Below are 55,588 nucleotides of genomic sequence, written 5' to 3'. Positions count from 1 at the left end.
GTAGCAAGTTTTTAACTTGCGACTCCGAAGCTTGCCATTTCAATGGCGAGTAGTTCACGTGACACTGTAGATATAGCAAAAAATAATAATGCAACAGTTATTTGTAATTTTGAAATTGGACAATATTTAACTGATAAAGGCTTATCTGTACATACTATGCATATAGGTGGTAGAACAAGTTTTGAGTTTGGAAAAGTTAAGATGACACCAGCATTACATGGCTCTGGTATAATTGAAGATAACCATTTAATTTGTGGAGGAAATCCATGTGGTTTTTTGATTGAGATAGATGGTAAGAAGGTTTATCATGCAGGTGATACAGGACTTACTATGGATATGAAGCTACTAGAAGATGAGAATATTGATGTAGCATTGATTCCAATAGGAGGAAATTATACTATGGATATTATAGATGCAGTAAAAGCTGTAGATTTTATTAAGCCTAAATTAGTAGTACCTATGCACTATAATACATTTCCAATAATAGAAGCAAATCCAGAAGAATTTAAAGAAAAGGTAAAGAACTCAGAAGTAAAAGTGATGTCAATAGGAGAGAGTATAGAAATATAGTATCAGTATATGATAAGGAGACGCATGACAAGAATATTTTGCTTATCATGCGTTTTATAATCCCTTTCCTGAGTCTGTAACTTCAATTAAATCTTTAGGAAAAGGCTCAAAAATTCTTTGTTTTGATAAATATTCATTTTTAAACCTTACAACCCAGGAGTTAATAATAGTTAATGGGACAGAGAAAGGAACTTTTTTATTAATATAGTCATCCAAAACTTCTAGAAAGTAATTTTTTTCATTTTTAGATATTTCTTTTTTAAAATATCCAAATAGATGTTCTAGCATATTTACATTACGATTTCTTTTAAGCTCCTTTGAAAGAGCTTTATTTAAGTAATAATGATATTTATTTAAAATTTCGTCTATACTTTTTCTTTCATGATTAGCTACAATCTTACCTAGTGTTTTCAAATCATAAGGGCTATAAGCCATTAGTAGATACTTATTTTCACTATGGAATTTAATTAAGGCTTCCATAGATCTTTCTTCTTTTATTTTTCTAAAATATGAATTAGTAAAGATTCTAGTAAGGAACTGTTCTCTTATATTGAAGTTTGTAAGTCGACCATCTGATTCTATAGTAGTGTCAGGATACTTTTCCATTATAGTTTTAGTAAAAAGTCCACTTGTCTTTTGTGGAATAATAGGAGCTTTTCCATGTGCTTTGTAGATTTTAGAGTCATTATAGCCACAGGTAGGAGAATGACTTTTTACAATAAATCCATCGATTTCTTCCTTAGATATATTATCTAAAAAAGAAATTGAAAAGGAAACCATTTTATCGGTAATATCTTCTCCAGTCTTTGAAAAAACAAGTCTTTCTTCATTTTGGTCGTTTCTTATTAGTCTTAAAGCTTGTCTTGGAGTTGGAAGACCGATTTCTATCTCTGGACATATAATAATAAAATTGACATGAAAGCTTAATTTTTTTATAAAATCATTATTTATCATTTTACCATCATATCTAGAATGCAGATGTTCTAAGCAACCGCTTAATACGATATTTGGTTTATAAAAATTTTTCATTTTGTCATCTCTCCAATTTAAATTGGATTTATTTTAAATTAAGAAAATCTTTAATTTTTAAAACAGCTTTTTCTTTCATTTTAGCTTCGACCATTAAGTCGAAATCAATATTTTCCATTAAGTCTAAAAGTGACATCATGTCTTCTTCTTTTATATAATCATGATGTCTTTTATCATATTTTCCTTCTTTACCGCTACTTATATGTAGCTTTGGAATAAGTTCTGTTTCCGTCCAGCTATCAACTACTTTATTTATTTCCTTTTTTATATCCATTTCTTTATTGTTGTTACATACATGATGATGAATATCTAATACAACTGGAACAGAGGTTTTGCTGTTTATATAAAGTACATCAGCTAGAGTATATGATTTATCGTCGTTCTCTAAGCGCAGGTATTTCTTGATATTATTATCTAGTGAATTATAAGTTTTTATAAATCTTTCCATGGCAGCAGATTTATTACCATAAACTCCACCAGTATGAATAATCATATCTGTTCCACCTAATCTACTTAGTACTTCGTAATGATATTGAAGATTAATTATACTATTTTCTACTACTTTTTCATTTAAGCTGTTTATAACGGTGAATTGGTCCGGATGCATAGATAAACGTATATTGTTTTTCTTTACTATATCTTTAACATCTTCCATAAGCTTAAGAATGTCCTCATCTTCAGTCCATCTCCATTTAAAGTCATTTAATAAATCAGGATGGGTAACTAAAGGTAGTAACTTGCTTGTAACTCTATACATAAATATTCCATTATTTATATTCCAATTTAATATTTCTTTTGTCAGCTTTAGATTGTTTATTATTTTGTCTCTTAAATAATTAATCCCGTATTTATAAACAGAATTTAGCCTACAGTCAGAGAATTTTTTTGGCTTTAAAGATGTGTTTATACATGCATAACCTATTCTTTTTAGCAAATGAAAACCTCCTCGTGTTTATTTGAGTTAATTATATTACAGACTGTGAATTAATGCAAATAAAATGCTACCGTCAAGATTACTAGAACACAAATTGAAATTCAAACCCAAACACCTACAAACGAAAATTCAAAAAATTCTAAAAAATAATGATTGTTTTTGAAGTTTTATAAAGTAATTTGATACTCTTCCTTAAAATTGAAATTGAAAGGGGGATTTTTTATGGATAATTTATTAGACCACTATGGGATTTGGTCATTAATACCACCTTTGGTAGCAATTATACTAGCTTTTAAAACTAAACAAGTACTGCCTTCCTTATTTGCTGCAATTTTAGTCGGAGCTACTATTATCTACAATGGAAACGTGTTCCTGGGTTTCTCAAAAACTATTGAAAGATATATAGCAGGTTCCATTGCTAGTGAATGGAATGCGGGAATCATAGTATTTGATATAGGACTAGGTGGTATGATTGGTATAGTTGCAAAATCAGGTGGTGCAAAGGCCATAGCCGAGTGGTTGGGGAGAAAAGCAAAATCTGCTAAAAGAGCAATGGTAGCAACTTGGGCTATGGGGCTTGCAATTTTCTTTGATGATTATTCTAATACTTTACTTGTTGGAACAACTATGAGGCCTTTGACAGATAAGCGTCGTATTTCTAGAGAAAAGCTTTCATTTTTAACTGATGCAACAGCTGCACCTGTTGCTAGTATGGCGTTGATATCTACGTGGATAGCTTATGAATTAGGGCTTTTAAAAGATGCTTTTGCATCTATTGGGCTTGAAGCTAATGCTTATTCAATGTTTATTAAATCAATACCTTTTAGATTTTATAGTTTAATTATGCTAGGGTTTGTTTTTATGATTGCAATCACAGGTAAAGATTATGGTCCAATGTTAAAGGCTGAAAGAAGAGCAAGGAAAACTGGCAAGTTAGTTGCTGATGGTTCGATGCCTTTAGCATCAAAAGAACTTACTGAAATGGAGATTAAAGAGGATATTCCATTAAGGGCTTACAATGCCATTATTCCAGTACTAACAGTTATAACTATGGTAATTATAGGGTTATATATAAATGGACGAAGTGCAGTATTAGCTGGGGATAACGTAGAACTTATAAAAGCTTTGAAAGAAAATCCATTTTCAATTGATGTGCTTCGCCAAGTTATTGGTAATGCTAATGCAGCTGTTGCAATGATGTGGCATCATTTTCTGGCTCAATAGTAGCTTTAGCTCTAGTATTAGGACAAAAAATATTGACATTCAAAGAAGCTATAGAAGCTTGGATTGATGGAGCTAAGTCGTTAGTAATTGCAATTATGGTATTAGTATTAGCGTGGGGTATAGGAAGCGTATGTAAAGACCTAGGTACTGCAAAATTTTTAGTCGGTGTATTAGACGGAAAGGTTCCAGCAGGAATTATACCTATAGCAGTATTTATCCTTGGATGTATTATAGCATTTTCAACAGGAACCTCATGGGGTACAACCGCAATATTAATGCCAATAGCAGTACCACTAGTATATCAGTTAAGCGGTGGAGATACTGGAAATATATTATTTGCAACAATAGGTGCGGTATTTACTGGTGCTGTATTTGGTGACCACTGTTCACCGATATCAGATACTACTATAATGAGTTCAATGGCATCTGCTTCAGACCATATAGACCATGTAAAAACACAGATACCTTACTCTGTAACATGTGCTATTATAGCTATAATGGTTGGATATATACCAGCGGCTATATTAGATATAAATCCCTTAATATCGATAATTATTGGATATATTCTAGCAGCCCTTGTAATAAAATTATATGGGAAAGAAGTAGAATCACCGGAATTTATGAAAGAAATACAAGAGAATATATAACATAAAAAAAGCTCTAGTGTATATTTTTGAAACACTAGAGTTTTTTATATGTACATTAAACACCTAAAACTAACCTTATTACCATATATATAATTGCAATTATAACTAAACCCATACAAATAATAGATATAATTTTATAATATTTTATGAACCCTTCACTCATTTCTGGCTCTTCATCAAACATCCATCGTCTTCCAAACATAAATGTATCAGTAGGATACATATAAACATATAAGAATACAAAGAAAACTGGAATTAAAATCAAGATAAAAAAGAAATACTGTAACGCTTTGCTAGAATTCACCCTAAATCCCCCTTGATATTTAAATATATTATATATTATTGTAAATTATGGTACAAGCTGAAAGTAAATATTAAAGTTGATAGTTATAAAATTTTTCAAATTTACCATATACCAAAATAAAACCATTTATGGTACAATACAACTAAAAGCATATACCAAAAACTAGAAAGAAGGGGTAGAATTGAAAAAAATAGTTATATTATTTTTGGCTTTTATGTTAGCTTTAAATATCACAGGTTGTTCTGAAAAAAATAATCAAATATCAATTGAGAGTTTTGAACCCAAATTACAGGATTTTTCAATGGTTGATTTATTGAAGAAGCCACTAATATACAGCTTACAGATATAGATTTAAAAATAGAAAAATTTAGAATGGGGATTACTAGTGATAAACAAATTAGACTTATGGTAATTGAATTAGTAGAAAATTCAGTCCTACAAAACAAGAGATATTCAATTTTTTACAATAAAGATAACGATTATTTAAAGGTAAAAGAAAAAAGAATAAGTAAAGAAGAAGCAGAAATTGATAATGTATTGGCTAAGGACTTTTTAACTACATTAGACAGCTTTAAGAATGAAATCAAATTTCCTGAAGGAGATTATAAATATTATAATATTAAATTATTATCCGCTGGCAATATTACAATGGATAACTCAGAAGATAATGAAATTTATGTAATTGATGATAATGGTGTTTATAAACTAAAAGACAAAGATGTACAAGGACTTTGTTTTTACGTATATGGCGAGCCTTTACAAAAAGGAGATAGACCAATATTTTATGTAATAAAGAACTGAAATGATATAATGTAAATAAAAAGGAATGGGAGAAGTGTTATGAACATAAGTGGGAATAACTTACTATTTGCTTTTGGTCTTACATTATTTGCAGGGTTATCCACGGGGATAGGTAGTGCATTAGCTTTTTATACAAAACAAACAAATAAGAAGTTTTTATCAGCAGCTTTGGGATTTTCTGCAGGGGTAATGCTTTACGTTTCTATGATTGAAATTTTCCCAAAGGCAAGAGAATCACTAGAAACAGTTTATGGAGCTACAAAAGGATATTGGATTACTACAATTGCGTTTTTTGCAGGAATAGCTCTAATTGCATTAATCGATAAATTTGTACCAAGCGGTGAAAATCCCCATGAACTGCGTGATGTAAATGATATAACAGAGAAGGAAGTAAATGAAAATGATTTATTAAGAATGGGATTATTTTCTGCTTTAGCCATAGCTATTCATAATTTTCCTGAAGGATTAGCGACCTTTGCAAGTGCTTTAGAAGACCCAACTTTAGGAATAAATATAGCCGTAGCTATTGCAATACATAATATACCTGAAGGAATTGCAGTATCAGTTCCAATTTATTATGCGACAGGAGATAAAAACAAAGCATTTAAATATTCTTTTCTTTCAGGTCTTTCTGAGCCTTTAGGTGCGTTATTAGGATATTTAATTTTAATGAGATTTTTTAATGATGCTATGTTTGGTTTAATATTTGCAGCTGTTGCAGGGATTATGGTGTACATTTCTTTAGATGAATTATTGCCAACAGCTGAAAAATATGGAGAACATCATATTGCTATCTATGGACTTATTTCTGGTATGGTTATAATGGTACTCAGTTTACTTTTGTTTGCGTAAATTTGTTATAGCTTATAATAAAAAATGTTTTACAATAGTAGAAAATTGGAATATAATATGGATAGAATTATATTTTATTATACATTTTAGTTCTATATATGTTAAATACATTATATTAGCACTAAATGTAAAAAATAAATATAATATCTAAATATAAAACTTTTTTAGGAGGAGAACTAAAATGTATAAAGACAAAACTATAGTATGTAAAGACTGCGGTAATGAATTTATTTTTACAGCAGGCGAACAGGAGTTTTACGCTCAAAAAGGATTTGATAATGAACCACTAAGATGTAAAGAATGCAGAGATAAGAGAAAGGCAAATAGAAGAAGAAATAATAACTCAAGAAATAATCGTTCAAGAAATTTTAATAGATAGTAAATATAAAAAGGCAGCTTAGTCTGCCCTTTTAATATTTTTTGAAGCTTTAAATGATACACTTTAAGTAATGTAAATTAATCTATAATGACAAACATTAACACCAAAAACTGACAAAATATGATACAATATAAATAAAATTAAGAAAATTCGAAAAACAAAGGGGGAAAGCTGTATGAAAAAAGCTCAATCGTTAAAAGGCATAAAGAATAAAGGCAAAAAAATAAGAAATAAGATAGTATTAATTTTAATGATAGCTGTAATCATACCTCTTATATTATTAGGTATTTTTTCATATCAAAAATCATTGACAATAATAAAAAGGAATTTATCTACTACAACTTCACAGGCATTAGAAAAAATAAATGAATCAATTACTTTGTTTTTAAAAGGGATTGAGCATCAAGTAATTACAATGGCAAGTAATTCAAGTTTTGCACAAATAGATGAAAAAACAATGGTTGTTAAAGAAGAAAAAACGATATTTAGGGAACACCCAAAAAAACAAGTTGCTTTAGAACTATTGAAAAATACCCATTCTAGTAATCCAAATCTGCTGTGGACATATTTTGGGAGTTCAAATGGTAATATGTATATTTATCCTAAAGATGAACTTCCAGATGATTACGACCCTAGAGATAGACCTTGGTATAAAAAAGCAGTAGAAAATGAAGATAAAGTAGTTTGGACAGAACCATATGCAGATGCAAGTACAGGTGAAATGGTGATTACAGCTGCCAAAGCAGTAGTTGAATATGGCAAAGTTGTTGGAGTTGTAGGTATTGATATAAGTCTTAAGGATTTAGCCGATAGTTTGTCCAATACGAAAGTAGGTAAAAGTGGATACATATTTGCTACTGATAAAAATGGAACAATGATTTTTCATCCTAATAAAGAATTAGTAGGAACTGATGCAGCATTAAAGCAAGAATTTTGGGAATATGCAAAATCTAATAAAGAAGGTTTTTCTGAATATACTTATGAAAATGAAAAGAATTTTTTAAGTTTCAATACTAATGAAGTAACTGAATGGAAATTGTTTTCTATTTTACAATATAGTGAACTTACAGAAGATACAAATGTTATAGCTTTTTTTACATTAATCATTGGTTTAATAGGAATTATTATAGCTATAATTATAGCGTTTATATTTGCTTCAAATGTTTCTAAGCCTATAAACTTATTAAAACAATCTTTTGCTAAAGCTTCTAATGGTGATTTAACTAAAACAGTTAATGTTAAATCAAAGGATGAAATAGGGCAAATAGGAGAAAGATTTAATGTAATGTTGGACAAATTTAGTATTTTAATAAAAGCTATAAAAAAATCATCTAATGTAGTCTTAAGAACGTCAGAATCTCTTAGAGATATTACAGAACAAACAGCTACAGCAGCTGATGAAGTAGCAAATACTATTGAAGAAATAGCAAAGAGTACTGAAGAACAAGCGAGGGATACAGAAAAAGGAGCAGTAGAAGTTAATACATTAGCAAAGAAAATAGAGCTTGTATCATCATCAGCTGATAGTATGAGTAAAATATCTAATAATGCAAATCAGTTGACGGATAAAGGACTACAGATTGTAAAAATATTAATAGAAAAAAATGAAGATAATAGGAGATCATCAGAGGAAGTAAATGAATTAGTATTAAGAGTAGATAAAAGTACAGAGGAAATAGGAGTTATTACAGATACAATTTCTGAGATAGCAGAACAAACTAATCTTCTTGCCTTAAATGCAGCAATAGAAGCTGCTAGAGCAGGAGAATATGGAGAAGGTTTTGCAGTTGTAGCTGAAGAAGTCAGAAAATTAGCTGAACAAGCTTCTAATGCAACAAATGAAATCAAAGAACTTATATCAGGAATACAAGCTCAATCATCAAATGCTGTGAAGTCTATGGAAAAAGCTAAAATAGTGGTTCAAGACCAAGACAAAGCAGTAAATGAAACAAAGGATATATTTACTCAAATATCCGATTCTGTAAAGATTCTTATAGAGAAAATGATAGAAGTAAAGAATTATAGCGATGATATGACAGAAAAGAAAAATGAAATAGTAGGAATAATCGAGAATCTTTCTGCTGCATCTGAACAGACTTCAGCAGCAACTCAACAAGTATCAGCATCAACTGAGGAACAACTGGCTACTATGGAAGAAGCAAAATCTTATTCAGAAGAACTTAATACACTAGCCAAAGAACTTGAAGATGCTATTAATAAGTTTAAAATTGAAGATGATAAAAAAGAATAATAGGACAGGTTCTCTGTCCTATTATTCTTTTTTAGTTATCCCAATCAATTGATGTAGCAACTTCTTCAAATTTGCTCATTGCTTCTTCTAGTTGCTTATAAATTTCTATAGCTTTATCTAGCTCATTATTTTTTCCCATTACTTCTAGCTGATAAGCCAACTGATAAGGTATACCACTGGTGAAGTTACTTAAAGTCCCCTTTAAACCGTGTGCATTTCTATGTAATTGTTTCGAATTATTAGTATTTATAGATTCCTTTATAGAGGTTAATTGATTCGGATAGTTTTTCAGAATTATTTTTAATAATCTTTGAAGAAGTTCTTTATTATTATCTGTATTGTATAGGGCTTCTTCTAGCTTAAATATATATTCTTTCGACTTATTGACTACTTCTTTTTTAGTAATATCAATATCTTGATTTACGAACACATTTTTAAATATTTTTCTATATAGCTCTTCAGCATTTATTGGCTTTGATATATAATCGTCCATACCATTTTTTAAACACATTTCCTTATCTTCCTTCATTGCATATGCAGTCATCGCAATTATAGGGATGTGTTCATTAACATCTTTCTCTAATCCTCTAATTATTTTAGTCGCTTCAAACCCATCAACTTTAGGCATTTGTATATCCATTAAAATCAAATCATAGTCATGATTTTTATATTTTTCAATGGCTTTTTCACCATCAATGGCAGTATCAACATACCATCCCTTCCTTTCAAGTAGAACTAAGTCAAGTTCCCTATTAACCTCATTGTCTTCTACTAGAAGGATATCGAGCTTTTTACTAGTTAATTTATTGCTTTCTATAGTATTAATATTGTCTTTTATAGTTTCCTCGGAAAAATGACTGTCTTGATTCTGCTCTGAAATCTGCAGAGGAATACTAAAATAGAATGTACTTCCTATACCAGGAGTACTGTCTACTCCAATTTCACCACCCATTAACTCAATCATCTTTTTAGAAATAGCAAGACCCAAACCTGTTCCCTTTTGGTTGTACCCATTATTAGTTATACGACTAAAGCTTTTAAAAAGCTTACTTTGTTTCTCCTTAGGGATACCGATTCCTGTATCAATAACTTCAAATTTAATAGTTGCTCTTTTAGGACTTGAAGAAATTTCAGAGATTTTAAGGGTAACAGAGCCTTTTTCAGTAAATTTAATTGCGTTTCCGATTAAGTTAATTAGTACTTGCTGTATACGCCCAATATCTCCTTTGAAATCTAAATGCATACCACTTTCTAACTGATATGATAAATCTAAATTTTTTTCACGTGCTTTGTATTTAAATGATGATATAGTTTTTTCTGATATTTCTTTGAGATTAAAAGTAGTAGTTTTTAATTCCATTTTGCCAGCCTCAATCTTAGAAAAATCTAAAATATCGTTTATGATATTAAGAAGGAGGTTAGCGGATTCATAAATCATTTTTAAATATTTTTTTGCTGCATCTGTTAACTGCATATCAAGTAATATATTTGTTAGACCGATAATTCCATTCATAGGAGTACGTATTTCATGACTCATATGTGCTAAAAACTGACTTTTAGTTTTATTAGCGAGTTCAGCCTCTTTTTGAGCTTGACGAAGCTCTTTTTCTATTCTTTTTCTAGAGGTTATATCTTCTTTCATGGCGATATAGTGGGTAATAACACCATCCTCATCTTTAATCGGTGAAATAGATGCATATTCCCAATAGATATCACCGTTTTTCTTCACATTACAGAACTCACCATGCCATTCCTTCCCAGAGGATATATCTTTCCAGAGTTTTTTGTAAACTGAATCTTCTTGAAAACCTGATTTTAATATCCTTGGATTCTGACCAATAGCTTCTTTATAAGAATAACCAGTGATTTCTGTAAACTTTGGATTTACGTATTCAATATTTCCATCTAAATCAGTTATTACAATTGAGCTTGAACTCTGTTCAACTGCTTGAGATAGCTTGCGTAATTTTTCTTCCTTTTTCTTTCTTTCAGTAATGTTTATGTGAGTAATAACAGAACCACCGTCTTTCATATCTAGAGGAGTAGCCTGCATGATAAACCATCTTTTTTCAGTTGGAGAATGACAAGGGTATTCATATTCAAAATAGGGGATTTTCTTAGATAAAACTTTTTTTAAACCATTATAAATTTCACAGGCTTCTGGAGCATTGTTTTGACAAGCTATTTTAGTTATTTCTAAATAGTTTTTATCAATATCATCCTTGTCTATTTTGTCATTTTCGTTACCAAATTGAACCCAAGATTTATTGACTCCAACAATGTTACCATTTTTATCAATAACACAAATACTATTATTTAACGAATCTAAAATGCATTGAATAAAGTCTTTATTTTGTCTAAGGGCTTGTTCTATTTTTTGTCTTTCTTCAATTTCTTCCTTAAGCTGTTTATTGATTTTATTTAAGTTACTGGTTTGAGTTTTAAGTAACTCATTACTTTTGTTGAGTTCGATAAAAAGGGTACTAAATGGCTTTTTTAAAGAGGTTTCAACTAGGGCAATATAGATATAGCAATAAGAGAAGAATTTGAAAAAATGTCCCACCATATTTAATACTCCATATACATCGTTATATAAAGTAAAGGATAATTCACCGACAATAGTTAAAGTATATGAAATTAAAAGATGTTTTTTTATGGTTTTATCAAAGCTGTTAGCTTTATATAGTAAAAATATACCATAGACTAGAATCAAAATTATTATATATTCACTTAGTATTTTAAATAGAGTTAGTCCTGTACCTTCGATATAACAATCAGGGAAAAAACCGGACAATATTAATAGAGAAAATAATAGGGAAGCGAGGGAATAAACACTGAAGAGTTTTTTATAAGGAAAGTTTTTCTTTAGGAGAAGTAAAGCTATAATTAATGATAGAGCTTCCATATACCTTCCTATTATCCAGAACTGTGTTGCCAGATTAGCACTATTAGTACTTAATATATTCATACCTTTATAAGCTATTAGATGTAAAAGGTCAAATAAAGCTACAAATCCATAACTAAGTCCAAGATAGGTTATCAAATTGTTTTTACATATATCAGTTGTATTAATAGCTATTAGGGTTAATGAAAAAGCAATTATTACCGAAAATAATTCTATAACTGTGTGATACAAAAGATAATTGGTATAGCATAAGAAAATAAGAAAAACACACAATACAATCAAAATTAAAAATTTTTTATTTTTAAAAGTATAATTCAAAAAACCCCTCCCTCCTATATTTTAACAACAGAATTAGCTTCTATATTAATATTTCTACAATAATCATCAAATTTCCTCTATAAACATTTTTTTAAATAATTTTGAAGGGATTTTCATTTTTTTACCGAAATTATAATATATAAAATGTCGTAATGTTTAGATAATTGTTGAAAAACAAAATAGGGGGTGTTTATGAGATATAAAAAAAGCATTAGAAAAACTTTAATATTTGGTTCGATTATTTTACTAGTTTTGATAATATTACAGTCATGGATTCAGTATTTAATACTGGATAAAGAACATAGTATTTTATCAATGATTAATAAAAAAAGTTTTGAGCAAACGCAGCTTGCTAATGCTCGTTATTATCACTTTTCCTGGTTAAATGAACTAGAGATGGCTTTCTTAAGCGAACACCCTCTAGAAATTGAGACCTCTCATACTAGATGTAAACTTGGAAAATGGATAAATGAGATAACATTAGATGCCAATCAAGATACAATTCTTCAATTAAAGGCACTTCATAAAGAACTCCATCAAGATGCAATTAAATTACTCAATCTATATGAAAATGGTGAAGTAGATAGGGCAATGGAGATATTCCACTCAAATATAGTACTTAAATCAAAACTAATGGATAATCTTATCGAGGATATAGAAATCCAATATGAGCAACAACTAAATAGTTATTATGCCCAACTAAAAGCTCTTAAGAGAACCAGTAATATCTTAGCTTATTTACTTATTATCTTTGTAATTATAATAGTCGTTATGGTCATATATTTACTAGATAAAAAAATAGCTAAACCTGTACTTAAGATTACTAATGGAATTAAATATATTAGAGATGGTAATTTCAATCAAAGTATATGCATAAAAGATGACAGTGAAATAGGCTACTTAGCGAAAAACTTTAATGATATGGCTAAAGCCCTTAGAATTGGACAGTATAGCAATGAAATGCTTAAGACAATAGCTACAGATTTTGAGCGTGATGAGGTTTTTAAAGAATTAATTAATAATTTAAAAAAATTGGAAAATATACTTTCGGTTAGTATTTATTTATACGATGAGTGGGAAAATCGTTTAGTATTAAATAATGGTTATATGATAGATAAAAACGTTAAAGAATATTTTGCATTAGGAGAAGGATTAGTAGGGCAAGTAGCACTAACTGGAGATAAAGTAGAAATTACAAATGGTAGTGATGAGTGGGGAGTGGATACAGGAGCAAATAGAATAAACCCCAAAAAAGTAATTGGTTTACCAATAAAATTCCAAGATAAGCTAATAGGTGTAATAGTATTTGCAACATCTATTGATTTTACTGACAGTGAAAAGACTGAACTGCAAAAGCTGATAATTCAGTTGGGTATAGGTATACACAATATAGAACAGTATAATTCTATAAAAAAATTAATCGAGAAACTTGAAGAAAAAAACACTGAGATTAAGCATCAGAAAAATTATGCTGAAGCCGTTCTTAGAAGTTCCGCTCAAGGAATATTTAGTATAAACGGAAAAAGAGAAATTCAGACATGGAGTAAAGGAGCAGAAGAGATTACAGGATATAAAGCGGCTGATGTTATAGGAAAAACTTGTTGTAATATCATAACAATTTTTAATCAAGATAATGAAAAGTTTTGTGAAAAAGGAGAGTGTTTATTTACAGGCAAATCATCAGAAAAGAGTATGGAAGTTATTGTTAAGTCTAAAGAAGGACATCTGGTACCATGTTTACTTAGTCTAGCTCCAATCTATAATGAGCTTAACAATAATGCTGGCACTGTGGTAGTTTTCAGTGATATCTCAAAACAGAAGGAATATCAGGCAAAAATAGAGATGGCTAACAAGGTTAAAACTGAGTTTATAGCGACCATGTCCCATGAGTTAAGGACTCCTCTTAATTCGATAATAGGTTTTTCTGAATTATTACATCAAGGAATAGCAGGAGAGTTAAATAGCAAACAACTTAACTATATTGAAAAAGTATATAAGAGTGGAAAAAAACTTTTGAATCTAATTAACGATATTTTAGATATATCAAAAATTGAATCAGGGAAGATAGAGTGGGAAGCAAAGAAACTAGACTTGATTGAGGTATTAAAAAATAGCTTAGTATTAGTTAAGGAAATGGCTAAAGAAAAGAAAATAGAGCTAAAATCAGATTTCCAAAGAGAGGGACTTGAATCTATAGAAGTAGATGGAAGTAAGATTAAGCAGGTAGTACACAATTTATTAACAAATGCAATCAAATTTACTCCTGATGGTGGACATGTTTATTTAAAGGTTTATAGAATGGATGACATAGTTAATATTGAAGTAACTGATACCGGAATTGGCATACCTGATGATAAAAAAGATGTAATTTTCAATCCATTTGTTCAGCTGGACTGTAATTTGAATAGAAGATATGAAGGTACGGGTCTAGGACTAAGTCTAGTAAAGGAAATAGTTGAATTGGCTAGAGGTAAATTATCTGTAGAAAGTGAAGTAGGTAAAGGTAGTACCTTTAAAGTAGAGATTCCTGCACTTTCAAGGGTTGAAATTAATTCTTTATCAGTAATAAATAATCAAGATGAGATAAGTGAACTTCAAATAAAGGAAGTTGATAGTGATATCAGAAAACATAGGGCGTTAGTGATTGAGGATGATGATGTTAGTGCTACTTTAGTTACAGAATATTTAAATACTTTAAACGTTGATGTAATACTTTCTAAAAATGGTGAAGATGCTCTTAAAACAGCCTACAATCTTAAAGATGACATATCCTTTATTATACTTGATATTATTTTGCCAGACATAACAGGATGGGATGTATTAGCTAAACTTAAGGAAGATAAAAAGCTAAAGGATATACCCGTAATAATTATTTCTGTTCTTCCAGAAGAAGAGAAAGGTTTGGCTTTAGGGGCATTTGAATATTTAATGAAGCCAATTTCTAAGGAATCATTAAAGACAATTGTAGAAAAAGTGTTATCTATAAACCAATATGATGAACATAGTACAAGAAAAGTACTAGCTATCGATGATGAACTTGATGCATTAGAAATTATAAGTGAGGTATTGACTAGTTATAATTGCCAAGTCTATACAGCTATTAATGGAAGAGCTGGACTTGATAAGGCGAGGACAGTTAAGCCAGATATTATACTACTTGATTTAATAATGCCAGAAATGGATGGGTTTGAAATACTAAATCAATTAGAAAAGGATGAAGAATTAAAAGATATACCTGTTGTGATTTTAACTGCCAAAATAATGTCATCAGATGAAAAGAGAAAGCTTAATGAGCGTGTTTATTTAGTATCTAATAAGAGTCAACTTGGATTAGAAAAGTTTAGGATAGCTATTGAAAAAGCTATGAAAGGGGATTTGGAGAGGAGGGATAACTAATGACAAACTATACAACAAAAACAGTTGCAATAGTTGATGATGATCCATATGCTAGACAGATGATTACAGAGCTGTTGATTCAATATGATTTTAAGGTAATAGAATATAGTAGTGGAGAAGAGGTTTTAAGTTCAGATATATCAGAGATAAAGTTAGTTATATTAGATGTAATGATGCCAGGTATGGATGGATTTGAAACCTGTCGCAAATTAAAGGAAAAATATGATGATAGACTGCCTATTATAATGCTTACTGCACTTGATGATAAAGAAAGTAAAAAAAGGGAGTAGAAGCAGGATGTGATGAGTTTTTAACTAAACCAGTAAGTCCAGTTGAATTATCTGTGCGGGTTAATAATCTAATAAAAATGGGCGAATTAGCAAGACAACTAAAGAAAAGAGATGAGTTAGCTAAGAAATTATTTTGCAAAATCCCAGACAAACAGGAAGAACACCAAGAAATAATAAGAATTCTAATTGTTGAAGACGACCCAGTTGACCAAGAGAGATTAAAAACATTCCTTTCAGAACAAGAGAAATATGAAGTTATCATAAAGGGAAATGGACGTGAAGCACTAGAGTGTCTTAAAAATAATAAATTTGATTTAATAGTATTAGATTTTTTTCTACCTGAAATGGATGGAATAGAGATATATAAACACTTTAAAAAACAACAAGAATATATAGCCCCTGCAATAATGATTACAGCTAATAATGATTCAAGAAACAAAGCAGAGAGCTTTGAAGTAGGTATTGATGAATATATGATAAAACCAGTAGATAAACTTGAATTATTAGCTAGAGTAAAGTCATTATTAAAGTCTTCTCAAAGACAGAGAAGCCTTTGGGCAGATTATAACAAAGCCATTGAGAAAGCAGTTAAAGACACTATGACTGGACTTTATAACAACACATATTTAAAAGAATATTTAACTAAGGAAATAATTTCAAGTCAAAATGATAAAGGTGCTTTAACTTTAATAATGTTAGATCTTGATGATTTTAAAAATTATAATGATGTTAATGGGCATGTACAAGGAGATGAGGCTCTGAAAAAAACAGCAGAAATTATAAAAAATAGCATCAGAAGTTCAGACTTAGCTGCACGATATGGGGGAGAGGAGTTTTCAGTAGTTTTACCAAGTACTACAATCGAAGAAGCCTATTATATTGCAAATAGGATACGAAAAAATACAGCAGATTATAATTTTACAGGACAGGAGAAGACTAAAAAAGGCAATTTGACTATAAGTGCGGGGGTTGCAGAGTTAAAGGAAGATGATAGCTTATACGATTTTTTAGAAAGAGCAGATAAAGCTTTATATGAAGCTAAAAGAAGGGGTAAAAATAATGTATTTTTAGCAGCCAAAGAAAACGGTTTATAAACGATTACTTAATTTGGAGGAATTGGCTATGTATGAATTACCGTCTGATATTACTATTTATAATGTAGAAAGTTTAAAAACAGCTTTAATTAACTATCTTGAAGCTCAATTAAAACAGGATTTAGTAATACTAGTTTTAGAAGCATCAAAAGTGAAGGATTTAGATACTGCAGGATTACAATTATTATTATCTTTTCATAAAACTTGTGTAGAACTTGGTATTGATTTAAGGATAGAGAACAGTAATGTGTTTTTTGAAGAATTAACTAAACTAACAGGTGCTAATACTTACATAAGCCGGGATGGTGATAACAATGGGTAATTTAATATTGGCTGTGGATGATTCTAGAACAATAAGGGCATCAGTTAAATATACCTTGGAAAAAGCAGGATATGAAGTTGTGTTAGGTTGTGATGGTAAAGAAGGACTAGATAAATTAAATGAATTAAAGCATCAGGGTAAAAAGCCTGATATGATTATATCAGATATCAATATGCCTAACATGGACGGCATATCATTTATTAAAGAGTTAAAAAACAAAATGGAGTATAAATTCATTCCTGTATTAGTATTGACAACAGAATCACAGCATCAAAAAAAAATGGAAGGGAAAAAAGCAGGAGCAGCTGGATGGTTAGTTAAGCCCTTTAAATCTCAACAATTGGTAGATGTTGTTAAGAAATTTGTCAGATAGAAGGGAGGAAAGATAATGGTAGATGACTATTTGCTTCAAACTTTTATAGAAGAAACAGAAGAACATCTCCAAACCATTGAGGAGGGGCTACTAGAGCTTGAAAAATATCCAGATGATAAAGAACTAATAGGAAATATTTTCAGAGCTATGCATAGTATCAAAGGTGGAGCAGGAATGGTAGGACTATCTAAAGTAAATGAAATAGCCCATGGTCTTGAGAATATATTAGAAGAAATCCGTCAAAATTCCAAACAGCTTTCTGAGAATGTAGTAAGCATATTATTACAAGGTATAGATATAATACGTCACATTATAGAAACTAAGGACTTTGAAGGAACAAATATTCAATCCAGAATTGATAAAATCAACAATGAAATCAATAACTATAATGGCGACCAACAAAGTAACAATGAGGGAAATAATGAAAAATATAAACATCATAAGGAAACAAATCAATTTAAGATTACCTTAAACTTAAATCAAAACATTTTTGAAACAGGAACTGACCCATTAATGTTATTGATGGAGCTCAGTGACATAGGAGATATAATTGAGGTTAGTTTAGATAAAAGCAAACTTCCTAATATATATGAACTTGACATTTATACATTTTACCTAAAATGGACAGTGATATTAGAAACAGATAAAAATAAAGAAGACATAGAAAACATATTTATATTTATTTTAGATGATAACGATATAAAGATAGAAGAAATAAAAGATAAATTAAAAACAAAAAACAAAGTAAAATCAACTATTAAAAGTGAATTTAATGAAAAACATAACAATTATAAAAAAGAAACAGTAAGGGTAGATACCAAAAAACTAGAAAATATCTTAAATGATATAGCAGAGCTTTTAATCTCTCAATCCAATGTTAAAAGAATTATAGGGCAGATTATAACTAAAAATCATTCCTTGAAAGAGGAGATAGACAATTCTTTTCAATCAATAGATAAAATAGTACGCAGAGTACAAGAACAGGTAATGAGTGCTAGTATGATTCCCATTGGAGGTACATTTACCAGATTACATCGTATTGTAAGGGACATAACTAAAAATAGTGAAAAGAAAGTAAATCTTGAAATTAACGGCAAAGACACTGAATTAGATAGAAAGATTATTGAAGAGCTAGCAGATCCATTAAATCATTTAATTCGAAATGCAGTTGATCACGGAATTGAAGCACCTAAACAAAGAAGAGAACTAGGTAAAGCCCCTGAAGGAAAGATTACCCTCGATGCATATCATCAACAAGGAAATATAATTATAGAAATAACAGATGATGGTAGGGGTATTGATAAAGAAAAAGTATTAAATAAAGCTAGGGAAAAGGGTTTGATAGAGGTTAATCAAGAGTTAAATGAGCAGGAAATATATAGTTTAATATTTAGACCGGGTTTTAGTACCAAACAAGAGGTGTCGGATATTTCAGGACGAGGAGTAGGTCTTGATGTAGTTAAAACTAATATTAACAATATAAGGGGTAATATCGAAATTTTATCTAAAAAAAATGAGGGGACAAAGTTCAAAATTAAACTTCCCCTTACATTAGCTATAATTGATGGCATAGTGTTAAGGGTAGCAAATGAAGAATTTGTGTTACCTGTAACATCAGTAGTAGAATTTATAGATGCACGAAGTCAAAGATTAGAACATGTGGAAGGTAAGGCAACTATAGTAAACTTACGTAATGAATACATTCCTTGTACAAGCTTACAGGAATTATTAGATATGAAGGGTAACTCTAAGAATTTAAATGAAGGAATATTAGTAATAATCCAGGAAAACCAAAAAAAACTAGCTCTACAAGTTGATGAAATAATAGGTCAAGAACAGGTGGTTATCAAAAATATAAATGAAAATATGGGGTATGCTGAAGGATTTGCTGGTGCAACCATTTTAGGAAATGGAGAAGTTTCTTTAATTCTGGATGTGTCATCTCTTTTTAAACTGGCCCATAGAGACTAAAAAGAGGGAATAAAGATGGACCGAATAATATTAGATAATGTTCAAGAGTTGAGTGAAAGGGACTATAGAAAAATAAAGGAGTTAGTTTATACATCTATTGGAGTAAATTTGACTGAAAGTAAAAAAAGCCTGATAAAATCAAGATTGTCTAAAAGGCTTAGGCAGTTAAATTTTAACAAGTTCAGTGATTATATTGAATTTTTAAACCAAAATCCCAATGAGCTTGAAATAATGTTTAATTTAATTACAACCAATGTTACAAATTTCTTTAGAGAAGAAAATCATTTTAAATTCCTGAGAAAAAAGTATTTACCTACTATAAAAACACAAACTACAAATAAAGCAAATCAAATGGAAATTAGAATATGGTCTGCTGGATGTTCAACTGGAGAAGAACCCTATTCTATATCTATTACAATAAATGAATTTTTTAAAAATAATAAACCTCCCTGTAAAATACTTGCCTCAGATATAAACACGGAAGTGTTAAAAAAGGCCCATAAAGGAATATATCCCCGCAAACAGGTAGAAAGAATTCCCTATGAATTATTAGTTAAGTATTTTAAACTTGGAATCAATGAAAATGAAGGATTATTTAAAATAAAGGATTCAGTTAAACAGTTAGTTACATTTAAAAAAATTAATCTCAATACAGAAAAAGAATATCCCATAAAAAAACCGTTAGATATTATTTTCTGTCGAAATGTATTTATTTACTTTGACTCTGAAACTCAAAACAAAATATTAAACAAGTTTTATAATGTGTTAAAGCCACAAGGAATTCTTTTTCTTGGACATTCAGAAAAAATAAATATTGAATCAGGAAATATAAAGGGATGGAACCAAATACAACCGACAATATATAAAAAGAACTAAGAGAGCGGTGATTACTTGAATAAAAGATACAATAAAAAGCTTAAAAGAGATGTATACGAAATATTTGCTGGTGAGTACTTTGTAACTGATAAAAGGTATGTAGTATTAAAGACCCTCTTGGGTTCCTGCGTTTCAGTGTGTTTAAAGGATGAAGTGACTGGGATTGCTGGGATGAATCACTTTATGCTACCAGCAAGTAAAAGAATAGAGAATATAATTATTAATGAAGATGCAAAATATGGAATTAACGCAATGGAATTATTAATAAATACTATGATAAAAAAAGGAGCTAAAAGACCATATTTAAAGGCAAAAGTATTTGGTGGGGGTAAAGTGTTAGAACAAGAGTTAAGCAATGTTGCAAACTCAAATATTGAATTCGTTAAAGTATATTTAAACATGGAGCAAATACCAGTAATAACTAGTGATTTAGGTGATAACTATGGTAGAAAGATATTTTTCTTTCCAGACACATTCACAGTATATTTGAAAAAAATAAAGATTAGTAAAATGAGTACAAGTACCATTGCTAAAGAGAAGGAAATGTATACACGTATAAAACAGAAAAGTAAACAAGAGGGAGAACTTACTTTATTTTAACCTTTATAAGTTTTCACATTATGAGAGGGGATTATATTGAAAAGAAAGATTAAAGTCTTAATCATCGATGATTCTGCACTTGTTAGGGAGGTGTTAAGTAAGCTTTTACAGGATGATGAAGTGATAGATGTAGTAGCAACTGCAAGGGATCCTATTGATTCCATTGAAAAGATAAAAAAATATAAACCAGATGTTTTAACCTTAGATTTACAGATGCCAAAGATGGATGGTCTAACATTTTTAAAAAGAGTAATGGCACTACACCCATTTCCTATCATAGTAATTAGTTCCCTTACTAAAAAAGGTAGCATAGAAACTATTAAGGCGTTAGAGCTTGGAGCAATAGACTTTGTAGCAAAGCCCACTATAGGAATAAATAAGGGACTGAAGGATTTAAAAGAAGAAATAATTAGAAAAGTCAAATATGGTGCAAGTGTTGATACAAATAAGCTAAACAGATTATATAGACAAAGTAAAGTCAATATAAACACTTCAGAAATTCAAAAAAACGTTGCCAAAAAAAGCACTATAGAATTGATCGCCATAGGAGCTTCTACTGGAGGTACAAATGCTGTAAGGTATATTGTTAAGAAATTCCCGAAAAACTTGCCACCAGTTATTGTAGTTTTACATATGCCACCAAGATTCACTACAACCTATGCAGAAGATTTGAATAAAACTTGTGTAGTTACTGTTAAAGAAGCCCAAGATGGTGAAGAAATTTTAGATGGGACCGTTTATATTGCTCCCGGTGATAGGCACTTAACTATACAGAAGGGGATATCAGGGTATTATATAAAAATAGATCAAGGACCTAAGATTAATCATGTAAGGCCATCAATAGACAAAACCTTTTTTTCGATAGCTGATATAGTGTCACCTAATTGTATAGGTGTGATACTTACAGGTATGGGTAACGATGGAGCTAAAGGATTAAAAAAGATGCATAACAGAGGCTCACTCACAATAGCCCAAGATGAAGAAAGCTCAATAGTATTTGGGATGCCTAAACAAGCGATAGATATAGGTGCAGTAGATAAAGTATATCCTTTAGATGAGATTGCTTTTAGAATATTAGAAGCTCTTAATAAAAATTAAAAGGAGTGAAATAAATGTTCAAATTGTTTAATAATATTAAGCTTGGTTTTAAAATTAGTGGAGGCTTTGCAATATTAATAATAATTATTATATTTATGTCCTATATGGGATATAGTGGCTTAGATAATGTAAAAATCAATGTAGATCAGGCTACAGATGCTAGTGATTATGCAAAACTGGCATTAGAGTTAAGAAGAAGTGAAAAGAATTTTATGTTAACTCAGGAACAACAATATATCGATGCTATAGATCAAAATATAGAGCAAATGTTAAAAAATTTAGATGTAACTAAGAGTAAGCTTAGCCAAGCTGAGGATAAACAGAAGATAGATGAATTAAAAAAATTAGCTGAGGATTATAAACAAGCTGCTAATAATTATGCTAAAACTACAAATGAGCAAAATCAGTTAAGACAGACCTTTATAGAAAATGAGGCAACAATGATAAATGCTATTAAAGAGCTACAGAAAAGTCAAAAGACGGAATTAGACAATCTTTTATTACAAATACAAGATGGACAAGTAGACAAGCAAATGATTGATTTGATTCAGGGAAAGTTAAATAGCTATGGGATAGCTAGTAAATTACTAGATGATATAAATAGAATTGGAGAAAATGAGCGTAACTTTATTATAAATCTTTCAATTGATGAAGAACAGAGTAAATACGCTAACGATACTTTCACCGCATTTAAAACGGCAGAAAATACATTAGAAGAATTAAAGACACATTTTAGGGAACAACAGGATATTGACAGGGCTCAACAAGTACTAAATATGATTCAAGCAACCAAAGTTAGTTTTAATGATATTGTTAGTGCTGAAGAAACTAAAGATGAAGAAAAAGCAATACTTATTCAAACTGCTAGAAGCTTTTTAGAGCTTACAAACAATATGGAACAAAAACAACTTAATGATATGAATTCAGCCCATGCAACATCCCTTACCACAATTTTAATTGCTGCTATTATAGCTGTAGTTATTAGCATAATTCTCTCCTTTGTTCTTTCTAGGATTATAACAAAACCTATTTTAGCTGCTGTGGATACTGCTGCCTTTATAGCTGATGGTGATTTAAATGAAGAAATTAATGAAAAGTTTAAATCAAGAGGAGATGAATTAGGTAAACTGTCAAAATCCTTTGACAAAATGATTAATAGCTTAAATAATACATTAACTAAGATAAGTCAATCATCAGACACTGTAACAACAGCAGCAGAAGAAATAGCTACAGGTAATCAGGATCTTTCACAGAGAACCCAAGAGCAAGCATCATCCTTAGAAGAGTTTTCATCAACTATAGAAGAAATAACATCATCTATTGACGCTTCTTCCGCTAATGCTATAGAAGCAGTTAATTTATCTGATAAGACTTTAAGTAGTGTAAATGAAGGAGAAGAAGTAGTAAAGGATTTACAGGGAGCTATGGAAGAAATTACTGCAAGTAGTAATGAAATTGCTGAAATCATTGGTAAAGTAAATGATATAGCTTTCCAAACAAATTTACTAGCATTAAATGCAGCAGTAGAAGCAGCTAGAGCTGGAGAATCGGGAAGGGGTTTTGCGGTAGTTGCAGCTGAAGTTAGGAATTTAGCAGGACGTGCTGCAGAATCAGCTAAAGAAATAGAGAAATTAATTAAAAAGAGTATTAAGAGAATTGAGAATGGCAATGAACTTATGGAGGAAACTAGAAAAGTATTAGATGGAATAGTAGAAAATACCCGTAAGACTTCTGATGTGGTAGGAGAAATAGCGGCAGCTTTACGGGAACAAAGCTCTGCTACTACTGAAATAGATAATACTATTGAACAGCTTAATCAGGTAACTCAACAAAATGCATCCCTTGTAGAAGAAATAGCTAGCTCCAGTGAAAATATGAGTAGTGAAGCAATCGAACTAAGAGACCTTGTGGACCAGTTTAAATTATCTACACAGCACAAAAACATATCCAGAAGACCTAATACAAATAAAATTAGTAAAACTATAGTAAAAAACACTAAACAACAAGCTGCAGCTTCACAAGAGGATGATGACTTTGAATTTGACCCTGATGATTTTGAAAAGTTTTAAGAAAGGAGTAGATTTTTATGACAGAGGATATAAGAAAAGTAAAAAATGATAATGCATTAAACATACTTAATCAGCAATTAAATAGCATATCTGCAGAAAATCAATACGTTACATTCCAGATTGGTAGTGAAACATATGGTATAGACATTATGCTGGTACAGGAAATAGTTCGTTACCAAGAACCTACAAAGGTGTATAATGCTAATCCGATGATTAAAGGACTAACTAATTTTCGTGGACAAGTTATACCGATTATTGATATGCATAAGAAGTTTAGCTTACCAGAACAGGAATATGACAAATTTACTGTAGTTATAGTATTTGAAGTAAAAAATAAGACTATGGGTATGATTGTGGATAGGGTTTCTGACATTATGAGCTTTAGAGAAGAGGAAATTCAATTAATTGACAAAGATTTTGAAGAGGATATAAAGACAGAGCATATAGAAGGGATTGCAAAATCAAATGCTCAAATAGTACTTTTACTAAATGCTAATAGGGTTCTATCCTTTGAAGAACTAGATAAAATAGACAAGTACAACAAGATAGAAAATTAGTAGAAAGAGGGGGATATGATGAGAGTAGAGAGACTTAAAAACAATGCAATCATAAAACCAGAAGGAAGAATAGATATAAGGAACTCTCAAGAACTAAAGAAAAAGATGTTACAGATATACGATGAAGGATATAAATATGTGATTATTGATTTTTCTGAAGTGGAAAGTATCGATAGTTCAGGTCTAGGAAAACTTTTATTATTTCAAAAAAAGTTGAAGGAACGAGATGGAGAGTTAAAGATAACGAAGATTAACAATGATTATATAAAAAAGATGTTTAAAATGATACATCTAGATAAGGTAATAAACATAGAAGAATAGCTGTATTTATCATTTGAAATAGGGAGTGTTTAAAATGCTAAAAGAGGAACGGCTATTTAATGAGTTTTACATAGACATAGAAAATGTGATAGAAAGGCTAAAGGTATTACTTGATGATGTAAATGATTATTATAGTGTAGTATATAAATCAATACCAGAAATTGAGAGGAATTTACATCTTGCAGAAGAGGAAACAAAGGTTTTATTGGATTACCTGATTCATGCTAAAAATGAAGAGGATAGTAACCACCCCCAGTTAATATATAAAGCTTTAAAGGAAATCAAAAGTGATTTTGTTATTATAAACGAGCTAATGCTAAATCAGCAAGAGATTAAAGACATGTTAAACTCGTTTATCGACGAAAGCTCCCAAGAAGTATCCTTTAATAAGCTTTTAATAATAGTTAAAGAGACAGAGAAGATTTTAAATGGAGTCAATTTGATGGCTATTAATGCTGTTATATTTGCTTCAAATAGTGATAATGGTCAAGGCTTCGGTGTGATTTCCACAGAGATACAAAAGATGTCAAAAGTACTTGAAAATAATTTAGACAATATTTCAAAACTATTAAAATCATTATCTAAGTGGCATGCAAGTTTGAAAAAAAATATACGTGAAATTATATCGATTCAAGAACAAGCAACAGAGCTACATACTAGTGAAATAGATGCTACTTTTAAATCTATGATTGATTCAATTCAAATTATTAATGAGATATTAAATAGTGTTATAAAAAATGTAAATGAAGTTGTGAACCCATTTCAAGATATGATGGTATCGATTCAAAAGGAAGATATAGTAAAACAGAATATAGAAAACATTATCAAATCACTAGAAATTATAAAGGAGAAATATACTCAATATCAGACAATGGATACAACAGATAAATATAATCCGAAAAAACTAGACTTAATCAAGTTTATAAACACGGGAATGGAGCTTATTAAACAACTTGCTCATATGTCATTTGAAGAGCTGTTTTCATCAATTGATGAGATTGTAGATATATGTAATGGCTTACTTGAAAATCTAAATGAAGTAAAGCATGATGCTGAAAATATATCTAATCATTTCTATAACGAAGATAATAACTTGCAATACGTGGGTAGTGTTAATATTACGTTTAACACAGTTACTAGTTTAGTTAATAAACTTGTTTATAAGTTGGAATCAGTTAATAAAATAGTGAATGATAATAAGATAGTACAAAGAGATTTTTCAAATTATATCAATCATTTGAGTGATGAAATAGTGCAAATAAAAAACAGTATAAAGAGATTAAGAAAAATAGAGTTGTTAGCTCGGATAGAATTAGCACGTATGGGAGAGGGAAACAGTAACGACGATGGATTTACTAATCAACTTGAAAAAATAATGGACAGGATAGTCAATATAACTACTGAGAATACAGAGGTATTTCTAAGATTAAAGACTTTACTAGAAGGGGAATTAAACAGGTTTGAAGAGGTGATGTTAGACAATCAAAATAGAGTAGATTTAGTGATTGACAAAGTCGAGAGTTCTATGGAGAGAATTGACATGACTAATAAAATTATTAATGAAGCAATATTGGCTTTGTACAAGGATATTGAATATTTAGAGGAAAACCTTATTAAAGTATCATTTAAATTAAGGGAAACTGAGAGAATTAGAAAAATAGGAAGTGAGTTAACAAAAACAATTGATATAAGTTGTCAAAGGTTAAACGATGAGTGGGAAAATATTTTAGCTAATAGCGATATAGATAGTTGGGACTTAAAAAGTAGTAGTTTAAAGGAAATAGTAAATCAATTTACAACCTATTTAGAGAGGGAAATAGCAAATAACTTTTTAGAACAGGATGGCTCTTCAATGGATTCTAATGCGGGGGAATTAACGCTTTTTTAATTATACTATCGGGGGTTTTTTATGGGAATAAAATTAAAAGTATTTGATAACGAAAAGAAAGTGAATATAATAATTGTATTATTGAGCTTAATTGCTCCAATTTCATTATACTTTACAAAGCCTATAATTCATGAATTAATCTCTATAAGTTATATAATTTCGGTAGTTAGTATTAAGAGAAGGAGAAGGACCGGTATACATTCTTTTGTATATATATCTATTATTTTAATTATTTTTAGTTTATCGGCTGAAAAATATCCTACTACATCCTTAATTCGTAGTATTGGCCTAGGATTATTTATCAGTATTTATTTAGGTAGTTTATTTGAGAAAATAGATAGGAAGCGGGGAGAGATAGATTATTATAGGAAGTTTGAAAGATTAATTACTAGTTTTTCGACCTATTTTGTAAACTTATTACCAGAGGAATTAGATGATGGAATAAATTATGCTCTTAAAGAAATAGGTGAATTTGTAGATGTAGATAGGGTTTATATTTTCCTGCTTAGAAACGATAATATGATTATGGATAATACCCATGAGTGGTGTAAAGAAGGAATAGAGCCACAGAAGGATATGCTACAAGACTTACCTTCACAAACATTTCCATGGTGGATGAGTAAGCTTAACAATTTCGAACATATAAATATTAAGTCTGTGGACAATATGCCTAAAGGGGCAGCAACAGAGAAAGAGATACTTAAAGAGCAGGATATACAGTCTGTATTGGTTGTGCCTATTTCATGTGAAGGAAAATTACTTGGTTTTTTCGGTTTAGATTCTGTAACAGAGGAAAGGCAATGGTCAGAAGATATAATATCACTATTAAAAATTACGGGACAAATTTTTGGTAATGCTATCGATCGTTCCATCAAGTATATTGAGTTGGCTGAAAGTAGAGATACTCTAAAGCAAATAACAGATAATATGACAGATATGGTATGTCAAGTAGATACAAAGCTTACATACCAGTATATAAGCCCTTCATTTGAAAGAATACTAGGTTATAGCTCAGAGGAATTAATAGGAGAAAGTATTTTTAAAGGAATACATCCCGATGATGTAGATAAGATAAAAAAAGCTGCTAAAGAGTATCCAATAGAAATAAGTGAAGGAATGCTTCAATATCGTATGCAGAGAAAAGATGGTAGTTATATATGGGTGGAATCAGCAGGTAAATTGATAACTGATATAAACTCTAATAAAGTAATTGCTTCAGAATTCAATATAAGAGATATAACTAAACGTAAAGTTTTAGAAGACAGACTAAAAAGTAGAATGAAATTAGAACAACTAATTATTAAAATGGCAGCTAATTTTATTAACTTGTCTGCAGATGAAATTGATAAAGGAATAATTAACTCTTTAAAAAAAATAAGTGAATTTGCAAATGCAAATCATAGCTTTATAATGCTAATATCCGATGATGACAACAAAATGAAAATGGAATATGAATGGTATTTAAAAGATGAGTATAAAGGAAGAATTAAAAAGAAGAGTATAAAAGCACAGCAGATACCTTTATTTATAGAGAAAATGAAAGATAAAAAGATTCTAAAAATAAATAGGGATGAAAATCTATCCTTTGAAGAAGACTTAAGAGAAATTTTATTTTTAGAGGATACTAAGTTACTTATTTTATTATCTATGTATTCTAAAGAAAAATTAATCGGTGTTTTAGGATTTAATATAGGGAAGTTAAGCAGTTGTTGGTCAGATGAAATAATCGAGTTGTTTCAAGTGATTTCCGATATATTTGTAAATGCATTAGAACGAAAAAGGTATGAAGATGTAATTAATAATTATATTGCACGTTTGAATAAATCATACCGAGAAATTGAAATAGCTCAACAAAAAGTAGTGCAGAATTTAGAAAAAGCGAAAAAAATTCATACCCATTTTCTACCTGATAGATTTCCAGTTTTAAAGCATATAGTATTTGCTGCTGATTATACACCTGCTGGCAATCTAGGTGGAGATTTTTATAATATTATCCACATAGACGATAAGGTTTTATTTTACCTAGTAGACATAACTGGTCATGGACTTGATGGTGCTCTACTTAGTATATTTGTTCGCGAAACCATAAATAGCTATCTACTATCCCTAAATAATATAGGAGAAAAATTAACCTCAGTAAAGGAAATAGTACAATTTATCTACGAACAGTATTGTCATGAAAATTTCCCAGAGGATTATTTCATTTGTATTTGTCTAGGACTTATTGATACCAATTCTATGGAAATACGTTTATCTAATATGGGTTTACATTATCCCCCTTTGGTTGTGTATAACAATGGAAAGCTAAAAAGACTTCCCAAAATTGGATTGCCTATTTCTAATGCACTTGATAGAGAGTATTACGATTTTAGTAATATGAAAGAAGAAAAAATTGTTTTAGAAATTGGAGATACTATGTTTCTTACCACTGATGGATTAATTGAAGAATTTGTGTCAGGTGAAATTTACGGAGAAGAAAGAATTAAAGATTTACTAATTAATAATTATAAAATGCCACCTGAGTTGATTATTAGTCAAGTTAAGTATGATTTTCTAAAATTTACAGGAAAGAATCAGGGAAAGGATGATGTAACTATACTAGTAATTCAAAGAAAAAAACATCCTTTAAATAGTTTCCACAACATAATTAATAATGATATGGATGAGATATATGAAATAAGACCAAAAATAGAAGAGTTCTTAAAATTCTATTGTAACAATATAGAAGAATTGTGGATAGGATTGATGGAAATATTGATTAATGCTATAGAACATGGTAATAGGATGAGGAAAGATAAAAGGGTTGAGATTAATATTGATGTTTATGAAGAATTTATTCAAATAAGCGTAGAAGATGAAGGTGCCGGTTTCAATTGGAAAGATATAGTGTTTACTATGCCTCCTATTGAATTTACATTTAGTGAACGGGGAAGGGGTATAATGATAGCACGAAAAGCCTATGATTATATCTGGTACAATAATAAAGGGAATAAAGCCTTTTTATTCAAAAGGTATTAATTTACTGTTTATAAAGTTTAAAGTAAAGGTGGAATCTTAACATGGAAATACAAAAAAGATATCAAGTACTCTTCCAAAATAGCCCTGATGGTATTGTCTATTTTGATAAAGACTATAAAATATTAGAGGTTAATAAAACATTTGTTAAACTCTTTGGATATTCCTATGAAGAATGTATCGGGAAGGACTTAGATGATATGGTTATGCCTGTTGAGAAAAGAAATAAGGCAAAGGAAAAAACTATTGAACTATTTAGAAAAGGTATAGTAGATGTTGAAGATATTAGATATAAAAAGACAGAAGACCCTATATATGTAAATATAAGAGGGATTTTAGTAAGAGTGGGAAACCAAATAGAGGGTGGATATGCAATTTATACAGACATAACAGAAAAAATTAGATATAAAGAGGAATTAGAGTTGGTGAATGAGGACTTAGAGGCAATTGTACATCAATTAATAGCCGGAGAAGAAGAACTACAAACCCAGTATGCAGAAATACAAAGGTATACTGAGTATTTAGAAGAATTAAAACAAAAATATGAGATTGCTATTAAAGGTATAGATAGTGGTATTTGGGAAGTAGATGCAGAGGATGAAAGGGTATATCTATCTGAGAACTTTGCAAAATTAGTATCCATAGATCTTGATGAGACCAGTAATATTTATGAAGTGTTAGACAAAGTTGTTGTACCTGAAGATAAAAATGTACTATTACGGGATTACAAAAGGTATAAAAGGGGAGAAAAGGAGCAGATTTATTGTCAAGTCCGTATTATAGACAAAGACGGGAAAGTAAGATGGTTTTTGGTTAGTGGTAAAGGTGTAACAAATAGAGATGGAGACGTAAAGGCGTTACATGGTGTATTGGTAGAAATCAGTCAAATAAGAAAGCAAGAGGAAAAGATTAAGTTTCTTGCCTATCACGACTCATTAACCCATTTGCCTAATAGAAGAAAATTTATAGATATTTTAAAAGAAGAAATTGAAAACAACAAAAAGGGAACAGTAATGTTACTTGATTTAGATAATTTTAAAAAAGTAAATGATTCTTTAGGTCATGCATATGGGGATGAACTGATTAAAAAGGTTGCTGGGATTTTAGTTGATATAGCTGAAGACAAAATGACTGTATTTCGTTTTGGGGGAGATGAGTTCTTAATACTTATAAAAAATCAAGATGACCCTATTGAGCTTGAAGAGTATGCAGATAATATACTATTAGCGTTACAACATAATATTGTAATAACTGAGATTGAAGACTCTATTTCAGCAAGTATCGGTATTGTTCGATATCCTAATGATAGCAACACTATAGATGATATATTAATGAGGGCAGATATATCGATGTATCAAGCTAAAATAACAGGCAAAAACAGATATACTTTTTTCAATCAGGAAATGATGAATCAGTTTAATGAAAAAATAGAAGTAGAAACTATTATCAGAAAGGCTATTTCAAATGAAGACTTTAATTTAGTATATCAACCTATTATAAATACACATACTGGAGATGTAGCATCCTTTGAGGCACTTTTAAGACTTAAAGACAAAAATATTTCTCCGGCAATATTTATACCAATAGCAGAAAGGTCAGATTTAATTTTATCTATAGGAAAATTTGTTATAAAAGAAGCAGTAAGACAGTTAAGTCAATGGAAGAAAGAAGGACGGGAACTAAAGCCAATAGCCATAAACCTATCACCTAAACAGCTTTATGACAATAACCTTTTAAAATTTTTAAAAGGAGTATTAGATGAATATGGTGTTGAGCTATCATATCTTGAAATTGAAATTACCGAGAGGGTATTAGTAAAAAATCAAGTAGAAACTATAAAAATCCTCAATCAATTAAAGGATTTAGGTGTTAGTCTATCTCTAGATGATTTTGGGACAGGTTATTCATCCTTCAATTACTTAACATTCATACCCGTAGATAAAATTAAACTTGATAAATGCTTAATTGATAAGTTTTTGGAAATGGAAAATATTAAGGTGATGGATAGTCTAATCACCCTTGCCCATAGCTTAAAGCTAAAGGTTGTAGCAGAAGGAATAGAGAGAATGGAGCAGTATAAAAGACTAAGAAAGGGCAACTGTGACTATATCCAAGGGTATTTATTCAGTAAGCCATTAAAATTAAATGAGGTAGAAAAGATTTATTATAAAAACTTTTTACAAAAATGAGTCAGGGGGACAGTCCCTTGACTCATTTGATTTAAAGATTCCAGTGGAAAGAATGTCAAAATCCAATCACCTTAAAAACAACCCATTATCTCAATATTATAGAAAAGGAAATTAAAATTAAAGTTAAGTAGGTATTGAGTATATAAAATTTCAATAATTTGAGATTATATATGAAATGCTGTATAATAAGATTAAATACTATACAATAAATAGTTTAAAAAGCTGTGAATGAATAGTATTCATTCACGGCTTTTTTATTAATTAATGAAAAGAGAGGTAATTAAATGAAAACAGTACAATTTGACAATCTACAAATATCATCAAAGCTAAAGAGAGCGATTAAAGATATGGGATTTGAGGAGGCAACACCAATTCAAACTAAATCTATACCTCAAATTCTAGAAGGCAAAGATATAGTGGGGCAGGCACAAACGGGTACAGGGAAAACAGCATCATTTGGAATTCCTATTTTAGAGATGATAGATGCTAATAACAAGAACATACAGGCTTTAGTTTTATGTCCTACTAGGGAATTAGCAATCCAAGTTGCTGAAGAAATAAAAAGACTAGCAAAATATATGAAAAAGATTAAAATTTTGCCTATTTATGGAGGTCAGCCAATTAACCGGCAAATACATGCTTTAAAAAGAGGAGTTCAGATAGTTATAGGGACTCCAGGTCGTGTTATGGACCATATGAGACGAAAAACATTAAAAATGACTAATTTAAGGTTGGCAGTACTTGATGAAGCAGATGAGATGTTAAATATGGGATTTAGAGAAGATATAGAAACAATTTTAAAAGCTACACCAAAAGATAGGCAAACTATTTTATTTTCAGCTACAATGCCAAAAGCTATTTTACAAATAGCTAAAACATACCAAAATAAGCCTGAGTTTATAAAAGTAGTTCATAAAAACTTAACTGTACCAAGTATAGAACAATACTATTTTGAGATGAAACAAAGAAATAAATTCGAAGTTTTAACTCGATTGATAGATATACACAACCCCAAATTATCATTAGTATTTTGTAACACAAAAAAGCAGGTAGATGAATTAGTGCTTCGATTACAGGGAAGAGGATATTTTGCAGATGGTCTTCATGGTGATATGAAGCAGCGACAAAGGGATAGAGTTATGAATAGTTTTAGAATGGGAAATACAGAGATTTTAGTTGCAACAGATGTAGCTGCTAGGGGTATAGATGTGGATGATATAGAAATAGTATTTAATTATGATGTACCACAGGATGAAGAATATTATGTTCATAGAATTGGACGTACAGGTAGAGCTGGACGAACTGGTAAAGCTTTTACATTTGTTGTAGGTAAAGAAATATATAAGCTAAAAAACATACAGAAATATACAAAAACAAAGATAAAAAGGGAACGAATACCTTCTATTAGAGAGGTGGAAGAAAGCAAAGCGTCAATTATACTAGATAAAATAATACACATTATTGAAAATGAAAATTTAAGTAATGAAATTAGTAATATTGAAAAGCTTTTAGACGATGACTATACAGCTATTGATATAGCTGCTGCACTATTAAAAATGACTATGGGAAAAGGTCAAGAAAAAAGTGAAGATAATAAGTTGCAGTTAGATGATAATAAAGTAGAGTCCGATATGGTAAGATTATTCATTAATGTTGGTAAAAAGAAAAAAATAAGACCAGGTGATGTAGTTGGAGCAATATCAGATAATGCTGAAATTCCAGGAAATTTAATTGGAAGTATTGATATACACGATAAATATACATTTGTAGAGGTACCTAAAGAGTATGGAAAGCAAGTATTAAATAGTATGAAAAATAATACTATAAAAGGTCAAAAGGTTAACATTGAGCTGGCTAATAGAAAATAATTTTTTAGAATAAAATTATTTTAAGAAAAAATCAATAAATATAAGAGTCTTTTCATATATTATCAAATAAGCACTAGGTTGGCGTTAAAGGAAAGACTCTTATAAAAATTATTATATTATTATCTGTCAGCAAAAGCGATTTTCTCTTTATTTATGAATTGATTAATTAATTTAATTGGTACTCTAGTGTCTAAATATATACTCATTATTGTAGCTGGATTATTATTAAATATATAGTTTCTTACCTTTTCATATTGTTGTGTACAAGTATCACACATAGATTGAGTTTCATGCCTTTTTATATAAAATGTTCCACAGGATTCACATATACCCCTTTGCATTTATATCACCCCTTATATGTTCTTCCTAGGAGTTATATACTTTAATAATTAATATAAAAGTATATACTTTTTCTTATTTATAATTTATATAAAAATTAGTTAAAAATCTATGGGAAGCAGACCTCAAATATAGTGCTACTATTTATCTATTTAAATATGTCTAATGGTACTAAATATAATTTTATAGTCCTAGGAAAAGTTTACATTAGCATTAAAATTGTTAATAATTTAACACCAATATAATCAAAATACTGTTAAATTAACCTTAATACATCCAAAAAATATCAACTAAAGAAGTGAAATTAAAAATAAAACATTTTCCCTCTCGATTTCTAACTTATAATTATACAGATATAGTTTGACTGACATTTATTGCATTGTTAAAATATAAACGAATAATGTTAAATAAATAACAAAGTTTCGGGAGGGTCATATATGGCACAAAAGGTACAACAAAAAAAGAATGTTAAAGACAGAATTGATGAGTTAGTTGCTAAAGCTAATAAAGCTAGAGAAGAGTTCATGGAGTTAGACCAAGATCAAATCGATAATATTGTTAAAGAAATGGCATTAGCTGGATTAGATAAGCATATGTATCTAGCAAAAATAGCCGTAGAGGAAACAAATAAAGGAGTATATGAGGATAAAGCGACTAAGAACATTTTTGCTACAGAATATATATACCATAGTATAAAATACGATAAAACAGTAGGGGTTATAGAAGAAAATAATGAAGAAGGTTATTCACTAGTTGCAGAGTCTATAGGAGTTATAGCTGGAGTTACTCCTGTAACAAATCCTACTTCTACTACTATGTTTAAAGCAATTATAGCAATGAAAACAAGAAATCCTATCATATTTAGTTTCCATCCTTCAGCTCAAAAATGCTCTGCAGAGGCTGCAAGGATAGTAAGGGATGCTGCTATTAAAGCAGGAGCTCCAGAAAACTGTATCCAATGGATAGAAGAGCCTTCAATAGAGGCTACTAATTCACTTATGACACATGAAGGGGTATCTTTGATACTAGCAACAGGTGGACCAGGGATGGTTAAGTCAGCATATTCATCAGGAAAACCAGCCCTTGGCGTAGGTGCAGGTAACGTACCTTGCTATATAGAAAAGACAGCAGATATTAGACAGGCAGTAACGGATTTAATACTTTCTAAAACATTTGACAACGGTATGATTTGTGCTTCAGAGCAAGCTGTAATCATAGATGAAGCTATATATCACAATGTAGTTCATTTAATGAAAGAATATAATTGCTATTTCTTAAGTAAAGATGAAATCAAGAAATTAGAAGAAGTAGCTATCAACAAAGAAAAGGACTCTATAAACCCAGCAATAGTTGGTCAAAGTGCTTATACAATTGCTAAAATGGCAGGAATAAATGTACCTAAAGATACAAAAATTTTAATTGCAGAATTAGAAGGGGTAGGACCTAAATATCCATTATCTAGAGAAAAATTAAGCCCAGTGTTAGCTTGCTATAAAGTAAAAGACTATAAAGAAGGAATCAAGAGGTCTATAGAAATGACAGAGTTTGGAGGATTAGGACATTCAGCAGTTATTCATTCAAATGATGATGACATTATTACTGAGTTTGCTGAAAAGGTTCAGGCAGGTAGATTAATAGTAAATGCACCTTCTACTCATGGAGCTATAGGAGATATATATAATAGAAATATACCATCATTAACATTAGGATGTGGAACTATGGGTAACAATTCAACTACTGATAATGTGTCAGCAGTAAACTTAATTAACGTTAAAAAAGTTGCTAAAAGAAGAGTCAATATGCAATGGTTTAAAGTACCACACAAGATATATCATGAGTTTGGATCAATTCAATATTTAACTAAAATGCCAAATGTAAATAAAGTTGTTATAGTAACAGATAAAGTAATGGTACAACTAGGATATGTGGATAAAGTTATGTACCATTTAAAGAAAAGAATGAATGCAGTACAAATAGAAATATTCTCAGACGTAGAGCCAGACCCTTCAGTTGAAACTGTTATTAAGGGTGCAGAGATGATGAGAGATTTCAAACCAGATACAATAATTGCCTTAGGTGGAGGTTCTGCTATCGACGCAGCTAAGGGTATGTGGCTATTCTATGAACATCCAAAGCTAGACTTTAATGCATTAAAACTTAAATTCATGGATATCAGAAAGAGAACATTCAAGTTCCCTAAATTAGGTAAGCTTGCTAAAATGGTAGCTATACCAACTACTTCAGGTACAGGATCAGAAGTTACAGCATTTACTGTAATAACAGATAAAAAGAATAACGTAAAATATCCTCTAGCAGATTACGAATTAACTCCAGATGTTGCCATATTAGACCCAGATTTTGTTATGACAGTACCACAAAGCGTTACTGCTGATACTGGAATGGATGTATTGACACATGCAATCGAAGCGTATGTATCGGTTATGGCTACTGATTTTACAGATGCATTAGCTTTAAAGGCTATAAAATTAGTGTTTGAATATTTACCTAGAGCATATAAGAATGGAAGCGACAAAGTAGCAAGAGAAAAAATGCACAATGCATCATGTATGGCTGGTATGGCATTCACAAATGCATTCTTAGGAATAAACCACTCTTTAGCTCATAAGTTAGGTGGAGAGTTCCATATACCACATGGTAGAGCAAATGCTATACTATTACCTCACGTGATTGAATATAATGCAACTAAACCAAGTAAGTTTACTGCATTCCCTAAATATAAAGAATTTATTGCACATAAGAAGTATGCTGAGATAGCTAAAGCATTAGGTCTTAAAGCTGATACAGTAGAAGAAGGTGTTAAGTCATTAATTGAAGCAATTAAAGGATTAATGAAAGAGTTAAATATGCCAATGACAGTAAAAGAATGTGGAATTGAAGAAAAAGAATACTTTGCTAAAATTGAAAAACTTGCAGATAGAGCTTTTGAAGATCAGTGTACAACAGCAAATCCAAGATTACCTCTTGTTGCAGAATTAGCTGAGATTTACAAGAAAGCATACGGAAAAGTAGATAAAAGCAAAACTAAGTAAAAACTAAAGCAGCCCAGTTGGGCTGCTTTAGTTTTTTAATGGCAAATTTCAACCATAAATGGCACCCAAAATATTACCATTTAGTTAATTTTATATTTGTGAATGAGAGTAAGTAGCATGATATGGCGTTGGCATGAAAAATGCAATATTGAATTAATATAAGAATACCTATAGTAAGAACATAAATTAATTAATATAGAGGGGAGATTTGTGATGTTAAAGTTGATTAAGAATGGTGAAGTATATAATCCAGATTATATAGGAAAAAAAGATATACTAATTACAGGAAATAAAATAGGGTATGTTGCAGATGATATTAGCGTACCAAAAGACTTTGTAGACATAGAGGTTATTGATGCTAAAGGTAAATTTGTTGTACCAGGTTTTATTGATTCCCATGTTCATATATGCGGAGGTGGGGGTGAAGGAAGTTTTAAAACAAGGACTCCAGAAATACAGTTAACTGATATAACAATTGGAGGAGTTACTACAGTTATTGGAGTTTTAGGTACTGATGGAACAACAAGAACTATGTCTAATTTATTGGCAAAGGCTAGAGGGTTAGAAGAGGAAGGTATTACATGCTATGTACATACAGGTTCATATCAAATCCCAGTGAGAACAATAACAGGTAGTGTACAGGATGATATCATTTTAATAGATAAAATAATAGGTGTTGGAGAGATTGCTTTAGCTGACCATAGGTCATCTCAACCGATTTGGGAAGATGTAGCTAAGCTAGCAGCTGCTGCAAGAGTAGGTGGAATGTTATCAGGAAAAGCAGGAGTGGTAAATATTCATATGGGAGACAGTAAAGATACATTAAATATTTTATATGAAGTTATAGAAAATACAGAAATACCTATAACTCAGTTTATGCCAACTCATATGAACAGAAACCCATATTTATTTGAAGATGCAATAGAATATGCAAAAAAAGGTGGCTATGTAGATTTTACAACTAGCACTACAGATAAGTTTTTAGAAGAAGGAGAAGTTAAGTGTGGTACTGCAATAAAAACAATGTTAGAAAACGGAGTATCAATTAACAACATTACATTAACCTCAGATGGACAGGGAAGCTTACCAGACTTTAATGAAGATGGAGAATATATAGGACTTCAAGTAGGTAAAGTTACATCATTATATGAAGCTGTAAGAGCAGGTATATTGGAAGATGGATTGAAAATAGAGGATGCCATTAAGGTTATAACCTCAAATCCAGCTAACATATTAAAGCTACATAATAAAGGATATATTAAAGAGAATAAAGACGCAGATATAGTATTACTTGATAAAGATGATTTAAGTATTGATACAGTAATAGCATTAGGTAAGGTAATGATAAGGAATAAACAGGTATTTGTTAAAGGGACCTTTGAATAATATAAATTGTTATAAAATCCTTTTTTCTAGTTTATAGAAAAAAGGACTTTTTCCTTTTTGAATAGAATTATATGTAATAAGAGTTGGGGGGATAAATGTGGGGATGAAGAGTATAACTCTTGTTACTGGTAGTGAGATGACGAGAAAAGTTTTAGTTGCTCAATTAAAGGAATACTTATATGATATAGCAGATATTAAAAGCTACGCTATTGACGAAGGGATAGACCATGTGATATCTGATGAATTGGTGATATTATCTAGTTATTTAGTAAAGGAAGAGCTTATAGAAGCTAATTTATTAGATACAAATTGTGAAATGATTGTGTCAGAGAGGACACTAAGCTATGACCACATCGACCAGATTGTTTTACTTCCTAGAAATACTGAAGTTTTATTTGTAAATGATGTAAAAGAAACTGTATATGAAGGAATAGAGATATTAAAAGATTTAGGTATTGATTATATAAAGTATATACCTTATTACCCAGGAAAAAAAGAACCAGTAAAAAAAGTAGATATAGCTATAACTCCTGGAGAAGCAGATAAAGTACCTAAATTTGTTAAAAAGGTCTATGATATAGGCCCTAGATTAATGGACTTTATTACAATTACAAAGATATTAAATAAATTAGGAATCTTAGACCAAAAAGCAGGACAGTTTTCACAAAAATATCTTCAAAAGATTATAGATATGTCTAAAAGAATAGCTTTATCGACTAATGAAATTTCAGATTTAAATGAGCATTTAAGCTTAGTTATAAACGGACTAAATGATGGATTACTAGTGTATGATGTTAATGGAATTATAAGTGTTTTTAATGAAAATTTAAAGAAGATTCTGAACTTAGCTTATCCTAAAGTAATAGGAAGAAGTATAAAAGATGTCATATATAATAAAAAACTATTAACATTTTTGATGAATAAAGAACTAGAAGAAGAAAGAGTTATTGACATTGATGGAGTAGAAGTAGTAGTAAATAAGTTTCAACTTCCTGAAAACAATTCAATAGTAGCTACATTTAAAAATGCAAAGGAGACAATAGAAAAGAGTAATAAACTTAGAAGGGAATTAATAAATCGAGGCTATTTTGCTAAGTATTCTTTTGATGACATAATAGGTAAGAGTTTTAAGATTAATAGAGTAAAGGGTATTGCTAAAAAATTAGCTAAATCAGATTTGACTATTCTAATTGAAGGTGAAAGTGGAACGGGTAAGGAGTTATTTGCCAGTGCTATACATAATGAATCAAGGCGTAAACAAGGACCATTTTTAGCTGTAAATTTTAGTGCATTACCTGATGAGCTTATTGAAAGTGAATTGTTTGGCTATGAAGAGGGTGCATTTACAGGAGCTAAAAAAGGGGGAAAAGCAGGATTATTTGAACAAGCCGACGGAGGAACTATATTTTTAGACGAAATAGGAGATATATCTATGAAAGTACAGACTAGATTATTGAGGGTTTTACAAGAAAAAGAAGTTATGAGAATAGGAGGTACAGAAATAAAGTCTGTAGATGTACGAGTAATAGCAGCTACTAATAAAGATTTAGTCAATATGGTGAACGAGAGAAAATTTAGAGAAGACTTATATTATAGACTTAAAATGGGCTATTTGAAGATACCGCCTTTAAGAGAAAGAAAAGAAGATTTAATTGAATTAATGAATTATTTTATTAAAATTGAAACAACTGAAAATATAAAAATTAGTGATGAAGTAATAAAAGAACTTCTAAAATATGATTGGTACGGAAATGTACGTGAGTTAAAGAATACTTTAAGTTATATGTTGGCTGTAAGAGAAGGAAATACTTTAACATTAAAAGATATACCAGATAGAGGATTTTTTAAAAGAGAATTAAAGGATATACAAAGGGATAGTATATTAAATCAAGAAGAATTAACAGATGAGCTTAAGTTCATATTAGAAAAAATATATCAGTTTAGTAAAAAAGGAGAAATTGTAGGTAGAGAAAAGCTTGCAAAGGAAACTAAATATACAAAGTATGAAATGACTAAATATCAAATGAGAAGTAGATTGAATAAACTTGAAAGAATGGGATTGATTATTAAGAAAAAGGGTAAACACGGAACCATTTTAAGTAATAAGGGAGAAGAGGTTATAATGGGTTTAATGACATAGTTTATAATTTAATGGTTACCATTAAAAAGCCAAGAATAGCCTAAACCATTAGAAGAATCATAAAATTCCCCTGTGAATATTTGGCATATATATTGCAACTATATTAAAGTGCAATCAATATAAAAATTAAAAGGGGGATTAGTTAATGTCAACAGAAGTAAAAAAAGAAAAAAAATCCAGAAGTTTTAGGACACCAGATACTTATGTAATTATTTTCTTTGTAGTTTTATTTGCTGCACTATTAACTTATTTAGTACCGCTTGGACAGTTTGATACTCAAGAAGTTACATTCCAAAAGGCAGATGGTTCAGAAGACACTAGAACCGTACCAATACCTGAAAGTTTTAGGATTGTAACCAATGAAAACGGTAACCCTGTTAAAGAAGGTGTCGGTTTATTTAAACCATTTGGTGGCGTAGGTGCATTGAACTATGCATTTGAAGGATTAGCAAGTGGAAGTAAATGGGGGACAGCAGTAGGTGTAGTAGCATTTATTCTAGTTATCGGTGGAGCCTTCGGTATTATTTTGAGGACTGGAGCAGTGGAAGCTGGAATTTTATCGATGATAAAGAAGACACAAGGTAAAGAATCACTAATAATTCCTATACTCTTCCTTTTATTCTCAGCTGGTGGAGCAATCTTTGGAATGGGCGAAGAGGCTATACCATTTGCAATGATTGTTGTACCTATAGTTATTGCAATGGGATATGATGCTATAACTGGTATTATGATTACTTATGTTGCCACACAAATTGGATTTGCAACTTCATGGCAAAACCCATTTGGTGTAGCTATAGCTCAAGGGGTTTCAGGAGTACCTGTAATGTCAGGTTTCTGGTTTAGATTTATCATGTGGATATTCTTTACTGTAGTTGGTATCACTTACACATGGATTTATGCTAAAAAGATTAAGAAAGACCTTACTAAATCAGTTTCTTATGAATCAGATGCATTTTATAGAGAGGACTTCAAAGGTAAAGAACATATTGATGTAAAATTTGAGTTAGGTCATGCATTAGTATTATTAACAATTTTACTTGGTGTAATTTGGGTAGTTTGGGGAGTAGTTAAACATGCATATTATATACCTTCTATAGCTAGTCAATTCTTTATCATGGGATTAGTTGCAGGTATAATAGGTGTTATATTTAAGTTAAATGATATGACTTTAAACGATATAGCTACATCATTTAGGGATGGAGCTAAGGACCTAGTAGGAGCTGCATTAGTAGTTGGTATGGCAAATGGTATTATATTAGTTCTTGGTGGTACAAATCCTGGTGAACCAACTGTATTAAACACTATACTTCATTCAATAGGTAATGCTGTTGGCTCATTACCATCTGCAGTATCAGCTTGGTTTATGTATTTATTCCAATCAATATTTAATTTCTTTGTAGTATCAGGTTCAGGTCAGGCTGCATTAGTTATGCCACTTATGGCACCACTTGCCGATATAGTTGGTGTAACTAGACAGGTTGCTGTATTAGCTTATCAATTAGGTGATGGATTTACTAACTTAATAGTTCCTACATCAGGCTGTTTGATGGGAGTATTAGGTGTTGCAAAGCTTGACTGGGGTAAATGGGCTAAATGGCAAATCAAATTTCAAGGTATTTTATTCGTATTAGGTTCAGTATTTGTAATTGTTGCAGCATTAATAGGATTTAATTAATGTGAAAAGAAGGGCTGTTGACTATGAAGGTCAACGGCCTTTTTATTTAGGGACGTGAGCGTATATAAATTAAAAATTTAAAATGTAAAATTGAAAATTAAGGTAGTTTTGAATAAACTAGAGGCTCATTAAATTAAAAATACTCAAGATGAATACATTTGATTCTAAATTATGTTGTTGATAGACGCCCTCGTCTATCAACTGTTTAAAAATTATTTTTATTTTCTTTTACATAATATATAAACTTACGATAAAATATAAATAAAAATGAAAACAAGCAGGTGATTAGATTTGGACTTACAATACATAGAAGCAAAAATAAAAAATAGAGAGCCTAAAGAACTAGGAATAAACGCTAAATACGCAGTTTTGCTACCTCTTATAAAAGTCGACAACCAACTACATATATTGTATCAAGTAAGAGCTTATGACCTTGATGTTCAACCGGGGGAAGTGTGCTTTCCTGGTGGAAGGGTAGAGCAGGGAGAGGGATTACAAGAAGCTGCAATTAGAGAAACCTATGAAGAATTAGGGATTGACATAGATAAGATTAAAATAATAGGAGAGTTAGATTATGTAGTAACACCATATAATTTTTCACTTCATCCATTTTTAGGTGTATTAGAAGACATTGATATAAAGGATATGAATTTAAATAAAGATGAGGTACATAAAGTATTTACAGTGCCTATAGAGTATTTTAAAAATAATACACCTAAGTTACATAAAATAAAAATAAAAGTAGATGTAGAAGAGGATTTTCCTTTTTATTTAATACCAGAAGGAAGACAATATAAGTGGAGAACTGGAAAATATCCTGTTTATTTTTATCAATATCAAGACTACATTATATGGGGAATGACAGCTAGAATTACTAAGAACTTTATTGATACTGTTTATAATATTTAAGAATATAAACTATACAATCCAGTTGAAGATAATACAAGTTAATATTATAATATACACAAAATTAACAATAGGGAAGGATGAGGGGAGTGCAACAAATAAAAAAGATACAAACAGATGACAAGAAAAAGTTTTATAATTATTTAAACTTGAAATTAACAGGTTTGATTTGTGAAGAATCTGACTGGTTAGCAAATCTCTCAAATGCTTCAGCTCTTTTATGGCTGCTATTAGAAGATATTAACTGGGCTGGATTTTATCTTTACAAAAACGGAGAGCTTGTATTAGGTCCATTTCAAGGGAAACCAGCGTGTACACATATTCAAATAGGTAAAGGAGTTTGTGGTACTGCTGCTAAAGAGTTAAAGACACAAGTTGTTGAGGATGTAAATAAGTTTGAAGGTCATATAGCTTGTGATTCTGCTTCAAAATCTGAAATTGTTATACCAATAGTGAAAAATGAAAAATTAGTAGGGGTATTGGATATAGATAGTCCTATATTAAATAGATTTGATAAAGAGGATGCTTTATATCTTGAAAAGTTTGTAGATACTTTAAATAAATATATGGATTGGAGTAAGGTAATTTAAGAAAAGCAGCTTTTAAAGTAAGCTGCTTTTCATTATACTAATCTAATTTGATGATATTTCTTTTTACCCTTTCTTAACATTAACTTATCATCTTCAAAGTCTTCTAATTTTATAACTGCACAGTAGTCTTTTACTCTCTCATTATTAACATATATTCCACCTTGCTGCGCTAGACGTCTTCCTTCACTCTTAGATGAAGTAAGACCCACTTCTAATAAAAGGTCTAATAGAGTTACTCCGTCTTTAAATTTATCTTTTTCTATTTCAGTAAATGGAATCGAGTCAGCATCTGTTCCTTTGCTGAATAGTGCTTTAGCGGCTTTTTGAGCTTTTTTAGCCTCTTCTTCTCCATGAACTATTTTTGTAAATTCATAAGCTAATACTTCTTTAGCTTTATTTATTTCTGCACCTTCTAATGAACCTAGTCTTTCAACCTCTTCCATAGGAAGGAAAGTTAATAAAGCTAAAGTATTTTTAACATCAGCATCGTTTATATTTCTTAGGTATTGATATAAATCATAAGGTGAAGTTTTATCAGGGTCCATCCAAATAGCTCCAGATTCAGTTTTACCCATTTTCTTACCTTCGCTTGTTGTTAGAAGCTTAAATGTTAGTCCGTATACTGAGTCCTGCTCAAGTCTTCTAACTAAATCTACCCCACCTAAGATGTTAGACCATTGGTCATTTCCACCTAATTCAAGTCTACAATTGTACTTTCTGTATAATTCTAAGAAATCATAAGATTGCATAATCATGTAGTTGAACTCTAGGAACGAAAGTCCCTTTTCCATACGTGTTTTAAAGCATTCAGCTGTAAGCATTCTGTTTACTGAGAAGTGTTTACCGATTTCTCTTAAGAATTCAATATAGTTTAGGTTTCTTAGCCATTCAGCATTATTTACTACATAACCTTTATCATCTGTTATATCTATGTATTTAGATATTTGTTTTTTCAATGCTTCAGCGTTTTTATCTATTTGCTCTTGAGTTAACATTTTACGCATTTCTGTCTTACCAGTAGGGTCACCTACCATAGCAGTTCCTCCACCTATTAAAGCAATAGGTTTGTGTCCTGCTCTTTGCATATGCATCATAACCATAATTTGAATGAAATGTCCTAAATGTAAACTGTCTGCAGTTGGGTCAAATCCTATATAGAATGTAACAGGCTCTTTACCTAATAATTCTCTAGTTTCTTCTTCGTGAGTTGCTTGCTCAATAAAACCTCTTTCCTTTAATACATCAAAAACATTAGCCATTTTATTACCTCCCTTTTTTGTAAACTAAAAAATAAAAAGGGCCCACTCATCCCTGTAAGGACGAGAAGACCCGTGGTACCACCCTACTTTACACCTTAAAGGTGCCTCTTAGCCACTTTATCGTGTGGCAAACGCAATGCTTTCACATTGAAACTCTGGAGTGTAATTCACAGCTTTATGTACTGCAGACTTTTCACCAGCCAGTCTGCTCTCTGGGATTGTAACCATAAAGTGCTACTTTGCTCCTTCATAGTTTTAATATTTACTTTTTTTTAATACTAATATATAGATATAGTTTTGTCAAGGTGATTACGGTTAAAAACGTCAATATTAATGTGTTAGTAGTTAGTAGAAGTAAAAAATCTACGCATTATTTAACTCTTATTATAGTATAGGATTTACTGGATTATATTGAGATATGCATAAAAAAAAGCGACCAGTTTTGGTCGCAATTTGCATATTTATTTAATTAGTATTTATAGAACCTAAAAGCCCGATAGAATTTTTCTGTATATTCAACACTGAGTTATTTTTAAGCTAGTACTCAGTACCAAATAACTAGTACCTGAAAAGTGGTTTTACCACTTTTACTTAACAGTTATTTCTTTGCTATTTTCCCATAAGCCATGAAGATTGCAATAGCTTAGTGCATATATAGTTCCTGATTTGTTTAATGTCACTTTTGTTGTCACGTGAGGTTCATTAACTATACTTCCTTCACCATGTGCTGAGAAATTATATGTTCCTATTTCAACTGGGAACTTACTTCCTTCAGGATGGAAGAATACTTTAATCCATGCTATATGGTGCTCAACCTTATTAGGATGTTTAATTTCATCACCTACTGAAACCTTTATTTCAAATTCTTCATCAGCTTTTATGTTTTCAGGTACATTTATAACTGGTACGTGTTTTTCACCTTTCCAATCTCCTGTTTGTAAAAATTCACTTATACTTTTCATAATTTTATATCCCCCTTGGTATTTGGTTTGACTTTATTTATTACTTTTATACCCACAAAGTATTAGTAAAAACATAAAAATCAATAATAAATTAAATATATAGTGGAAAGTTATTTAATAGAATTAACTATGTTTTTTTGTTACAATATACAAAGACAATAAATTCAAATATAAAAGTGGGAGAGATAAGATGGGAAAAATTGAATTAATAGCAACTACAACCTTTGGATTAGAAGCAGTTGTAAAAAGAGAATTATTAAATTTAGGATATGAAGATTTAAAAGTTGAAAATGGGAAAGTGACCTTTATCGGCGATGAGTCAGATATAGCAAAGGCTAATTTATGGTTAAGGTCTGCCGATAGAGTTTTACTTAAAATGGGTGAATTTAAAGCTTTGTCCTTTGAAGAATTATTTGAGAAAACTAAAGCACTACCGTGGGATGAATGGATAACAGAGGATGGCGAGTTCACAGTTATAGGTAAGTCGGTAAAATCACAGTTATACAGTGTACCAGATTGTCAATCTATAGTTAAAAAGGCTGTAGTTGAAAAACTAAAGACAAAGTATAATACAGAGTGGTTCAAAGAGGATGGTCCTAAGTTTACAATTCAAGTGGCTTTGCTTAAAGATGTAGCTACTTTAACAATAGATACAAGTGGAGATGGATTACATAAGAGAGGATATAGACCTAAGGCTTCTGAAGCTCCTATTAAGGAAACATTAGCTTCAGCATTAGTTCAATTAAGCTATTGGAATAAGGATAGATTACTATTAGACCCATTTTGTGGTTCAGGTACAATACCAATAGAGGCTGCTATGATTGGCAAAAATATAGCACCAGGATTACATAGAAGCTTTGCTTCAGAAAAGTGGCCAAGAATAGGAAAGGACGTATGGAAAAAGGCTAGAGTCGATGCATTAAAACAGATAAATCAAGATGTAGAATTAAATATTGTGGCATCGGATATAAACAAAGGAGTAATAGAGATAGCAAAGGAAAATGCCTTTAATGCAGGCGTTGATGATTGCATTGAGTTTAAAGTACAAGATGCTACTCAGATTAACATAAAAGAAAAGTATGGAGTTATGATAACTAATCCACCGTATGGTGAAAGATTAGGTGAGAAAAAAGAAGTTGAAAGACTTTATAAAGAAATGGGAAAAGTATTTAGAAAACAAAAAACATGGTCCAATTACATACTTACTTCATATGAAAATTTTGAGAAATTATATGGAAAAAAAGCAGATAAGAAAAGAAAATTATTTAACGGTAAAATAAAGGTAGACTATTATCAATACTATGGACCAAGACCCCCGAAAAAATAGATTAAGGCCCCATTATAGGGACCTTTTTTTTATGATTTTCTTTTGCCATCTTCCTGTTGAATATATACCTAATCCAACTAAGCATATAATTAAATTACTTAGTATCATTGCATACCATACGGAGTTTGGACCTAGATTAGCAAAGTTTTTAAATATAACAATTAAAGGAATTCTAAGACCCCATAGTCTACCCATAGTAATAATCATAGCTGAAATTGTATGACCTGAGCCTTGGAAAGTTCCAATGAATATTTGAAAGAACCCCATAAGTGGTAAAGCAGCTGATATAAGCTTAAGATAATATGTTCCTTGCTCTAAAACCTCTGGAGTAGGATTGAAAAATTTTATTATATATCCAGATAATATAAAAATTATAGCACCGCCAATTACTAAAAATATTGTAGATAGAATTGCACTAGTTTTTACTGCTAATTTTGCTCTATCAACGTTATCTGCTCCAAGGTTTTGACCTACTACAGTTGCAAGGGCACTACCTATCCCCATTGCAGGCATTAAAATTAAAGAGTTTATTCTATTTCCAATTCCGAAAGCTGTTAAGGTCGATTCTCCAAAAGAAAGTATGAACATATTAAGTACAATAAAGCCGAGAGCTGCAGTCGATTGACCTATAGATGAAGGTAATCCTACCTTTACTATCTTTAGTAAAACATCTTTGTTTATATGCAAATGGGACAAATTAAGTTTTATTCCGTTAGGGATAGTGAATAATCTATATACAGCTATTGAAGCAAAAAGTCCTCTTGATAAAACAGTAGCATATGCAGCCCCTTGTATATCAAGATTTAAAACGAAAATAAATATAGGGTCTAATATAATATTTAGAATAACTGAATATGCTCCATATTTCATAGGAGTAACAGTATCTCCTAATCCCTGCTTAATAGCATTAAAGGAAAAGAAAATAAACATGGTTGGCATACCGAAAAATATTATTCTTAAAAATGCAGTTGCATTATAGAAAAGGTCACCGGTACCACCCATAGCCTTAACTATATATGGAGCGGAAAGTCCTCCTAATATTCCAAAAATTAATGAAAAAATAAATGAAAATGATAATAATTGACCTGCAATATCAGATGCTTCTTCTAAATTATGAGACCCTGTATATTGAGATATTAAAGCTGTACCACCAATAGAAACCCCTAATCCTAAAGCCATTATAAAGAATATAACAGGCCAAACAAGTTGTATTGCTGCAACTTCAGTTGACCCTAGCTGACTTACCCAAAAGGTATCTGCTAAGTTGTATATAGTTTGGATAAAGTTATTTAACATTATAGGTCCTGATAATGTTAATATAACCTTAGTCATTTTACCATTCAATATTAAATCTCTTTTTTCAGAAAAATCCATAGCAATCCCCCAAAAGTATTGTAATCAAATCTTATTATATCACTAATTATTTCGAGTATCAAAATAAATTTTTGTAATTAAATTGACACAAGAAAATGTTTTCATAAAAACTATGTATATATACATAAATAATGTATAATAGAATAAAAAGGACAAACGGGAGGGTATTATAATGATAGTTTCACATAAGTCAAAGGTTGAAGGAATAAAAATTGAAAACCCAGAAGTAAAGGATGCAATGATGAAGGTATTAATATCACCAAAAGAAGGCTGGGAAGGTAATGTAATGCGTTTATTTCAGTTAGGTGAAGGTGGACATACACCTAGACATACTCACCCATGGCCACATATTAATTATATTGTTAGTGGAAAAGGAACTTTACATCTTGATGGTAAAGATTATGATTTAGAACCAGGTTGCTTTGCATACGTACCAGCAGGAAAAATACATCAATTCATGAATAAGGGTAAAGAAAAATTTGAGTTTATATGTATAGTTCCAGAGGAAGGTCATAAATAAAACAAAATCCCACTTTTAGTTAGAGGGATATCAAAGTAGCTCACATTTAAATGTGAGCTACTAACTAACAAATCGACGAAGTCGACTTTGTTCAGTTTTTTAGTTAACAACTACAGATGTAGAAGTTATACTTGCAATTAAAGCTGCATTTTGAGCTTGTATTAAGGATTCGATAGAAGTATTTAATCCAGTTTCTATTACGTTAATATCTTGGTTAACTTCATTAATAGAATCGGTTATTACTAATAGCATTGCTATTAATAAGTTTAAATCTTTGGTCCATTTGAATCTTTTTTGTTTATTAATAATATCAGCAATATTTTTTATAAATTCTATTTCTTTATCTAATTCTGAGTCTATTATTGCCATCATACCTATCGCAGGATAATGCATTCGTTTTATTTTTATGCCTTGAGTTTTAAGCTTATCATATATTTCATTACATCTTTTAACCATGAAGTTTTTGTTTTCAGTATCAGATAACATCATTATGTGCGAAAGCAATTGTAGAGTGTTTCCTTTTTTAAATGGACCGTCAGATAACTCGGTGTAGTAATATTCAATTTCTTCAATTATTTCACTAGTTGGCTTATCATATTTAGAGAGTAAAATTGCTAAAGGATAATCACTTTGTGAAGTTAAAAAGAAATGATTACTTTTCATTTCTTTATAAATATCTTTAGCCTTTCTAATTTTTTGTTGAATATCTTTAAGGTTTTCATTGTTAGACATAAGAGCTAAAGCTGAAATTGACGAATAAGTACCACTCTTTAAGCCTTCATTAGTCATTTTGTTTTGATATTCAATTAATTTATCAACTTTTTCTTTAGGATTTTCATATTTAGATATTAACATAGCAGAAGTAGGGTATCGCTGATATGAATGAAGCGGGGAAAATAAACTGGTTTTTTGCTTTATATATTTACTTATGTGGTTTAATTTTTCAATATTTAGTTCTTTTTCGTGTATAATATAAACTAACGGTATAAGCATTAATGCTTGGCTTTGAATTTTCCATTTGTAATTATCATGTAGCTTATTATAATTTTCCAGATACAAGTTTACCTTATCATCTAAGGATTTATCCATAATAAACCTCCTTGAGTATCCTTATAATATTTTAAGCTATTTTATTATTTGAGATTTAGATAATACTTTGTCATCATATTTATTAATTGTAGATATATTAGGAGCTAATATATAAAATGCAATTGTGACATTATACTCTTCAATATATTTTGCATACATTCTTCCCTTTAACGTAATAATTGGATATTCTTCTTGATTATAATATTTTTCTATTGGTTTACCATATTGTATATATCCAAGACAGTCTTTTTTAGCTTTATGAATAGGGCTATTTGTTTTTATTGTTGAATCTATTTTTACCCAATTACTTTCACCAACATATTTAACATTATATTCTATTTTATCTATTTGTGTTTTAAAAACAATTTTATCTCTAGGACATCCTATAGAAGGAAGCACAAGTCTGGTTTGATCATATTTTGGGACTAAAGAGAGTTCACTTATGTTGAGTTCACCGTTTTTATAAAAACCAAACTTTTCTTTAGGATTTTTGTTATTAGAAACTACATAGGCTCCATAAAAGCTACTGTAAAAAGGAGAACTAGGGTTGTAATAAGATGATGAACCATATTCCTTTTCAAAATAACCGAAGTTATATAATACAGTTAAAGACAAATCTTTACCTACATATTTTGAAAAGCCTTCGTTGTCATTAAAGGTCATCATAAAAGGATACCAATCACGCTCTTTAGTATATAATCCTCCAGGAATATGAAGCTTTAGTTTCTTTTTACTTAATATACTTTCAGATTTTTCTTTTAAACTATAGGGATACATTACTATATAGCTTCTAAAAATATAATAGATATTAGTATGAGTATAAAAAAATATAAAAAGTATAATTAGAATAAATATTATTATTTTAAACAATTTTTTCATAGCATTAACTCCAATGGATTTCATACAACAAGTAATCGTTTTCATGTTGTAAAAATAAATAAAATAAGAATAATATATATCTTAGTTCATATTATACAATCAAAACAATTAAAATACAATGTTCTAACCTATTATTAAATAAAAGTAACTTAAAAAGGAGTGAAAAAATGAATATTACTTATGATGATTTTAAAAAAGTAGATATGAGGGTTGGTAAGATTATAGACGTTAAAGATTTCCCCAAGGCAAGACAACCAGCATATAAACTGTGGATAGATTTTGGGGAGCTGGGGATAAAAAAGTCAAGTGCTCAAATTACTAAACTGTATAAAAAAGAAGAATTAATAGGTAAACAAATAATAGCAGTAGTTAACTTTCCACCTAAACAAATAGCTGACTTTATGTCAGAAGTATTAGTACTAGGCGTAGTCCTAAATGATAAAGAAGTGTCATTGATTCAACCTGATAGAGAGGTTCCATTAGGTAAGAGGATATTGTAAGTTTAGTACAAAGTCAACTAAAGTTGATTTGTTAGTTAGTAGTTCGTTGTTAGCAACTTTCAGTCAGCTCTCAGCTTTGTAGTTATTGAGGGACATATTCGTCCCTCAATCTTTTTTTAAAACTGTACTAATAAGGTAAATTACCCATAAAGTTAGCTAGCATCAATCCACCAAATATAAGACCAATTACAGCTATTACTAGGGATATTATAATCAAGATTCCTTGAATTTTGAAGTAAACACCAAGACTATCAAATACGTTGTTTAATTCGTTACCATTACCATTAATGTAACTATCAATTGAAGTTTTAGCTTTTCTGAGTTTTACTCCTAATATAATTGTAATGATTCCAGGTATCAAAGAAATACCAAAAGTGCCTATAGCTCCTAAACAAGTTAATGCTCCCCCAATGATAGTCATTATTCCTACAAAACCAGTCCATTTACTAAGGTTTATAAGTGTATCAGTATTAGGAACTGTATAATTTGGTTGGTTTGTATTTTCCATATATCTATACCCCCTTTCAATATAAGTTAATACAAGAAAATTATATAACAATGATAAAATTTTTACAACGCATATTGTATTTACAACGTATAGAGAACTATAATTAATAAATGATTTATTATGTATTTACAATAAATTTTAAGGATACACTAATGTATGTTAAAGTAGCTTTTAGCCCAAATATAACATTAAAAAGGTGATTTGAAATGGATAGTAGATTTAATGATTTTCAAAACAAGAGAATGGAGATTTTTAGAGAAGTAGTATCTAGGGCTTGGAATGGAACATTGAAAAAGGATTTACCTACTTTGGTAGAAAAGATAAGACATGATTATAATTTTACCAATGAAGATGATAGTTTTATTAGGGACCAAGTTAGAGTAGTTATGGGCCTTAACCCAAAGGGAGATGTTGAATTTTCGGATGAGTTTGATATTGCTAGTAAATTGAAAGCAGTAGAGCAACCAATAGTGACTAAGATAGATGGTGCATGTAAAGAATGTCACGAAGTATATGAAGAAGTACCCTGCCGTGATTCATGTAAATACGAAGCCCATATATACAGAAGAAGCGAAGGACCAATAATTGAAAATAATAAGTGCTTAAATTGTGGAAAGTGTGTAGTAAATTGTCCATTTGGAGCAATCGCAGATAAAATTGAGTTTATACCAATGGTAGAAATGTTAAAAAACAAAGATACTCAGGTTTTTGCTACTGTTGCTCCATCAATTGTAGGACAGTTTGGTGATGATATAACTATGGGACAGTTAAGGTCAGCACTTAAACTTATGGGATTTGAAGATATGGTTGAAGTAGCCCTTTTTGCAGATATACTAACTATTAAAGAAGCATTTGAATTTGACCATTTAGTAACCAGTGAAGATGATTTTTATATTACGAGTTGTTGTTGTCCAGTATGGGTTAATCTAGTAGAAAAGCATTATCCTAAACTATTAGAAAAAATGGCCCCATCTATATCTCCAATGATAGCTTCTGGTAGAATATTAAAGGAATTTTATCCTAATGCAAAAATAGTTTTCATAGGTCCATGTATAGCTAAAAAAGCAGAAGCTAAAGATGAAAGGCTCAAAGGAGATATTGACTTTGTTTTAACATATAGAGAATTAGATGAAATTTTTAAAGCTTTAAATATTAACCTTAAAGAAATGCCTAACGATGAAAAAGACCAAGCATCCTTTGGAGGAAGGGTATATGCGAGAACTGGAGGAGTAAGTTTTTCAGTAAAAACTGTCGTTAATAGAATAGCTCCAAGGCGACTTATAAAATTTAAACCTAAAAAGGTCGATGGTATAGCTGAATGTAAAGAGGTTTTAGATGACTTAATGAATGGTAAAGTAGATGCTAACTTTATTGAGGGTATGGGCTGTAAAGGTGGATGCGTTGGAGGACCTAGAACTAATATAGATGTCGATAAAGCTACACATATAGTAAATGAGTTTGGTGAGGATTCATTAATAATGACACCATTTGATAATATGAATGTAATGAAAATACTTAAAAATCTTGGACTTAATAAGGCTGAACAGATATTACAAAAGAATAGAGTTTCACAATTATTAGCTAGAGAAAGAGTACATAAGAGCTGATGTTTTACATTAAGTTTTCTGAATATTAAAGAACATTTATGATATAATATTGATTGTTAGTGAATAACATTGAAGATTAATTAAAAATGTTAAAGTTCGTTCACTAGATTAGAGGGGGACACTATGTTAAGCGAAAATAGAGAAGTAAAACATGAAGGTAAGATAAAAAGTCATAAAAGACTTACATATGATATATTAGATGGCATGGTAGATTGGGTAAGGGTTATAGATGAAAATGGAATGATTATATATGCCAATAAGACTATGGAAAAATGTCTAGGTAAAAAAATAGTTGGAGAGAAATGTTATGAGGTTTTAGGAAAGAATAGACCTTGTAAGACATGTATAACTAAAAAAACTATCAAAGCAGGTGTCGGACAGAAAAAGGAAGAGTATGTAAATGGTAAGATTTTTTCAGTAAAAAGTTCTCCAGTAAGGGATGTTAATGGAAATATCTATGCTGCAGTAGAGGTTTTTAGGGATGTAACTAGAGAGAGAAAATTAGAGCAGCAATTATTAAAGAAGAATGAAAAAATGAGTAAAGATTTAGAGTTTGCTAGAGCTTTACAGAAAAAAATATTACCTACAAAAGGTAGATATGGTTCTATTGAAATTGATTATTTATATAGACCATCAGAAATGTTAAGTGGTGATATGTTTGATGTATTTAATATAGATGGAGAACATACAGGTATATATATAAGTGATGTAGTAGGGCATGGAGTAACAGCATCAATGATGACTATGTTTGTTAGACAAACAATGCGCTCAATAAAAAGTGAAATATTAAGTCCTGCAGAAGCTATAAGCGAACTACACAAAAGATTTCTTGACTTACACCTTGATGATGACAAATATTTTACTATATTTTATGGAGTTATGAATAGAAGATATAATACTTTTACTTATGTAAATGGAGGACATAATAGTGTACCTATAGTATTAAATAATGAAGGTTTAAAGCTATTAGAATCAAGGGGATATCCTGTTTGTAGTTTGTTTGAAAAAATAGAGTATCAAGAAAGCACTATAAAATTAGAAAAAGGTGATAAGGTATTATTTTATACAGATGGTATAGTAGAGGCTAAGAATAGTAAAGAAGAACAATTTGGATTAGATAGATTACTGGATATAATTAAAAAAGAAGGTAAGAATACTAATTTAATAAACCTAATTGAGAACGAAATAGATGGATTTAATTTCGGATATCAAGAGGACGATTATGCAGTTATAAAAATGAAGGTCTTAGAGTAAAGTCGCTGGAAATTTTCCAGCTTTTTTTTATTATATAAGAAAGTATATTTATTATATAGCTTGTAATTAAGTTAAATACAGG

General features: G+C 30.3%; 46 protein-coding genes and 1 other annotated feature. Of the genes, 35 read left to right on the top strand and 11 right to left on the bottom strand.

The features are described from left to right. The first annotated feature begins 42 nt into the window (after positions 1 to 42). A complete protein-coding gene (locus L21TH_RS13600) occupies positions 43 to 570 on the top strand; it encodes a metal-dependent hydrolase (protein ID WP_006317691.1) in 528 nt (175 codons plus the stop codon). Positions 571 to 624: 54 nt separating this feature from the next. Here L21TH_RS13600 and L21TH_RS13595 read toward each other — a convergent pair whose 3' ends face one another. Together L21TH_RS13595 and uvsE are read right to left on the bottom strand one after the other, a co-directional pair. After that, positions 625 to 1,599: a YbgA family protein gene (locus L21TH_RS13595; protein ID WP_006317690.1), complete on the bottom strand. Its 975-nt coding sequence runs from the start codon at positions 1,597 to 1,599 to the stop codon at positions 625 to 627. 28 nt (positions 1,600 to 1,627) lie between these two features. Continuing rightward, on the bottom strand, positions 1,628 to 2,533 hold the full coding sequence (uvsE, locus tag L21TH_RS13590; protein ID WP_006317689.1) for a UV DNA damage repair endonuclease UvsE: 906 nt from the start codon (positions 2,531 to 2,533) through the stop codon (positions 1,628 to 1,630). Between the two features lie 222 nt (positions 2,534 to 2,755). Here uvsE and L21TH_RS15165 point away from each other — a divergent pair, with 222 nt between their 5' ends. Together L21TH_RS15165 and L21TH_RS15160 are read left to right on the top strand one after the other, a co-directional pair. Next, on the top strand, positions 2,756 to 3,757 hold the full coding sequence (locus L21TH_RS15165; RefSeq protein ID WP_006317688.1) for a Na+/H+ antiporter NhaC family protein: 1,002 nt from the start codon (positions 2,756 to 2,758) through the stop codon (positions 3,755 to 3,757). Then, positions 3,733 to 4,404, top strand: coding sequence for a Na+/H+ antiporter NhaC family protein (locus L21TH_RS15160; RefSeq protein ID WP_006317687.1), 672 nt, complete (start codon positions 3,733 to 3,735; stop codon positions 4,402 to 4,404). The genes L21TH_RS15165 and L21TH_RS15160 overlap by 25 nt, the downstream gene beginning before the upstream one ends. A 55-nt stretch (positions 4,405 to 4,459) precedes the next feature. Here L21TH_RS15160 and L21TH_RS13580 read toward each other — a convergent pair whose 3' ends face one another. Continuing rightward, positions 4,460 to 4,708: a hypothetical protein gene (locus L21TH_RS13580; protein WP_034430338.1), complete on the bottom strand. Its 249-nt coding sequence runs from the start codon at positions 4,706 to 4,708 to the stop codon at positions 4,460 to 4,462. A gap of 181 nt (positions 4,709 to 4,889) precedes the next feature. On the opposite strand from L21TH_RS13580, the gene L21TH_RS14415 reads away from it, so the two are divergent. From L21TH_RS14415 to L21TH_RS13560, 5 genes are all read left to right on the top strand, one after another. Further along, complete coding sequence (locus L21TH_RS14415; RefSeq protein WP_006317685.1) at positions 4,890 to 5,057, top strand: hypothetical protein; 168 nt, start codon at positions 4,890 to 4,892, stop codon at positions 5,055 to 5,057. Positions 5,058 to 5,080: 23 nt separating this feature from the next. Further along, positions 5,081 to 5,509, top strand: coding sequence for a hypothetical protein (locus L21TH_RS13575; RefSeq protein ID WP_006317680.1), 429 nt, complete (start codon positions 5,081 to 5,083; stop codon positions 5,507 to 5,509). 39 nt (positions 5,510 to 5,548) lie between these two features. After that, the gene (gene zupT, locus L21TH_RS13570; protein ID WP_006317678.1) at positions 5,549 to 6,361 is read left to right on the top strand and encodes a zinc transporter ZupT; all 813 of its coding nucleotides are present in this window, start codon (positions 5,549 to 5,551) and stop codon (positions 6,359 to 6,361) included. A gap of 181 nt (positions 6,362 to 6,542) precedes the next feature. Beyond that, positions 6,543 to 6,740: a zinc-ribbon domain-containing protein gene (locus L21TH_RS13565; protein WP_006317676.1), complete on the top strand. Its 198-nt coding sequence runs from the start codon at positions 6,543 to 6,545 to the stop codon at positions 6,738 to 6,740. Between the two features lie 175 nt (positions 6,741 to 6,915). Then, on the top strand, positions 6,916 to 8,991 hold the full coding sequence (locus tag L21TH_RS13560; protein WP_006317674.1) for a methyl-accepting chemotaxis protein: 2,076 nt from the start codon (positions 6,916 to 6,918) through the stop codon (positions 8,989 to 8,991). 31 nt (positions 8,992 to 9,022) lie between these two features. Here L21TH_RS13560 and L21TH_RS13950 read toward each other — a convergent pair whose 3' ends face one another. Beyond that, the gene (locus tag L21TH_RS13950; RefSeq protein WP_006317672.1) at positions 9,023 to 12,214 is read right to left on the bottom strand and encodes an MASE3 domain-containing protein; all 3,192 of its coding nucleotides are present in this window, start codon (positions 12,212 to 12,214) and stop codon (positions 9,023 to 9,025) included. Between the two features lie 192 nt (positions 12,215 to 12,406). Here L21TH_RS13950 and L21TH_RS13945 point away from each other — a divergent pair, with 192 nt between their 5' ends. From L21TH_RS13945 to L21TH_RS13475, 16 genes are all read left to right on the top strand, one after another. Continuing rightward, on the top strand, positions 12,407 to 15,610 hold the full coding sequence (locus L21TH_RS13945; protein WP_006317670.1) for a response regulator: 3,204 nt from the start codon (positions 12,407 to 12,409) through the stop codon (positions 15,608 to 15,610). Beyond that, positions 15,610 to 15,900 (top strand): response regulator transcription factor, encoded by a 291-nt coding sequence (locus L21TH_RS13545; RefSeq protein WP_006317668.1) that lies wholly within the window; start codon positions 15,610 to 15,612, stop codon positions 15,898 to 15,900. Before L21TH_RS13945 ends, L21TH_RS13545 begins: the two co-directional genes overlap by 1 nt. A 53-nt stretch (positions 15,901 to 15,953) precedes the next feature. Next, positions 15,954 to 16,994 carry a diguanylate cyclase gene (locus tag L21TH_RS13940; protein WP_162138507.1) on the top strand — a complete coding sequence of 347 codons (1,041 nt, stop codon included), beginning with the start codon at positions 15,954 to 15,956 and terminating at the stop codon, positions 16,992 to 16,994. Between the two features lie 28 nt (positions 16,995 to 17,022). After that, positions 17,023 to 17,316 carry an STAS domain-containing protein gene (locus L21TH_RS13535; RefSeq protein WP_006317664.1) on the top strand — a complete coding sequence of 98 codons (294 nt, stop codon included), beginning with the start codon at positions 17,023 to 17,025 and terminating at the stop codon, positions 17,314 to 17,316. Then, the gene (locus L21TH_RS13530; protein ID WP_006317662.1) at positions 17,309 to 17,689 is read left to right on the top strand and encodes a response regulator; all 381 of its coding nucleotides are present in this window, start codon (positions 17,309 to 17,311) and stop codon (positions 17,687 to 17,689) included. The genes L21TH_RS13535 and L21TH_RS13530 overlap by 8 nt, the downstream gene beginning before the upstream one ends. A gap of 15 nt (positions 17,690 to 17,704) precedes the next feature. Continuing rightward, positions 17,705 to 19,660: a chemotaxis protein CheA gene (locus tag L21TH_RS13525; RefSeq protein ID WP_006317660.1), complete on the top strand. Its 1,956-nt coding sequence runs from the start codon at positions 17,705 to 17,707 to the stop codon at positions 19,658 to 19,660. 15 nt (positions 19,661 to 19,675) lie between these two features. Then, a complete protein-coding gene (locus L21TH_RS13520) occupies positions 19,676 to 20,536 on the top strand; it encodes a CheR family methyltransferase (RefSeq protein WP_006317658.1) in 861 nt (286 codons plus the stop codon). Between the two features lie 15 nt (positions 20,537 to 20,551). Beyond that, entirely contained in the window at positions 20,552 to 21,136 is a 585-nt protein-coding gene (locus L21TH_RS13515) for a hypothetical protein (RefSeq protein ID WP_006317656.1), read from the top strand. 36 nt (positions 21,137 to 21,172) lie between these two features. Further along, positions 21,173 to 22,234 (top strand): protein-glutamate methylesterase/protein-glutamine glutaminase, encoded by a 1,062-nt coding sequence (locus L21TH_RS13510; RefSeq protein WP_006317654.1) that lies wholly within the window; start codon positions 21,173 to 21,175, stop codon positions 22,232 to 22,234. Positions 22,235 to 22,248: 14 nt separating this feature from the next. Next, a complete protein-coding gene (locus L21TH_RS13935) occupies positions 22,249 to 24,303 on the top strand; it encodes a methyl-accepting chemotaxis protein (RefSeq protein ID WP_006317653.1) in 2,055 nt (684 codons plus the stop codon). Positions 24,304 to 24,320: 17 nt separating this feature from the next. After that, the gene (locus tag L21TH_RS13500; RefSeq protein ID WP_006317652.1) at positions 24,321 to 24,860 is read left to right on the top strand and encodes a chemotaxis protein CheW; all 540 of its coding nucleotides are present in this window, start codon (positions 24,321 to 24,323) and stop codon (positions 24,858 to 24,860) included. A gap of 18 nt (positions 24,861 to 24,878) precedes the next feature. Then, entirely contained in the window at positions 24,879 to 25,181 is a 303-nt protein-coding gene (locus L21TH_RS13495; RefSeq protein ID WP_006317651.1) for an STAS domain-containing protein, read from the top strand. A gap of 34 nt (positions 25,182 to 25,215) precedes the next feature. After that, entirely contained in the window at positions 25,216 to 27,069 is a 1,854-nt protein-coding gene (locus tag L21TH_RS13490; RefSeq protein WP_006317650.1) for a methyl-accepting chemotaxis protein, read from the top strand. A 21-nt stretch (positions 27,070 to 27,090) separates the two neighbouring features. Then, a complete protein-coding gene (locus tag L21TH_RS13485; RefSeq protein WP_006317649.1) occupies positions 27,091 to 30,087 on the top strand; it encodes a SpoIIE family protein phosphatase in 2,997 nt (998 codons plus the stop codon). Positions 30,088 to 30,128: 41 nt separating this feature from the next. Next, positions 30,129 to 32,273 carry an EAL domain-containing protein gene (locus L21TH_RS13480; RefSeq protein ID WP_006317628.1) on the top strand — a complete coding sequence of 715 codons (2,145 nt, stop codon included), beginning with the start codon at positions 30,129 to 30,131 and terminating at the stop codon, positions 32,271 to 32,273. Between the two features lie 284 nt (positions 32,274 to 32,557). Continuing rightward, on the top strand, positions 32,558 to 34,141 hold the full coding sequence (locus L21TH_RS13475; protein ID WP_006317613.1) for a DEAD/DEAH box helicase: 1,584 nt from the start codon (positions 32,558 to 32,560) through the stop codon (positions 34,139 to 34,141). 119 nt (positions 34,142 to 34,260) lie between these two features. Here L21TH_RS13475 and L21TH_RS13470 read toward each other — a convergent pair whose 3' ends face one another. After that, positions 34,261 to 34,482 carry a hypothetical protein gene (locus L21TH_RS13470; RefSeq protein WP_006317612.1) on the bottom strand — a complete coding sequence of 74 codons (222 nt, stop codon included), beginning with the start codon at positions 34,480 to 34,482 and terminating at the stop codon, positions 34,261 to 34,263. A 435-nt stretch (positions 34,483 to 34,917) separates the two neighbouring features. Between L21TH_RS13470 and adhE the strand changes: the two genes are divergently transcribed. From adhE to L21TH_RS13440, 6 genes are all read left to right on the top strand, one after another. After that, positions 34,918 to 37,530 (top strand): bifunctional acetaldehyde-CoA/alcohol dehydrogenase, encoded by a 2,613-nt coding sequence (adhE, locus tag L21TH_RS13465; protein ID WP_006317611.1) that lies wholly within the window; start codon positions 34,918 to 34,920, stop codon positions 37,528 to 37,530. Positions 37,531 to 37,743: 213 nt separating this feature from the next. Continuing rightward, positions 37,744 to 38,916, top strand: coding sequence for a beta-aspartyl-peptidase (gene iadA, locus L21TH_RS13460; protein WP_006317610.1), 1,173 nt, complete (start codon positions 37,744 to 37,746; stop codon positions 38,914 to 38,916). 103 nt (positions 38,917 to 39,019) lie between these two features. Beyond that, entirely contained in the window at positions 39,020 to 41,056 is a 2,037-nt protein-coding gene (locus L21TH_RS13455; protein WP_034430345.1) for a sigma 54-interacting transcriptional regulator, read from the top strand. A 145-nt stretch (positions 41,057 to 41,201) separates the two neighbouring features. Next, entirely contained in the window at positions 41,202 to 42,731 is a 1,530-nt protein-coding gene (yfcC, locus tag L21TH_RS13450) for a putative basic amino acid antiporter YfcC (protein ID WP_006317601.1), read from the top strand. 291 nt (positions 42,732 to 43,022) lie between these two features. Further along, a complete protein-coding gene (locus tag L21TH_RS13445; protein ID WP_006317599.1) occupies positions 43,023 to 43,640 on the top strand; it encodes an NUDIX hydrolase in 618 nt (205 codons plus the stop codon). Between the two features lie 77 nt (positions 43,641 to 43,717). After that, the gene (locus L21TH_RS13440) at positions 43,718 to 44,227 is read left to right on the top strand and encodes a GAF domain-containing protein (RefSeq protein ID WP_006317598.1); all 510 of its coding nucleotides are present in this window, start codon (positions 43,718 to 43,720) and stop codon (positions 44,225 to 44,227) included. A gap of 32 nt (positions 44,228 to 44,259) precedes the next feature. Here the strand turns inward: L21TH_RS13440 and tyrS are convergent, their stop codons facing one another. Both tyrS and L21TH_RS13430 read right to left on the bottom strand, forming a co-directional pair. Next, entirely contained in the window at positions 44,260 to 45,486 is a 1,227-nt protein-coding gene (tyrS, locus tag L21TH_RS13435; protein WP_006317597.1) for a tyrosine--tRNA ligase, read from the bottom strand. Positions 45,487 to 45,539: 53 nt separating this feature from the next. Then, positions 45,540 to 45,746 (bottom strand) — a binding site (T-box leader). A gap of 327 nt (positions 45,747 to 46,073) precedes the next feature. Further along, positions 46,074 to 46,448, bottom strand: coding sequence for a class II SORL domain-containing protein (locus tag L21TH_RS13430; protein WP_006317596.1), 375 nt, complete (start codon positions 46,446 to 46,448; stop codon positions 46,074 to 46,076). A gap of 190 nt (positions 46,449 to 46,638) precedes the next feature. Here L21TH_RS13430 and L21TH_RS13425 point away from each other — a divergent pair, with 190 nt between their 5' ends. After that, complete coding sequence (locus L21TH_RS13425) at positions 46,639 to 47,775, top strand: THUMP domain-containing class I SAM-dependent RNA methyltransferase (RefSeq protein ID WP_006317595.1); 1,137 nt, start codon at positions 46,639 to 46,641, stop codon at positions 47,773 to 47,775. Positions 47,776 to 47,787: 12 nt separating this feature from the next. Here the strand turns inward: L21TH_RS13425 and L21TH_RS13420 are convergent, their stop codons facing one another. After that, positions 47,788 to 49,149: an MATE family efflux transporter gene (locus L21TH_RS13420; protein ID WP_006317590.1), complete on the bottom strand. Its 1,362-nt coding sequence runs from the start codon at positions 49,147 to 49,149 to the stop codon at positions 47,788 to 47,790. A 172-nt stretch (positions 49,150 to 49,321) separates the two neighbouring features. Here L21TH_RS13420 and L21TH_RS13415 point away from each other — a divergent pair, with 172 nt between their 5' ends. After that, positions 49,322 to 49,669: a cupin domain-containing protein gene (locus tag L21TH_RS13415; protein ID WP_006317589.1), complete on the top strand. Its 348-nt coding sequence runs from the start codon at positions 49,322 to 49,324 to the stop codon at positions 49,667 to 49,669. 99 nt (positions 49,670 to 49,768) lie between these two features. Here L21TH_RS13415 and L21TH_RS13410 read toward each other — a convergent pair whose 3' ends face one another. Together L21TH_RS13410 and L21TH_RS13405 are read right to left on the bottom strand one after the other, a co-directional pair. After that, positions 49,769 to 50,758: a DUF4003 family protein gene (locus tag L21TH_RS13410; protein WP_034430329.1), complete on the bottom strand. Its 990-nt coding sequence runs from the start codon at positions 50,756 to 50,758 to the stop codon at positions 49,769 to 49,771. A 36-nt stretch (positions 50,759 to 50,794) separates the two neighbouring features. Continuing rightward, entirely contained in the window at positions 50,795 to 51,637 is an 843-nt protein-coding gene (locus L21TH_RS13405) for a hypothetical protein (RefSeq protein ID WP_006317587.1), read from the bottom strand. Between the two features lie 167 nt (positions 51,638 to 51,804). Between L21TH_RS13405 and L21TH_RS13400 the strand changes: the two genes are divergently transcribed. Beyond that, positions 51,805 to 52,137 carry a tRNA-binding protein gene (locus L21TH_RS13400; protein ID WP_006317586.1) on the top strand — a complete coding sequence of 111 codons (333 nt, stop codon included), beginning with the start codon at positions 51,805 to 51,807 and terminating at the stop codon, positions 52,135 to 52,137. 127 nt (positions 52,138 to 52,264) lie between these two features. On the opposite strand, the gene L21TH_RS13395 is transcribed toward L21TH_RS13400, so the two are convergent. Continuing rightward, complete coding sequence (locus tag L21TH_RS13395; RefSeq protein WP_006317585.1) at positions 52,265 to 52,645, bottom strand: DUF5362 family protein; 381 nt, start codon at positions 52,643 to 52,645, stop codon at positions 52,265 to 52,267. 206 nt (positions 52,646 to 52,851) lie between these two features. On the opposite strand from L21TH_RS13395, the gene L21TH_RS13390 reads away from it, so the two are divergent. Next, positions 52,852 to 54,252 (top strand): [Fe-Fe] hydrogenase large subunit C-terminal domain-containing protein, encoded by a 1,401-nt coding sequence (locus L21TH_RS13390; RefSeq protein WP_006317584.1) that lies wholly within the window; start codon positions 52,852 to 52,854, stop codon positions 54,250 to 54,252. Between the two features lie 123 nt (positions 54,253 to 54,375). After that, positions 54,376 to 55,506 (top strand): SpoIIE family protein phosphatase, encoded by a 1,131-nt coding sequence (locus L21TH_RS13385; RefSeq protein WP_006317583.1) that lies wholly within the window; start codon positions 54,376 to 54,378, stop codon positions 55,504 to 55,506. The last annotated feature ends 82 nt before the right edge of the window (positions 55,507 to 55,588 follow it).

The sequence above is a fragment of the Caldisalinibacter kiritimatiensis genome, from assembly GCF_000387765.1.
In the GTDB taxonomy this organism is placed as follows: domain Bacteria; phylum Bacillota; class Clostridia; order Tissierellales; family Caldisalinibacteraceae; genus Caldisalinibacter; species Caldisalinibacter kiritimatiensis.
The sequence above is the reverse complement of the archived record's forward strand: the minus strand, read 5'-3'. Positions and strand labels throughout refer to the sequence as shown.

Excerpts from the sequence above, each read along its gene's own strand:
- L21TH_RS13600 (WP_006317691.1), top strand. The coding sequence starts at position 43 with ATGGCGAGTAGTTCACGTGACACTGTAGATATAGCAAAAAATAATAAT.
- L21TH_RS13595 (WP_006317690.1), bottom strand. The coding sequence starts at position 1,599 with ATGAAAAATTTTTATAAACCAAATATCGTATTAAGCGGTTGCTTAGAA.
- L21TH_RS15165 (WP_006317688.1), top strand. The coding sequence starts at position 2,756 with ATGGATAATTTATTAGACCACTATGGGATTTGGTCATTAATACCACCT.
- L21TH_RS13575 (WP_006317680.1), top strand. The coding sequence starts at position 5,081 with ATGGGGATTACTAGTGATAAACAAATTAGACTTATGGTAATTGAATTA.
- zupT (WP_006317678.1), top strand. The coding sequence starts at position 5,549 with ATGAACATAAGTGGGAATAACTTACTATTTGCTTTTGGTCTTACATTA.
- L21TH_RS13565 (WP_006317676.1), top strand. The coding sequence starts at position 6,543 with ATGTATAAAGACAAAACTATAGTATGTAAAGACTGCGGTAATGAATTT.
- L21TH_RS13560 (WP_006317674.1), top strand. The coding sequence starts at position 6,916 with ATGAAAAAAGCTCAATCGTTAAAAGGCATAAAGAATAAAGGCAAAAAA.
- L21TH_RS13945 (WP_006317670.1), top strand. The coding sequence starts at position 12,407 with ATGAGATATAAAAAAAGCATTAGAAAAACTTTAATATTTGGTTCGATT.
- L21TH_RS13545 (WP_006317668.1), top strand. The coding sequence starts at position 15,610 with ATGACAAACTATACAACAAAAACAGTTGCAATAGTTGATGATGATCCA.
- L21TH_RS13535 (WP_006317664.1), top strand. The coding sequence starts at position 17,023 with ATGTATGAATTACCGTCTGATATTACTATTTATAATGTAGAAAGTTTA.
- L21TH_RS13530 (WP_006317662.1), top strand. The coding sequence starts at position 17,309 with ATGGGTAATTTAATATTGGCTGTGGATGATTCTAGAACAATAAGGGCA.
- L21TH_RS13525 (WP_006317660.1), top strand. The coding sequence starts at position 17,705 with ATGGTAGATGACTATTTGCTTCAAACTTTTATAGAAGAAACAGAAGAA.
- L21TH_RS13520 (WP_006317658.1), top strand. The coding sequence starts at position 19,676 with ATGGACCGAATAATATTAGATAATGTTCAAGAGTTGAGTGAAAGGGAC.
- L21TH_RS13935 (WP_006317653.1), top strand. The coding sequence starts at position 22,249 with ATGTTCAAATTGTTTAATAATATTAAGCTTGGTTTTAAAATTAGTGGA.
- L21TH_RS13500 (WP_006317652.1), top strand. The coding sequence starts at position 24,321 with ATGACAGAGGATATAAGAAAAGTAAAAAATGATAATGCATTAAACATA.
- L21TH_RS13495 (WP_006317651.1), top strand. The coding sequence starts at position 24,879 with ATGAGAGTAGAGAGACTTAAAAACAATGCAATCATAAAACCAGAAGGA.
- L21TH_RS13490 (WP_006317650.1), top strand. The coding sequence starts at position 25,216 with ATGCTAAAAGAGGAACGGCTATTTAATGAGTTTTACATAGACATAGAA.
- L21TH_RS13485 (WP_006317649.1), top strand. The coding sequence starts at position 27,091 with ATGGGAATAAAATTAAAAGTATTTGATAACGAAAAGAAAGTGAATATA.
- L21TH_RS13480 (WP_006317628.1), top strand. The coding sequence starts at position 30,129 with ATGGAAATACAAAAAAGATATCAAGTACTCTTCCAAAATAGCCCTGAT.
- L21TH_RS13475 (WP_006317613.1), top strand. The coding sequence starts at position 32,558 with ATGAAAACAGTACAATTTGACAATCTACAAATATCATCAAAGCTAAAG.
- L21TH_RS13470 (WP_006317612.1), bottom strand. The coding sequence starts at position 34,482 with ATGCAAAGGGGTATATGTGAATCCTGTGGAACATTTTATATAAAAAGG.
- adhE (WP_006317611.1), top strand. The coding sequence starts at position 34,918 with ATGGCACAAAAGGTACAACAAAAAAAGAATGTTAAAGACAGAATTGAT.
- iadA (WP_006317610.1), top strand. The coding sequence starts at position 37,744 with ATGTTAAAGTTGATTAAGAATGGTGAAGTATATAATCCAGATTATATA.
- L21TH_RS13455 (WP_034430345.1), top strand. The coding sequence starts at position 39,020 with ATGAAGAGTATAACTCTTGTTACTGGTAGTGAGATGACGAGAAAAGTT.
- yfcC (WP_006317601.1), top strand. The coding sequence starts at position 41,202 with ATGTCAACAGAAGTAAAAAAAGAAAAAAAATCCAGAAGTTTTAGGACA.
- L21TH_RS13440 (WP_006317598.1), top strand. The coding sequence starts at position 43,718 with ATGAGGGGAGTGCAACAAATAAAAAAGATACAAACAGATGACAAGAAA.
- tyrS (WP_006317597.1), bottom strand. The coding sequence starts at position 45,486 with ATGGCTAATGTTTTTGATGTATTAAAGGAAAGAGGTTTTATTGAGCAA.
- L21TH_RS13430 (WP_006317596.1), bottom strand. The coding sequence starts at position 46,448 with ATGAAAAGTATAAGTGAATTTTTACAAACAGGAGATTGGAAAGGTGAA.
- L21TH_RS13425 (WP_006317595.1), top strand. The coding sequence starts at position 46,639 with ATGGGAAAAATTGAATTAATAGCAACTACAACCTTTGGATTAGAAGCA.
- L21TH_RS13420 (WP_006317590.1), bottom strand. The coding sequence starts at position 49,149 with ATGGATTTTTCTGAAAAAAGAGATTTAATATTGAATGGTAAAATGACT.
- L21TH_RS13415 (WP_006317589.1), top strand. The coding sequence starts at position 49,322 with ATGATAGTTTCACATAAGTCAAAGGTTGAAGGAATAAAAATTGAAAAC.
- L21TH_RS13410 (WP_034430329.1), bottom strand. The coding sequence starts at position 50,758 with ATGGATAAATCCTTAGATGATAAGGTAAACTTGTATCTGGAAAATTAT.
- L21TH_RS13405 (WP_006317587.1), bottom strand. The coding sequence starts at position 51,637 with ATGAAAAAATTGTTTAAAATAATAATATTTATTCTAATTATACTTTTT.
- L21TH_RS13400 (WP_006317586.1), top strand. The coding sequence starts at position 51,805 with ATGAATATTACTTATGATGATTTTAAAAAAGTAGATATGAGGGTTGGT.
- L21TH_RS13395 (WP_006317585.1), bottom strand. The coding sequence starts at position 52,645 with ATGGAAAATACAAACCAACCAAATTATACAGTTCCTAATACTGATACA.
- L21TH_RS13390 (WP_006317584.1), top strand. The coding sequence starts at position 52,852 with ATGGATAGTAGATTTAATGATTTTCAAAACAAGAGAATGGAGATTTTT.
- L21TH_RS13385 (WP_006317583.1), top strand. The coding sequence starts at position 54,376 with ATGTTAAGCGAAAATAGAGAAGTAAAACATGAAGGTAAGATAAAAAGT.